Raw genomic sequence first — 54,487 nt, 5'->3', positions numbered from 1 at the left:
CAGCCGGTGGTTGAGGTCGAGGTGACTTGTCGGCTCGTCGAGCAGCAGCACGCGGGGCTGCTGCGCCAGCGCCTGCGCGAGCGTCAGGCGCTGGAGGTCGCCGCCGGAGAGCGTGTCGACCGGGTCGTCGGCGAGCCGCGCGGTGTCGGTGACCTCCATGACTTCGGCGACGATGTGCGCGTCGGTCTCCCCCGGCGCTTCGAGCCGTCCGAGGTGAGCATGGCGACCCATCTCGACGTAGGCCCGCGAAGAGAAGGCGAACGGCGCGGCGAACGTCTGCGGCACGACGCCCACTAGCCGCGCGCGTTGACGAGCGTCGAGCCGCGCGACCGGCGCGCCATCGATCTCGAGCGAGCCCGCGATCAGATCGGCCACGCCCGTGACCGCGCGGAGCAGCGTGGACTTGCCCGCGCCGTTGGGCCCGATGAGCCCCACGAGTTCCCCTGGCGCGACCGACAGGGCCACGTCCGCAACGATCGCAGCAACACCGTAGCCGACCGTCGCGTTCGCGTAGCGCAGGCCACTCATCGGCGAGCTTCCCTTCGCACCAGAAGCCACACGAAGAACGGCCCACCCGCCAGCGCGGTCACGATACCGACCGGGATCTCCACCGGTGCCAGCACGGTGCGCGCAACGAGGTCGGCGAGCACCATGAGCGTCGCGCCGCCGATCGCCGAGGCAGGCACGAGCAACCGGTGGTCGGGTCCGAGCACCAGGCGCACCATGTGCGGCGTCATGAGCCCCACGAAGCCGACCAGACCTGAGACCGACACGGCCGCCGCCACGAGAAGCGATCCTGCGCCGAGCACGAGCAGCTTGAAGCGCTCGACCTCGACACCGAGTTGCCCGGCGCGCTCGTCGCCAAGCAGCATGAGGTTGAGCGCCCGCGTGTTGGCGAGCGGGACGATCAGGCCGACGGCGAACATCGGCGCGACGGCCGCAACGTAGGGCCACGAGGCCGAGGTCAGCCCCCCCATCATCCAGAACACGACCGACGCCATCGACTCGCGCGCGAACACCATGATGAACGAGGTCATCGCAGCAAGCGTGTATGAAACCGCAACGCCGGCGAGCAACAACGACGTGGTGTCGAGCCTCCCGCGCGCCGAAGCGAGCCGCACCACGAGCCCGATGGTCAGCGTTGCTCCCAGGAACGATCCAGCGGGAACCGCACCGTATCGGATGATGGTCCCGCCCCCGGTCCCGACGATCGCGATGATCGCGCCGAGCCCGGCACCGGACGATATGCCAAGGATGTACGGGTCGGCGAGCGGGTTGCGGAATAGCGCCTGGTAGAGCACACCGGCGGTCGCGAGACACGCCCCAACGAGCGCTGCCAGCAACACGCGCGGAAGCCGGATGTCGACGATCACGGCATCGGCCGTAGGAGCATCAGCACCCGTGACCGCACGGCCTACCGCTGCGACCACCTCCACAGGGGCCACGCGGACAGCGCCGAGCCCCACACCCGCCAGCATCGCGATCACCAGAAGCGCGAGCAGCGCAGCGATTGCGACGGCCGGGCGAGTGTGGGACGCGGATCTCATCGGCAGCTACTTCTTGGTGAACAGGCCGGGGTGAAGTGCCACCGCCAACTCACCCACGCCCTCGACCACGCGGGGGCCGGGGCGGCTGATGAGATTGTCGTCAAGAACGGCAACGCGCTCACCCGCGACTGCGGCGAGCTTGTCGTAGCCGGGACGTTTCGCCAGGTCGGCCGGGTCACTCATCGAGCCCTTCGTTGCTAGGTAGACCTGCGGATTGTCGGTCACCAGCTGCTCGAGCGAATACCCGATGTAGCCGTCCTGTGTCACGACGTTCACACCGCCGGCAACGGCGATGAGGTCATCCAGAAGAGTGCCCTTGCCAGCCGTGAAAAGCGGGTCCTGGGCGATCTCGATGAAGCACGTCGCCGACTCCTCGGCGGACACGATCGTCGTGATGTAGTCGATGCCCGCGCGCATGTCGTCGACGATCTTGGCCGCCTTGTCGGGTTCGCCAAGGACCTTGCCCAGCATCCCGATGGACGAGTACAGCTGCTCGAGATTCTGCGGATCGACGGCCACCACGACAGCGCCCGTCTGCTCGAGCTTCGTGATGACATCGGCCTGCACGCCGGTCGTCGCGAGGATGATGTCGGGCTCGGCGGCGGCAATCGCCTCCATGTTCGGCGTCACGAAATCACCCATCTTGGGCAGATCGACCACTTCGGGTGGGTAGTCGTCGAACGTCGTGACACCAACCAGCTCGTCGATCATCCCGAGCGCGGCCACGATCTCGGTGTTGGCGGGTGCGAGCGAGACGATGCGCTCGGGCGCGGCCTTGATGGTGACCTCGCGTCCAGCGTCATCGGTGACGGTGACCGGGAAGGTCGCCGTCGTGGTTGTCGCGGTCTCCTCGGCAGGTTCGCCGGAAGCGCCGTCGGAACTCGAGCACCCGCCAAGCGGGAGCGCGAGCGCGACCAGCAGCGCCGCGACGAGGGCGAGGGTCGTAAGGGCCGGGGTCTTGCGATTCCTGTACAACATCTTATGCCTTTCTCACGCATCGGTACGGTCCTGCGGCCGAAACGCAGAAAACCCGGGCCGCTGCCGGCCGGGTCTTCGGGGTTTCGTCTTGATGAGGGACGCCGCGTTGGCGACGTCGCGATCAAGCCCTGTTTCTCGAAGGCCGCATCGCACATCGCATGGCAGGTCTCCTGACTTCGGGGGCTCGCGGCGGGTTTCGCCGGGCCGATAGCCCCCGTCACAGTGGCGGATCCGTGCCGGTCTCTCACCGGCTTCCCTCTGTTAGCCCACTTGCTACGCCTTCGGCATTTCGCCAAGGAGCAGTGCGGGCACCATGCGACGCACCTATTCGGTTGTGGGGTGATGATAGCGCCGGAAAGCCGGAAGGGGAAGTGCGGCTCAGATGACGGGATTTCGCGGCAGCGAGAAGGTGAACTTTGTGCCCTGCCCGACCGCGCTCCGAATCTGGAGGTTGCCCCCTAGCCGCTCTACGATCTCACGGCTGATCGCAAGACCGAGCCCGGTTCCCGCTGCAGTCATGGAATCGCCCATGCCCACGCGGGTGAACTCATCCATGACCCGTGCGAGATCGGCGGGCTCGATTCCACACCCCGTGTCCTCCACGCTGAAGTTGACCACATCTCCGGTCGCCGTAGCGCGCAGTGCGACACTCCCCTCGGTGGTGAACTTCATCGCGTTGCTCGCCAGGTTGAGCAGGACCTGAAGCAGCCGGCCCCTGTCGGTGTGGACCGAAACGTCCAAGGCGGGCGCTTCGACAATCACCTCCACACCCGCGCCGTTCTCGAGTGGGCGAACCATGTCGGCAACCTCTTCGAGCAGCGGGCCAACCGGCACATCTTCCGGGTCGATGCCCATGCCGACCGCTCGCAACCGGGCAAGATCGAGCACATCGTTGATGAGCCGCAGGAGGTGCATGCCGGACCGGTTCACCATCTGCACCTGTGTATGCTGCTCCGGAGCGAGCTCCCCGACCGCGCCGGACGCAAGAAGACCACTGAACCCGATGATCGAGTTCAGTGGCGTCCTCAACTCGTGACTCATGTTCACGAACAGCCTGTCACGCCGGTGCGTGATGTCTTCCAGCTCCTCGACCGTCGCCGACAGCTCCTGGGTCTTGGCGTCAATCTCGGTGAGCATGCCGTCTATGGAGTTCGCGAGAACGGCGACCTCGTCTGAGCCGCTGATGTCAAGCCGTCTCCCGTGTTCACCCTCTTCACCTATGCGCCGAACGTCTCTGGCTAGTGACGAGATTCGTGAGAGCACCAGCTGTTGGAATGTGACGTAGCTGGCCAGGCCCACGAAGACCAGGAGTCCAGTGAAGCCGACAACCAGAACCGTCCACCAGTCTCGCGCCATCTCGAGCATCTGCCGGGAGTGGTCCACCGCGAGAACCCCGATCGGTCTCCCGCTGATGTCAGACACTCCCAAGTAGGTCGTGAGAGTGTCGTTCGAACGAACGGCAACAATGCGCAGATCCGATGTCGCCGAGTCCGCGACCACGGGAATCGCCTCGGCGGGGGCGTTGGCTGTCTCAAGCAGTCTGACCCGCGACGAAATGCGCGTGGCGATGTCCTCGGCAAGCGACTCACTGAGCTCCCGGGCAACGAGAATGAAGCCCGAGGAGTCCTCGAACGAGTTCGTGGTAACGGGACGAACGACCACGAGAAACGGGGCGCCGCCGACGAGGGCGTAGCCTGCAGTGTGGTTCAGCGGCTGCGTATCCGCAAAGAACTCGGGGTAGGCCGCCGAGAAGGCTGCGAGATTCGCGACGAACACCGGGATCACGTCGGGGCGACTGGCGATCACCACGCTGCCGACGAGAGCCCCGTCTGCATCGAAGTACGCCATCGCGTCGACGTCAACGGGTTCAATCGTCTCCCGGTTGAAGTCGGTAGATTCGAAGGACGGCCGAAACGCCGGGTCCGTGACGTACCGGTACGCGTCATCCCAGGCGCCCCAGCCCTCCGCGATGCCCCCAAGGTTCTCATGGTTGGCGTCCAGGGCGAGCTCAACCATCTCCGACTCGTGTCGCGCCTCATAATCCTCCAGGACTGCGACGCGCCGCTCCATCAACCACCCGGCGAGGGGTAGCGCCACCACGAGAACGATAGCAAGCAGCGCGACAATCGCAAGAGAAACGCGCAGGCGAAGCGGCATGACGCCTCCGGTATGCCGGCCGCAGTCCGCCGACCCAGTGTGCTAGAACAGTACGTCGAGACCAGCAGCAATACTTGCGCCGTTCTCGAGCACGTAGTCGCACGCGTTCAGGTAGAACTTCGGCGAGAACGACAGGCCGAGCGTATGCAGCGCCTCGATGAGACGGTCGGCGAGCGCATCATGCTTGAGCAGCAAGTCGAGCGCACCGCGGTCGAGCATGTCCTCGTCCCGGCCATGAAGCTCCGTCCGGTAGCCGGGGGCGTGCAGCACGACGGCATCGACACGGTTGCCGTCGCCAACGAACTCCAGGCCGAAGAAGCCCTTGCCGGACTCGAATTCGCAGCGGTAGGAATGGCCCGTATGCTCGTAGTCGAGAACGCGCTCGAGAATCGAGAGCTCTGTCCCGGCGGCGAAGGGCGGGCTCGGAAGCTCAGAGAGCATCTCGCGGAGGTTCGCAAGGAGGACTACGGGTTCCTCGGGCATGGATTCGCGCAACAGGATGAATGCAAGGTTGGCTTCGGTCGAAGAGCGGGCGCTGAGCAACACGCGGACGAGTTCGGCATCGGTGCCGGTCGTGATGTCCTCGGTCAGTGGGCCGTGGCCGCGTGCAATCATCGTGCTCACATTTTCCTATCGTGCCGACCGTACATTCTGCCTTGCTCATGACATCGGTATCGCTACCGCTCGTCGTGACTTTCGTCCGACGAACGGCTACATTCGGTGCTCACAAGCCGCAACATGTGTCGCAGCGCACTATTCAGCTACGATGTGCCTGCACCGCACAACCGCTCTTGGAGAACAGATGTGCCAGTTCTGCGTCCAGCACGGCGACGGCAAACGATGGTATCTCGAAGCCGGCAACTACATCACCGACCTCGAAAGCGACCTCGCACGCCGCGGCTACATGATCGACTTCGTGCAGGGATTCGACCGGATGCGCAAGCGCGCGAACGTGGCGGCGGAGCTGCTCGACGCAACACCGGCTCTCCTTGGCGACCGGATCCGTGCGAGAACCAATCGGAACCAACAGGAGCACCACTTCGGCCAGCCCGTCCCGATCGAGGAGTGCGAGCGCATCTTCGATATCGCCACGTCGATCGTGCGGGTCCCCTGCGTCTGCCGCTCCGCCGCCGGCAAGCCGGAGAGCGGCTACTGCCTTGCGGTCACCGCGAACCCGATCGACGACACCCTCGCGGAGGCTTTCGCGGGCTTCGCAGACGGTCCCGACCTCCCCGCACTGGAGCGCCTGACCAAGGATGAGGCCGTCGAGCTCCTCCGCCGGTGCGAACGCGAGGGGCTCATGCACTCCGTGTGGACCTTCATCACGCCGATGATCGGGGCCATCTGCAACTGCGATCTCGAGAGCGGCTGCATGGCTATGGACATGACCGTCACCCACGACCTCAAGGTCATGTGGCGCGGCGAGCACATCATCGACTTCGCCGAGGAGACATGCACCGCGTGCGGAGAGTGCCTCGAGTTGTGCCCGTTCGGCGCGATCTCGCCCGAGAGCGGGGCCAAGCGCCCGGTCGTCGCGAGCGAGAAGTGCTGGGGTTGCGGCGTGTGCCGTGCCCGGTGCAAGAGCAACTCGCTCACGCTCGTCGAACGCAGAGAAGTGCCCGCGTTCGCGGAGGCGTGGTAGGCCGATGAAGGACGTCCTCGCGGCTGCAGCCGGACTCGCGTTGGCGCGGGCGATCTAGCGCTCCGGCGCCGTTTCGCTCTCCTCGGCCAGCCGCGCGACCTCTGCATGCGCGACCCTGTCACGCACCAGCCACGCGCCGAGGACCGCCGCCGCAAACACACACGCGACGATTGAGAAGAACGGGACTTGGATGTCGAGTCCCGAGTTCAACACCGGGTTATCAGGATGCAGCGCCCGCGCCGGACCCCACATGACCGTGCCAAGGAGCACCCACATGAGCGCGGTGTACGCGATCGCAGCCAAGGCGTGAACGCGCCTACTTTGGGTCGTCAGCACCGCGATCAGCAGGCCCCCGACGCCAAGGAGAAGCCAGAACTGAGCGGTCAGACGCGGGTCTTGCCAGATGACGCCGATCGGCGACTGCTTGGACCCGCTGAAGTCCCACGTGCTGGCCGCGGCGATGACCCCCATGACCGTGTTCGCCAGCCACAGTGGCGCCGAGATCGCCATGAACCCGGCCATCCACCCGTACGCGCCCTTGTGCTCGGTGATGTAGTAGATCGCGCCAAAGACACCCATCAGCGTGAAGGTCGCCATGTTGACCCAGGTCGAGCCGCCGTGAAACATCGGCAGGCGCACCTTCTCGCCCAGGCCCTCAACTGCAGGGATGGCGCTGGTGAGGGCGACACCCGCGACTGCGAACGCGACTGCAGCGGCAACGGCGGCCCATCGTTTCGTCGGCGAAGCTGTGATTGACATGCGGACCTCCGTGCTTGGCGTGCGGACTGCCGACATTCTAGCAATCCCCGCGCCGGGAACGCAGAAAGGGCCCCGGAGGGACCCTTTCCGACAAGGTGGCGCTACCCGCGCACGACCGCCCCTGACTACGGGGTCGCGAGGGGTTCCTCGCCCTCCTCAGGAATCACGGTGCTCGAATCTTCGTCGGATCCGGGCTCGGGCGTGACGCTTGTCTCCTCGGAACCGTCTCCCACTTCGTCCGGCACGGGTTCCGTGGCCACCGGGGCCAGCCCAAGCCAGCCAAGGAACTTCTCGAGTACCCTCAGCAGTCCGGGAGGAACGTGCTTCTTGGTGCCCGCCTCGACCTTTGCCTCGGCCTTCGCGATGTTGGCCTGGATACGGCCGAGGGCGTTCTCTATCCCGGTGCGCTTTGGTGTGCCGTCCTCCGACTCGGCCGCGCCACTCGCCTCGCGCGAACGCACGTGCTTCTCTTTCGTCTTGCCGAGCGCCTTGCCCTTGCCGGCACCGGCGCCGTCAGTGTCACTGTCAGTGTCGGCCTCGACCGCGCCTTCGCCGTCCAGCGACTCCGCTTCCCCGGCCAAGCTCATGGCGTCCGCTTCTGCCGCACCGCCACCGGCCTTCTTGACTTGCCCGGGTGCGGAGCTCTTGCCGCGACCCTTGGCTGCGTCGCCCCCGCCCTTCGCCAGCGCCGCCGCAGGAACAAGCAACACCGCCACGAGAAGAGCTACAACGAGAACGCTGAGTGTACGTTTCATCGGGAGAGCCTCCACTACCGCAGACTGCGCACAACCGCCGGGCGATGTGCTCTTCTTGTAGGTCTATCGACCAGTCCTTACCCCGGCTGGGTGATTTGAGTCACTGTGCAACTCCACCCACCCGACCCCGTGGGGTACTCTGTGACTGAGGAGAGCAGGGAGGTTCCCGCTTGAGACACCAACGCCTCATCGCCCTGACCGCCGTAACGGTCGCTCTCGCCCTCACGAGCGGGTGCGTAGAGCTCACTTCGGACAACGTACCCGACTGGGCCAAGCCCACCGAGGTCACGCAGCAGGAGCAACCTGCCGAGGAGACCCCGGAGCAGACGTCGCCCTGGAAGCTGCCCGGCGAGCGGAGCGGCCACCACAACAAGCAGGTTCTCATGCTCGGCAGATCGGTCATGCGCGGCTGGTTCGACTACTGGGAGTGGGACGGTGAGGACCCGGTCCTCGACAGGGACTACGCGTTCTACTACGCCGAGCTCGCATCGCCTCCCGACATCGGCAAGAGCGCGGCCGGCTACATCGCACAGGTGCCGGACGGCACTGTCGTCTTCTTCAAGCTGTGCTTCGTGGACTTCGAAGCGAACTCCTCGGCAGATGTGAGCGCGAGGCTCAAGGAGAACGTCGGGTACGCGCGCCAGGTGGTGAAGGCGACCAAGGGGCGCGACATCACGCTCGTCCTTGGCAACGCACTGCCGCGGGTGACGGGCGAAACCACTCGCGAGCTCGTTGACCTGCACAAGAAGTACAACGCCGAACTGGACAAGCTCGCCGAGGGGAACAAGAACGTGCACGTGTTCGACCTCTACGGCACACTGGTGTCGCAGGGCGGAGCGCTGCCGAAGGGACTCGCTGTCAGCCCGGAGGACTCACACCTCAACGGCGTGGGCTACGCGGTGCTTGACGAGGAGTTCTTCCCCTTCCTGGGCAAACTCACCAAGGAGTAGTCGGCCCGCGTACTGACCGAATCGGAGACGGCATGAAGGATCAGGCTGAAGCATGGATGCGCGGCTATCTGCTCGCATGGTCGACCGACGCGCCGAACGACATCGCAGCGCTCTTCACCGAGGACGCGATCTACCGCCCCGGCCCCTTTGAGGAGCCCTGGGAGGGACGCGACTCCATCGTGCGGGAGTGGATCGCGGCCGGAGATTCCTCGATCGAGTGGTCATTTGAGTACGAGGTTGTCGCGAATGAGGGTGGCACGTTCGTGATCGCCGGAATAACCGAGTACCCCGTGGGCGTCGGACCGACCCACAAGAGCGCCGCAACCTACGCGAACGTCTGGATCGTCCACCTCGCCAAGGACGGCCGCGCGAGCGAATTCACCGAGTACTGGATGGCGCAGGGGGACGACAGCGCTTAGGCGCTAGCGCACGCGGGCAATCTCGCCGCCGCGACCCGCTCCTTCGAGCAGGAAGCCCGTCACGACCTGTGCCAGCGCAGGCGGGAGCTTGGCCGTGACCATCCCGTAGACCGCCCCGGTCCCTGCTGGAAGATCCGCGACGAATCGGGTGCCGATGTGCCGAAGGTCCTCGGCCACGCGCTCGAGCGATCGGGCATCGGGGTTCTGGCGCGCAATCACGTCGAGCGCCTCATCGAGCGAGTCGGCCATCGGGAGCAGCGCCCGAACACGGCCCGCCGCCGAGGAATCCCATGCGTTCGAGCCGCCGGACGCCCGCCAATCGGGCTGTCCAGCTTTCCAGATGCGCAACCCGGCGAGGAGGCCGATGAGTGTCGTGACGATCCAGAGGCCGATGTAGACGCCTTTGGAGATGGTCGACGGCCACGCGAACATGTTGGCCATCGACCCGAGCTGCGCCGACGTCGACCCCGTGAGGGAGTCCATTGCCGTGAGCTGCGGCGGCAGGAAGATGAAAGAGAGGCCGCCCGCGATCAGCAGCCAGATGCCCCATTTCGTGCGGAGGAATGCGTCTCGCGGCGCGACGTACGCGTAGCCGATCAAGTACGCGATAGCAGCGGACCCGAACAGCGAGAGGATGGCGATGGCGAGCACCGGGCGGCTCCTTCCTTGGGCAATCGTCCCACTCGCACGAGGCACCCACAAGGGACACGTGGGGCGGGAGGCGCATATACTCGCATAGGGGGCGTTCGCGGTTGCGCGGGCGCGCCGACCTTTCGGGAGGGAGATTCACATGAGTCGCCGAGTCCTCGTCGCGCTGTCGTGCGTGATCTTCTGTGTAGTGCTGCTCGCAACAGCCACGCCGGCGTACGCGGCGGTGAGCTACACCAAGCGCCAGATCGGTGTCGTGGACGTGCCGGATCAGGCGGAGAGGCACGCGAGGACCGATGGCCGCTACGTCGTGTGAGAGATAGACTCCGGAGGGTCGACAGGCAGGGACCTGCTCGTCTACGACTCCGCGGACAACGGCGTCACAAGAATCGCGTACAACATCCCGGGGAACGAGACCCACGATCAAGTCGAGCCTGACATCCATGATGGCGTGATCACATACACGGACTGGAACGTGGGAACCGGAGAGCGACACATCCACTGGTATGACGTTGCCACTCACGCCGACCACGTCGTAGCCGGCGGTCCGTGGAAGCAGAACGACCCGGCCATCTACTCCGACCACATCGTGTTCACCGGAGATACCGGTGGCGGCATCTGGGACCTGTACATGGTCGATATCTCCGACCTCGTTCCGACCGCGAACAACATCACTAACACGGCGTCCGTGAGCGAGAGGTTCCCCTCACTCGACGGCGGACATGTCGTGTACCAGACGACGACCGACAACGAGATCTGGGCCTGCGAGTACGACGGCAGCGACCAGCAGGAGATCTCGTTTCTCGACGAGCTTCAGGCAGACTACGGCCACTTCTACAACCCGGACATCGACGACGGCATCGCTGTCTGGTACGGCCGGGAGCACAGCTTCCTTCACGGCGTCTGGTACGACGACGAGATCTACTGCTACGACTTCAACCGAGGATTCGGATTCCTCATTACGGCCAACTCGACCGGCGACGTCGGTGCGCGCATCGGCGACGGCACAGTCGCGTGGATCGCCTCGGACGGGGGCGCGAACGGGTGCGTCCGGACCTACGAATTCGCGACAGACATGAAGCGGTGGGTCGCCCCAGGCTCACTGTGGCAGTCGGTGAACACGTTCGCCGACATCAAAGCCGGCCGCGTCGCATGGAACGACGGCCGCGCCAGTCGCAACGACATCTACACGGCCAAGCGCCGCTGTGTGGCCGAGCGTATCCCCACGACCGTCACCGACCGATACGGCACCGCCGCCGCGATGGCGAAGAAGTCGCACTGGGTCCAGAGCAACTCCTGGAAGGGCACGAAGTACGTGATCATCGCATCCGGAGAGGACGCGGCCGCGGCGGACCCGCTGGCTGCGGCCGGACTGTGCTGGACCTACGACGCGCCACTGCTGCTCACGGCGCAGAAGCGTCTGCCCGCGGACACTGCCAACACGCTCAAGGCGATGAAGCTCGACGAGCCGAGTCTGAAGATCATCGTCGTCGGCGGCACGACGTCGGTGCCCGCAGCGCGCATGGGCGATCTCGCCGCGATCGTCGGCAAACCGAATGTGGAGCGATTGCTGAGCACCGGTGGCCGGTACGACATGGCGGCGGCTATCTCGAGACGCATGCGAACCGTTCGCCCCGCCGAGGTCGGGCCGGATGTCTTGTTCGCCAACGGCGCCGACCCCGCGAAGTTCTTCGACGCGCTCGCGCTCTCGGCAATCTCCCGTCACCGCGGCGCGCCGATCCTGCTCGTGTCGAAAGACTCTGTGCCGAGCGCGACCGCCAACGAACTCGCGGTTCTCGCCGCGCACGTGCCGGTTCATATGGAAGTGCCGCTACGCAGGTGGATCGGTGGAGGGCCGGCGACAATCTCCGAGGCGACCCGAACGACGCTCGGCGTTCCGGCAGACCACCGCTGGTATGGTGCCAACCGCTACGAGACCGCCAAGGTCATCGCCGAGAACGCGACACACGCCTACTTCGCGGGTCCGGGGACGATCGGCACTGCAGCGAAGATCCCAGACGCGCTCGCGGGTGGAGCGATGGTGGGGCGGTTCGGTGGCGTCGTGCTCGTCACGTCCGGCCGGGGCCTCAGTGCCGAGGCCGCTTCATACACCTATGCGAACCGGATGAAGGTCCAGGACTACTACGTCCTTGGCGGAACGGCGAGCGTGCCGAACTCCATCAAGAGCGCGATACAAGTGCAGCTCGACCGGTAGCCGTCGGCCGGGCGCGCGCGCCGCGTCCGGCTAGACAAACCGCTTTTCGACATAGGGCGACGTGAAGAGCGCCAGCGTCGCCGCATAGGTCGGCACGAACTCGATCGTGTCGCCGATCGCGGGCGGCTCGGCCAGGTCGTCCACGTCGAGTATCAGGTGGTCGCTCGATGCGCCGAGCACCTGCACGCGTGCATCGATCGGCTGCAGACCGTCGGGCGGCGCGTCCTGCCGGCCGAGGGCGCAGATCGCGCGGAGTCGCTCGCCGCGGTCCTCGAAGTCCGGGTTGCCCCCGAACGCGTCCTGCGCGATCACGCCCCACGGCGCCGACGGCTTCCGCATGCACTCGATGACCGGCACGGCGACCCGCACCGCGTCCGTATGTAGGCCGAGGATCGGCTCCCGCGTCACCGTGCTCACGCCAAGGATGATGCTCTCACCGATGCGCAGGTTGTCGATGCGAGGCGGAGGCTCTCCCGCGACGAGCGCGTCGAGCGAACTCGACATGCCGCCGCTCACAAGGAGCGGGTGACCGAGTTGCCGCTCCGCGGCCTCGGCAAGCGAGACAAGCTCGCCGAGGTTCTCGGCGGTCGGAACGATAGCTCCGTAGCAGGTCAGGCTCGCGCCGACGCCGGTGATGTCGATGTTCGCAAACGTCGCCGCCCGCTCGAGGAAGCCCGGGAGCGCGCCAGACATCATGCCTTCGCGCAGGTCGCCGAGGTCGACCATCACGACCACTGCATGCCGCACACCGAGCCGCGCAGCAGCGGCATCGAGCGCCAGGAGCGTGTCGATCTCGCTTTCGAGCGACACGTCGGCCAGGCGGACGGTCTCCTCGGCCAGCGCGGGAACAGGCGCGCGCAGGAGCCAGAACGAGGTATCGATTCCCGCCTCGCGCATTCCGGCGATGTTCTCTAGTCTCGAATCAGCGATGCCGACGGCACCGCCGGAAAGCATCGCACGCGCGACTTTGGGGGCGCCGCAGGTGACCTTCGTGACACCGATGACGTCGACGTCCCCAAGTGCCGCCACGACGCGCCGCGTGTTGTCGGCGATCTTGGCCGTGTCGACGGTGACGGTCGCACGCGCAGGCATCATGGCTTGTCCAGGATCTTCGCTTCGCCGGTGAGGGCGTTCATCTGCGCGCTGACGTACTCCGCCGAGGACGTGTAGAAGAGCGTGTACTGCCAGTATGGACCGCTGCCGTCGAGCACGCTGAAGTTGAGGCCGACGCGGGGGTCCTTGGTCTTGACGAGGTCGTACTCGGCGCCCAGGGTGAGGCTTCCTTTCACTACGACCTCATCGCTGTCGATGACGTCGTAGGGGATCGGCTTGGTGTACTCGGTGACGAAGGACTTCAGCGAATCACCGGTGACCTCGCGCGTCTCGGTGACCTCGCCCCACGGGTCGATGGTCACAATGAGCACCGCGCTGGCGTCGGGGTTCAGGAAGTTCATCGACCAGTAGCTCGGGACGCCCTCGTTGTTGATCATGTCGCCTGACGCCGATATGAGGTACGCACCCGCGGTCCATGACTCGGCCTCGGCCAGTGCGCGGCGCCACTCTTCGCGGAAGGTGTAACTGAGCGGCCCGCCGCCGCCTTCGGCGATCTCACGTCCGGGCGGAATCTGGTCGGTGTTCGAGCCGACGATGGCGTCCCCGGCCTGCCCCTGCTCCTGCCCCTGCTCCTCGGTGGGGACCCCACCGGGCTCGTCGACCCCGCCGGAGTCGCCCCTCGCGCAGCCCGCGGCGAGCGTGAGTGCGAGCAGGAGCACGATCGCCAGCACCAGCGCGAGCCATCCTCGAGAAGCCGATCGTCCGCTCATGACTCTCCCCTTCATCCGCATCACTGCGTCTTACACTTGCGCGTTTCCCCACCAGCGAGCGTAGCGCGCGGCGGTGGGGGCCACAACACCTGCTAGAGTCCCGAGCTCTCGCGCATGAGCGCTGCCACGGCACCCGCGGCGAAGTGGGCCGAGAGAGCGCCGCATGCCGCGAAGATATAGTCGGCGTCCAGCGCGACGCGGGCGTCTGACGGCGGCAGCAGTCGCTCGTCGCCCGACGGGTTCGCCCGGACAGCTTCGAGGATCGTCTCGCCGCCAGAGAGCCACGTAAGTGCGCCCCCCGTTCCGATCACGAACCGGCAGGCCGTCAGGTCGCGGCCGCGGGCCACAGTCTGGCGCCCCTTGGGTGTGTAGAGGTGCGCGAGCGCGCCCGCGTGGCGATGGACGGCTGCCCGGGCCGCCACCTGGGCAAGCGCCACCGCGGCCTCGATCTCCGCGAGTGTGTTCGGAAGCGCCGGCGGCAACACCTCAGGCCGCTCGATCTCCGGAAGCAGCGCAGCAACGTGACGGGCGCTCACGAAGGTGCCGAGGTCGCCCTCTACCGTGCGCCTGCTCCGGGGCTGAGGCTCCGTCTGTAGCGCCGCGATCTCGGGAGAACCGTCCGTTACCGAGTGGACGTCGGTCGTGGCACCCCCGACGTCGACGACGACAAGGTCGCCGATCTCGGCGGCCAGGATCTCGGCGGCGATGAGCACCGCACCGGGCGTCGGGAGGATGCGTCCGGACACGACCTCGCCGATGCGCTCCATGCCCGGAGCGTGCGTGATGTGCTCTTCGAACGCGTCGTGGATGACGGCGCGCGCGGGGATGATGTCGAGCTCGTCCACGTCGGGGTAGACGTTCGGCGTGACGCGCACACGGAACCCCGCGCGCTCGAGAAGCTCGCGCGCCTCGTTCGCTACCGCCGAGTTCCCGCCGTACACGACGATCGCGCGTGACTCGAGTTCGGTCAGACGCCAGGCGTTGGCGAGCACCGTCTCTGTGTCGCCGCCCTCGACGCCGCCCGCGAGCAGGATCAGCCCGGGCGCGGCTTCGTCGATGCGCTCAAGGTCCACGTCTCGCAGCAGCCCCGCGGTCTGGTACTCAACGACGCCGCCCGCCCCGAGCGCCGCCTCGCGCGCCGCCATCGCCGTCATCTTGGCGGTGAGCCCGTGCACGGTCATGCGCAGACCCCCCGCCGCCGAGGAGGTCGCCAGCGTTACCTCCGGCGCGAGCGGGCCGACTTCAGCCTCAAGCTCCGCGCGCGCGGCATCCACGCCGACACGCACGTCGCCCTGGAGCACAGTGGTCGCAGAAACACCCTGGCCAAGGAGCCGCGGCTGCGAGTCTGGCCAACCGGCGAGCCCGTCGAAGGCCGACACGATAGTGGTTGTCGAGCCGATCTCGGCGACGAGCGCATCTACGACGCGGGGCTCATTGGACATGACGTTCCACCACCTGTCGCGCCCATGCGACGAACCGCTCGCCATGGTCGACGAGCTTGCGCGCCTCGACTCTGCCAAGCAAACGCTGATCGTAGGCGACTGCGTACTTCATCTTGAGCAGCCCGGCCAGTTGTCGGCGTTGCGAGGTGCCGAACTCCACCACTTCGTCGTCGAGCACCTCGACAGCGCCCGAGTGATCCTTTGACGCGTTGCGGACTCCCGCTGCGGCGATCGAAGCCGCATCCGCAGCGGCGATCCCGGCGTGAATGGCGCCCAGCCCCGCGGCGTTCCACTGCTCCGCGTCCAGCGCCGCAGAGGCTGCCGCCTGAAACTCGACCGCCTTCTGGATCGCGTTGCGCGCATCAGACGCCGGAGCCGGACGCGTCACCCTCTTCTTGGCCATGTCTCCGCCAATCGCCCGGCCGCATGCCGCTCACGACCACGCCCTCGTTTGCCAAGGACTCGTAGAACGCCGAGGAACCGCTGTGCAGACCCGCAGCTTCGGCTGCCGAGTACACGATTGCCGATAGCCGGGCTCCCCAGCGACTACCAAGCTCACCCAGCCTCTCCGAGAGGAAGTTGTCCAACCTCGCCCGCAACGCCTCGTCCGCCACGACCATCACCAGGTCGATGTCGCTCTCCGCATCCTGGTCGCCCCTGGCATAGCTTCCAAAGAGAACGATTGAGACCGTCTCCCGGCCGAACGCGGTCTTGACGTCCGTTTCGAGCATCTCTGGCACCGCTGCCTCGGTCTGGAACACCGGGTCGACCATCTCCCGGACATACACGTTCTCTCTCACCAGCCAGTGCACCCGCGCGCGTCCTGCTGATGCACTCTCGACAAGACCCATGTCCGCCAGAGCTTCGAGCGCGGCAGAAACCGCCGGCTGCGAGAGCTTGGTCCGGTATCCGATCTGCGATGCGTTCAGCGGGACTCTCACGCCATGCAGCACGCGCAGCACGCGAACCTTGCTGCGCGTGCCAAGGACGTCCTCGGCTGTGTACGTTGCCCTCATGTATCCAAAGTAGAACTCGCCATATCAAAAGTAAAGCTGCCCATATGGCTAGTTTTGCTTCTACATGCCTCGGTCGCGTAGCGTGCGCACGATGAAACTCGCGACATCGATGCCCTTCGTGCCGCGTCCGAACCCTGCGTCCATTCCCCAGCTCTTCGCGAGCTTGTTGGTGACCTGCGTGCCGCCCGAGATGAGCAGCAACCGGTCGCGCACGCCCTTCTCTACCGCAAGGTCGGCGAGCTTCTGCATGTTGTCGCGGTGCATGTCGTTGTGCGTGATGATCGTCGAGATCAGCACCGCGCTCGCGGCGTGCTCGGTGGCGGCATCCAGCAGCTTCTCGATCGGCACCGACGTGCCCAGATAGGTCACGCCGAAACTCCACTTCTCGAGCCCGCCGTGCTTTATGTCAAGGATCTCCCGCATCCCGACCGAGTGCTCGTCGTCGCCGACCGTCGCGGCTACCACTCGCAGATTCCGCTCCGCCACGAACTCGCGGATCTCCTCGTCCGTCAGCACCTCCGGCGGCTCCGGAATCACCAGGGTCGCCGGATCGATGGCGACGTCAAGCCGCCCGCGCAGCTCGACGAGCGTCCCCTCGGCAGGATGCATGACGCGCCTATGTATGACCTCGCACTCGGCAAGGTTCATGGCTTGGCCGAGCTCGAGCGCCGCAGCCTCGGCGACGCGCTCCTCGGCAGGCAGGAACATCGTGACGACCACGATGCCGTCGCCCGCCCACTCCACCTCGGGCTTGATGAGCCCTTTCTCGCGCAGCTCCGCTGTCTCGCCGAGCCGCACGCTGACGTTATCAGTCGGGTCCAACTCATCTATGAACGGAACCTTGCTGTCGTCACACAGCGTGCATCCGCCGATGAGGTCGCAGGGCGACGCACCGCCATCTCCGTACCCCTCGGGCAGGTGGTTCTCGCCGAAGTGATGGCACACGGGCGCTAGGTAGTCATCCGCACGCGGGACGATCGTGCCCGCCGCGACGCCGCCGTCCGAGCAGCGGGCGATGCCGTCGTCGTTGGTTTCGGGGTACTCGCCGGAATCGACGAAGTACGCCTCCTCGACACCGGCGAAGTACCCGCCGTCGGCGAGCATCGCCTCGAGGAAGAGCACCGCGCGCTCCTTGAGCTCGCGTACGCGCGTGGCAAGCTCGGGGTTCTCGCGGTCCACGTGCACCATCTCGCGCAAGCCGTCCATCCCCACGAGCGACTGTTTGGCGGTGTCGACCGCCGCAACGTTGTTGTAGTGCCAGGGTACGTTGCGCCCCTCGTCAGGCGTGATCGTGGACTGGATATCGGCGCTGGTCAATCGCGAGATCAGGATGTTCATGACGTGCGCGACGGTCGCCTCGCGCCCGTCAGACTCCATGTAGCGCGTGTTCTGCTGCGCCCGCATCTTGTACTCGCCAAAGAGGTCGCGCAGCGCGATCGCGTACGGCAGGTCCATGCGCATGCACGGCGCGGGCGCCGCGTCCGGCGGCACGGTCGAGAGCGCGATCGACTCGGCCGCCATCCCGACCGCCCGCGAGTAGGCGCAGTTGATCGCATGCTGGACGAGCAGCTCGGGCATGACCTTCCACGCCTTGATGGCGGTCGCATTCGCGTTGTGGGCGCCGTCGATCTGCAGGATGCCCGCAGCCGCCATCACGTGCTTGGCCTCGGCGGCATCGACGAAGCTCCGGTACATGTTGATATTGCGGTACAGCACGTTGTACTGCGGGTCCTGGTGGGCGCCCGCCACGCCTTCCTCGGCGAACATGACCGCGATCTCGGGACCGGCGACGCCGCTCACGTAGCTATGGAAATTGATCGGGCGGCCGACCTCGTCCTCGATGAGGTCGAGCGCGCGGCGCGTGAGGCGCACCTGCTTGCGCGTGACCGCGATGCCGCCCACACCCTCGGGAGTGCCCTCGAGCAGCCCGTCGATGTGCGACTGCCCGGCGGTGCGGATGACCATCATGTGGTCGGCGCCGTGCCAGGCCGCCATGCGCATGCGGCGGATGTCGTCCTCGGGGCGGCCCGAGGCGATCTCGGTCGTGACCACGCAGTCGGGCTGCGGATCGATGTCGTCGAAGTAGTGCGCCGCAGGCAGCGGCACACTGCGCTCGAGCGACTCGGCGGTCTCGTGGTAGGTGAACTCGTAGAGTCGCTGGCCGGGCACTTGCGTGCGCCATGTCCAGCCACGGCGACGCGGCCGATAGCGATCGAGACCGTCGAGCAGCGCGCCGATGTCGAGCTTCGCGTTCGGCGACAGGGGCGCATCGGCGGGTCGGGCGGCGTGATCGCGAGTCGCGTCGCTCATCGGCCAGCCCCCCACTTCTCCTCGGCCAGCTCCCAGCCCTCGCCGGCGGCAAGCTTCGCAGCCGCAGCAGGCGCATCGCAGTCCCATGCGCGCATCGCCACCAGCACGACGTGCCCCGCACCATGGCCAAGGAGACCGCGCGTCTCGCACTCCGCGACGACCGCCTTGCAGGTCACCGAGTCCACGCCCATCCGCATGAGCACGCTGCGCTCGATCGAGGGCGACGTGTGCGTGCGCGCGAGCTCGACGAGCGGGCGCACGGTCTCGTCCGAGAGCTCCCAGAAACGGGCTTCGAGCTGCTCGTCGGTCAGATCCGCCAGATGCTTGCGGACTTCGCGGAAGGTGTCGGGCCGGACCATTTGTGTCTCCTTCGGATTGACGCGTGTCAGAGCGGGTAGATACACTGCTGGTGTATCCGCGTGGTGTATCCATAGACCGAGGTGATCTGCATGGCCGCATACAAGGTGAACGTCTCGCTGCCGGAGCATCTGGTAGCCGAGATCGACGAGACCGCCGAAGAGCTCGGACTGACTCGCAGCGGCTTCATCGCCGAAGCCAGCGCGCGGTACGTCGCCGACGTGAAGAACCTCTCCGCCGAGGAGATGCGTCGTCGAGACATCGATCGCGCTATCGCGGGGATGCGACGTATCGGAGCAAAGCTCACCGAGACGGACATCCAGGGCATGATGGACCAGCTGCGCCGGGACCGGGAGCGCGGGATTCCTGAGGGATGGACGCGATGAATCCCGTCGTCGTGGACAGTTCCGTCGCCTTCAAGTGGGTCCACCCGTTCGGCGAGAGCAACGTCGACACCGCGCTCGAACTGCTCACCGCGCACCGAGACGGGACCGTCGTGATTGCCGCGCCCGCTCACATGCACGTCGAGCTCACGAACTCCCTGCGGTACACACGTCTCGGCCAAGAGACCGTTGTGGAACTTCTCGAAGAACTGGACGTGCTGCATGTCGAACTCGTGCCCGCTACGACCAAGCGCCTGTCGGCCGCGCTGAACCTCTCGTACCGACACGATATCTCGGTCTACGACGCGCTCTTCCTTCAGCTCGCCGAGGAGCTTGACTGCCCGCTCGTAACGGCCGACCGTCGTGCATTCGCCGACATCGATACGTCGGTCGAGATCCGCCTGCTGTAGCGCAGCGCGCGCGAGCGCTGCCCGGGACGTCGCGAGCATCACGCGTTCTCCCGCAGCCCGGCGACAACCTGCTCGACCCACGCCGCGTCGCTTCGCGTGTCCTCGGCAAGGAACGCGATGTCGGCGGCGGTGGACACGTAGCCCTCGGGCGCATGCGAGAGCGCGTTGCGCACATAGCTCACGCGCAGCTTCGCCAGGTCGAAGTCGACCGCGTGGATCTGCTCGGGTGACTCCGGGATCACGATCGCCTCCCCCGGCACGTTGTCGCGCGGATCTCCCGCGCGCACCTCCACACCGTTGGCGCGCGCGAAGGCGAGCTGCGCCCAGTGGTGCTTGCCCGCGCCGGTGTACTCGGTCTCCTGCACCACCACGGTCGCGTCGCGCGGCAGCTCGCGCGCGAGCGAGACCGCAGCCGCCATCGCGGTGTTGCCGGCGGGCCCGCGCTCGAGGCCTTCGAGCTTGGCAAGCGCCTCGGTCACGTAGAAGACCTCGCCCTGCGTCACCGTGAGGTAGCGGTCCATGTAGCGCAGCGAGCGTGCGGCGTTGCGCGGCACGTCGGCACGGTCAGGCCAGGTCGCAAAGGGCACACCGAAACCGGTGTGACCGGTCGTGAAACTCTTGCGGTTGAAGTCGCGATCGCTCGCCATGTGCAAGCCGGAAAGGTCCACGCTTGCGCTCACGATCTGCGTCTCGGTCGCGCCGACGCGCCTCAGGCCGCGGGCGGTGCCGGTCGTGTTGCCGCCACCGGCGTGCGTGATAACAACATGGGTCGGCGGCGCGCCCGTGAGCGCACGCATGTCCTCGGCCAGCTCCGCACCGAGGGTCTCGATGCCGGAGATGCCGAAGCTCGAGTAGAGCGACGCCGAGAAGTAGCCGGTCGTGTCGAGAAGCTCGAGCATGTGGAAGAACAGCTCCGGACCGACCGTGAGCTGCACGACCTCGGCCCCGAACGCCTCGCAGAGGCGCGCCTTCTCGATGATCTCGGGCTGGCCGATGTGGCGGGAGTCGAACGCCTCCTGCACGATGATGCACGCAAGTCCGGCTCGCGCGGCCTGGCTCGCGACAGCGGCGCCGTAGTTGCCGGAGGTCGCGGCGATCACGCCGGCGTAGCCCTTCTCGCGAGCGACGTGAGTGCTCATCGAGGCACGGCGGTCCTTGAAGGAGCCCGCCATGTTGGCGGCCTCGTCCTTCACAAAGATGCGCGCGCCGCGACCGGGATCGGCGTACGAGCGCACCAGGTCGGTGATGTTGCGTAGTTCCAGAAGCGGCGTGCTGCCTACGCCAGCCGCGCGTTGGATGGCAATGATGTCGTCGAGCGAGTATCCATGAGCGGCCATCATTCCCTCGTAGTCGAAGGCGATGGGGCTGCGCTCGAACTGCGAGTAGTCCATGCCAAGAGCGCGCACCATGATGTCGCCGCGGCGGGCCATGAGCTCGTCGAAGCGGTTGCTCATCGTGGACCCCCGCTCGAGCCACTCGCGCTGCCGCCGTGCTTTGCGCGCCACGCCGCGATGCGGCCGCGCAGGTCGCGCCCGACCCGCGCGAGTTCGCGGGGCGGCGGGCCGAACGTGTGCGTGTAGCCGGGGTCGACGGTGACCAGCCGGCCGCGTATGTGACGACCGGTCATCGTCTCTATCTCTACCTGCGCGCCAACATCGGCAGCGGTCATCGCGAAGCCCTTCACCCACATCACGAGCGGCTTGTCGGCCGTCTCGGCGGGCAAGCTTGGTGACCGGTCACCGGGCTCGAGCAACACGCTCTCGATCTCGACCCAGTCGCCTGCAGCACACTGGTCACTCATCGGAATACACCCCCCGACGCACCGTAGCAGCTCCTCTCACCTTCTGGTCCTGCCGCCACATCCCGGACCACTACACAGATGGTGCCCAGAATCGCGGTATCTGCATGTCCACAACGGTCAATAATCCCGCCGGCGCCGGGCCGATGAGCGGGATGTAGTTGCCGGTGCTCGCGTAGGTACCCTTGCCACCGGGCATTTCAGGCTTGTTGACCATGTTGACCTCCGGGTCGCCGTGGACCCGAATGTAGTCGCCGGTCTCGACGCCCTCGAGCTCGGGATGGATCTGCTGCGGGTGGATGAGCTCGATCTTGAGTTCACCGCCCGAGTAGCCGCGGCCCGTGTGTTGGCAACCGCACACGTCGCCGGGGGCAACCTTCACATGCGGCGTCTCGCGGGCGACGGTGCTCACGATCGGCTCGCGTGTCTCGACAACCTCGTCGATCGTCCAACCGAGCGCGCGTGAGATGAGCCCGATCGACTCGGGGAACCCGATGTGGCCGACGATCGTGCCCCCGGCCACGCCCCGCTCGAACTCCTCGACGGTAGTCCCCACGCCCTGGGTGCGCATGACGGTCGGCCCGAACGGCGAGAGGTCGTTCACGCGCCGAGCCTCAATGCGATCGACGCGCAAACACGCCGACGTCCACATGACCGCAAGCGCGTCGAGCACGAAGCCGGGATTGACCCCCGTGCCGAGGATGCTCACGCCGAACTCCTTCGCGAGTGCGTCGAATCGCTCGGCCCACGCGACGTCACTCGCCCACGGATATGCAAGCTTCTCGGCGATGCAGAGCACGTTGGCCCCCGCCCGCACGCAAGGCTCGACCTGAGACTCGATCTCGTGCAGGTAGCTCTGGGTGTTGATGCAGACCACATCCGGACCCAGCGCCAACACCGACTCGAAGTCGGTCGTCATCCGCACGTCACAGTCGCGTCCGAGCAGCTCGCCGACGGTGACGCCCTCCTTGGCGGGGTTCGTGACGATCGCTCCGACGAGTTCGACGTCCCGTGGCCGATCGAGCAGATAGCCAAGGAGCCCCTGCCCCATCATCCCCGTGCCCCACACCGCGACCTTGATCATGCAGACCTCCTGTTGGACTCGCGTCGCTGGCGACGCGCTATGCAGAATGTGGACGTTCCAATGCGAACATACCGCAGCTGGGAGGGTTTGCAATGTCTGCCGCGCCATAGCCTACTCAGCCGTTCACCGAATGTAGGCAGAGAACCGTCGTCCGAGATAGCCCGTGAGAGGTCGAAGCCGCTACCATGAGGCGACTCGCAAACTGGGCTTTACGGAGGCGGCATCGTGAAAGCGCTCAAGATCACCGGCGTAGTTCTTGCGGTGTTGGTTGTAGCGGTGTTGCTCATCGGAGGCTACTTCGGGGTCGTGCCGTGGGTGTCGCGGCTCTTCGGCTCGAACAAGCCCCGGGACCTCGGCGTGAAGCTCACGGTCGAGAATGCATACGCCGGCGCGGATATCCCGGTGTGCCGAGCACGCCAAAGGAGCTCCAGTCGCTCCTCGACAACACGGACGCGGCCAAGAAGTTCGACGCTGGCATGACGAGTGACCAGGCCTCGTCGATGCTACTCATCGGCCAGAGCGGGATTCCCAACTGGCCGCTCTCCATCGTGCAGCTGCGCTTCAATGGCGATGGCACGGCGGAGGCCTCTGGCATCCTCAACTCATCGCAGGCGGTGCCGTTCATGCTGTCCGCCGGCGTTTCGCAGGCGAACGCGGACAAGGTCGCGAGCGCGCTCAAGCTCACCGGCAGCGCACCTTTCTACGTCAAGGGCACGTGCAGCGTCACGAACAACGCGGTCGCGCTCTCGCTCTCTGAGGTCGAGATCGCGCGAATCGGCGTTCCGGGCTCGTGGTACCAGGGCAAGGAATCGCAAGGCACGCCATACATCACCAACCTCCTCGACAGCAACGGCTTCATGGTCGAATCGCTCACCATCGCCGACGGCGCGGTCTCGATGAAGGGCACGCGCCCGCTCGCCAGCTACGGACCGTGGCTCAAGCTCGTAGGCAACGACACGACGGAGGTGAAGTGAGATGACGCGGCGCATCCTCGTGCGATTCGGCTCGATCCTTCTCGCGGGACTGCTGCTCAGCTCCGCTCTCCTTCTCACAGGCTGCAACGGCATGAGCGATGAGGACTTCCTCGAGATGGCCAAAGAGAAGCTGCTCGAGTATCTCGAGCAGCAGAGCGAGGACGCCGAGAACCCGGAGTCCGGACCCGTCCAGCTCGCGCTCACGTTCCCGGTCGGCAGGAGTCCCAAGGTCTTCGTGTCGGGCTGGGTCTTTGGCGCGACGTGTACCGCGACCGACAAGGAAGGCGACACGGTCGACCTCGCCGACCAGGTGAAGTGGAGCGGGAGCGGATCGTTCGAGCCTGAGACCGGAACGCGAGTCCGGCCGACATTCGACGGACCCGGCGGCAACACCATCACCCTCTCGGTCGTGTACCAGGGCAAGACCTACAAGCGGACGTTCAACATCGAGGCGGTTTCAACCGCTGGCTACGCCAGAGTCGGCGACCTCGCGAAGTGCACCGCGGACAACCACGGCAGTCCGGCTGACCCAGTGCCTGTGCAGGGCCCCATCATAAGCGGGAGTCCGAACGTGTTCATCGACGGCAAACCCGCGGCACGCAAAGGCGACCGGGGCGTGCATGCCGGTTGCGCGGGTCCGAACACTTTCGAGATCACCGGGGGGCCCCACCGTACTCATCAACGGACGCCCGGCTGCCAAGATCGGCGACGAGACACACCACTGCGGCGGAGTCGGCCGGATCATCACGAGCAGCTCAGGAGAGTAGCGTCGGGGGAGACCGATCCTCGGTCTCGTTGCCGAACCGGCCAAGGACAGAGTCCGGCGGCGGCTCGTAGGCATGGGGATGGCAATCGAGCGCTACTGCGGTGCCTTCGTCGGCTCGGCTACGCCGTCCGCCCGGAACCGCGCGTTCTTGGCCTTGGCGTCCATCCCTAGTGCATCGTAGGCAGTCGCCAGATTCCGCCACGCCACCCTGTACCGGGGCGAGAGCTCAACCGCACGCTCCAGTGAGACCGCTGACTGCTCCCACATCCCGAGCGCTGCTTGCGCCGACCCCTTCCCGGCCCAAGGTATTCCCGTGTTGGGATCCATGCGCGTAGCCCTCTCGAATCCGCGGAGCGCCTCGGTAGCGTATCGCGCGTCCTTGCTCGACATCGCGGCTGCCAGGTAGAGGTTGGCACGTTCTGCGACAAGTGTGGGGTCGTCTGGCATGGCGACTAGGGCGTCGTCGTAGGCGCGCGCGCCATCTTCGAGCGCATCGACATCGAAACGCTTCTGCACGAAGAGTGCTGCCGCCTTGCCCTCCTGGCGGGCGAAGAACGGTTCGAAGGGTGCGTTCCGGCGCGCCGCTTCGACGCGCTCGCGCACGACAGGCCAATCCACCCCCGACTTCGCGGCAGACACGGCGCGAGCCGCTGTCAGGTCCGCAGTGAACACGCGTGAGAACAGAACCAGCGCCACGAACGCGACCGCCGCACCGCTGATCGCAGCCATGCGCAGCCACCGCGCCTGCGCACCGGCCTCCGCGTCTGATGCATCCGCAGCGATCCGTCGCACCTGCGTCGCGCACACGAGTCCGACGACTGCGGCCAGAACCGGTCCCGTATCCATAGTCACGTAGTGCAGCATCAGACCCGAAACGCCTCCCACGAGCGAGGCTCCCACAGCAGCGACCTCGATCGAATCCGCATCTTCACGGCGCGCCTCCCTGACGATGGTGGTCGTCGCCAGCCCAGTCATAGCAAGCAACGCCAGCAGACCCGGGATCCCGAACGCCACACCGGTATCGAGGACCACATTGTGGGCCGCCTCAACGATCTGGTACCCGAACATCCCGTCAATCTGCTTCGGCGCCTGATAGTCGGAGTACACGAACCTGAAGCTGTTCGGACCCCAGCCAAGCACCGGCCTGTCGCTGATCATCTCGACAGACGAACTCCACGCCGAGACTCGCCACCGCGCGGTCTTGGACTTCGTGTCGAACACAGACGTCACGCGCTCGCCAAAGGACGGGTTCGCAAGCGCGCCGACCGCAACACACACTGCGAGCAGAAGTCCCACGCGTACCAGCTTCCTGGCACCGCCGCCGCGCGCACGCCCCATGGCAACGACGAGCACAAGCGTCCCTATTGCCGCCACCAGCCCTATCCAGGCTCCGCGGGAGCTCGACCACAGCAGCGCAAGACCGAGCAGCCCGAACGTGACGACCGCAAGAATCCGCCAGAACCTCCTGGCATCACGAAGCACCACGAATAGAACCAGGGGCAGAGCGATCACGCAGTAGACACCCAGGTTCGACGGATTGCCGAGCGTCGACGCGATGCGAAGCATCTGCCAATCCGGCAAGCTCGAACCCGTATCCACACGCTCCACCAAGGCCGCCAGGCCTACCAGAAGCCCTGCTGCGACCGTGGCCCTCGAGACGACGCGCAGGCCCACTTCCCCGAAGGCAAGAGCCGCAGCTCCCGCCCCGGACACAAGGCACGCAATCACGAGCGCAAGCCCCCGGTAGTCCGGGTAGCTGCCAAGGATGGCCTGGTGCGGCTCAATCGCGGTGACTGCCGACAAACAGGCCACGCCCACCAGAGCGAGGGCAGCCCACGCCAGCGTCGACCGACGAGCAATGCGAGACAGCGACGCGCTCGACTGTGCTGAGAGTGCCAGGCCAAGACCGATCATGACCGTCGCCAGGCTCAGCACTACGGCTTTCACGGGCCCGAACGGGCTTCCGCCAAGACGCGCCATGGCGAGCGGAACACCGCCGCACGCAAGTGCGAGGCCCGCGACAAGCGTTGCGCGACCCCACCGCTCCATCCGGCTGAAGGTCGCCCCCACGATCGAGACCTGCGAGCGATTGTTCTTCTGGCGAGCCAGCGCGGGTCTCCTGTCTTCCGCACGAGCACAACATCCGCACACCATACTGACACTAGGGCGTCCGCCCCGGTGCGAAACCGGGACGGACGCCCTTGAACACCTATGGGCTACGTGAGCCCAGCGTGGCGAGCGACGCTACTTGAGTGCCGCATCGATCTGCAAGCGCGTCTTCGCGGACACGCTAGCGGTACCGCCAAACACATAACAGTCCTCGATGGCGGCCTTGTTCGCCTTGAGGAACTCCGCCGTTGGGGCAGACAGGCTCTCAGAACGGGTCAAGAGAAGCACGCCGTTCATGCGGCCCACCAGGCTTCCACCCGTGAGCGCGTCTGCCAGCTTGGCTGCGATTCCGGTGCACCTTGGCTCGAGCCATCCTCGGCCAATGGCCTTGGTGGCGATCGTACGCGCGGTGGCGTAGCGATCATCGCCGGACCAGCGCTCGGCACCGAGGGTCTTCTTGACCGAATCCTTCACGGTCGCGGGACCTCCCCCGATGATGCGGGTGGTCAAGCCGAGGCTTGTGAGGGCTGCCTGCGTGGGCCCGGGTATCGAATCCGCCTTCACCAGCAAGACCGGATAGTGCTCGCTGGTCGAGATCGGCGAGAGAGCGAGCGCATCCGCAAACTTGTTGGGGTCCGCGCCGTTGGCAATGAGTGCCGTGGTCGGCAACGAGCCGCCATCTGCCACCAGCACGGTCTTCATGCGCTTCGCAACTTCGGCAGCCGTCTGGTAGCGATCCCCATACGGCAGACGCTCGACGCTCTTGACTCCGGGAATGGCCCGGAGCTGCGTGAGCAGGCTCTTCGGCACGCTGTTCGGCCCACCGACGACGTGAATAGCAAGGTCGTCCGGCATGGCGCGAATGGCGTCAGCTACCTCGGAGGGCAGAGAGGCGCCACGCAGCAGCAAGAGGGGCGCGTCGTAGACACCGCAGAGCCCGGCTGCTGCGAGCGGGTCGGCCGCAGCGCGATCCTCGCCAGAGGCGATGACCACGTGCTTGACGCCCACCCATCCAGGGAAGGCTTCCTTGGCGATGGCCACGGCCATGCCGTAGCGGTTCTGTGCCTGCACCGGAGTGTGATTCTGAGCGGGAGCAAGGACCGCGAAACTCGCCAGTGTCTTGTCGCTCTTGTTTCCAGCGTTGTCAGCGGCCCAGTAGGACAGGTTGTGGTTGCCGACGGCTGAGGTACTGACCGCAGTCGACACGGCGTCGACTGTCTGCGTCGCCCCGCCGTCCAAACGGTACGCGATGTAGTCGACACCCGACCCGGCATCACTCGCCGTAAGAGTGATCGTGGCCGAGGAGAAGTACGTCGCCTTCGCGTTGTCGCCCGTCTCAGGTGCGATTGAGTCGCCGACTGTGAAGTAGCGGGTAGTCTTGGAGCTCACGTTGCCTGCGTTGTCAGCGGCCCAGTAGACGAGATCGTGGTCGCCGTAGGCGTAGACGTTGACGGCGGCGTTCTCACCACTGACGGTCTGTGTGGCATCACCGTCGAGGCGGTATGCGATGTAGTCGACACCGGAGCCAGCGTCGCTTGCCGAAAGCGCGATGGATGCGCCGTCGTCGTATGTCGCCTTCGCGTCATCGTCCGTTTCGGGAGCAATCGTGTCGCCGACCGTGAAGTTGCGAGTCGTCTTGGAACTCATGTTGCCGGTCTTGTCGGCGGCCCAGTAGACGAGCGTGTGGTCGCCGTACTCGTCGGTGTCCACGACGGCTGAGTCTCCGCTGACGGTCTGCGTGGCAGCGCCGTCGAGGCGGTATGCGATGTAGTCGACGCCCGAACCCGCGTCGCTGGCCGACAGTGTGATAGACGCACCGTCATCGTAGGTCGCTTCCGCGTCATCGTCCGTCTCGGGAGCGATCGTGTCGCCGACAGTGAATTCGCGCGTGGTCTTGTCGCTCTTGTTTCCAGCGTTGTCAGCGGCCCAGTAGACGAGCTCGTGATCACCGTAGAGGTCGCTGCCCATGACAGCCGAGGTTCCGCTGACAGTCTGTGTGGCAGCGCCGTCGAGTCGGTATGCGATGTAGTCGACGCCCGAACCGGAGTCGCTGGCCGACAGCGCGATGGAGGCACTGTCGTCATAGGTCGCCTTCGCATCGTCACCAGTCTCGGGCGCGATGGTGTCGACCACGGTGAATTCGACGATGGCCGGAACGGAGACGTTGCCCGCACGGTCCTTGGCCCAGTAGACCAAGGTGTTCTCGCCGACATTGGTCGACGTGATGGTCTCGGGTCCTGCGCCGAGTACCTCTACCTCGTCACCATCGTTCAGACGATAGAACAGCTTAGAGACGCCCGCATCGTCATCGGTCGCCCAGATGGAGAACGACGCCTCGTCATCGTACGAAGACACCGCATCATCGAAGATCTCGGGAGAAACGAAGTCGGGGGCGAGCATGGCGAGAACCGCACTCACAGGAGTGGTCTCTCCAGCCACAACCGGCACGATTGTGGCTCCGCCTATGTCCGGTGCGTCATCGAAGAACTCGTCAACGTATCGTCCGAACGGATCTGAGAAGCCCACGAGGTACTGCCCGCTCGACGGCATTCTGGGCACACTCCAGGCACCGGAGTCGTCTGTGAGACCGGTAGCCACGAGTTCGCAACCGCTCATGAAGTCCATCGAGTACACCTCGACGGCCACATCGGAGGCGATTCGGCCGTACTCGTCGAGCACGACGCCTCCGATCGAGCCGGCATCGGCCGCGATCGCGAGCGATGCGTCGAGCGTGTTGTGGCCGGAGACGAGCTTGATGGTGCTGGCCAAGGCTTCCGTCTCGGCGTCATCGTGATACTCGGAGACATAGCCTCGCACCGCTCGGGTGTCGAATCGCAGTACATAGTCTCCATCCGGGCTGAGCCAGTCGAACTTGTAGCGACCAGCTCGGTCCGTGTACCCGGTCTGGATCCGATACGTACTCATGCCGTCGGTCGTTCGCTCGAGAACCTGCACTTGGACGTTGCCGATCGGCGCCCCTGTGCCTTCCTCGGTCACGACGCCGCTCAGCTTGGCACGCTTGTGAATGTCGAAGTCGGCCGCACGGATCTCACCAGGCGCGAAGCTCAGCAAGTCAGCCTTCTGATATGACGCCTTGTGATCGAAGTACTGCGTCACGTGGGTGGTGGTCCAGACATCACCTGAAGCAATGTACTTCGTGTCCGGGAAGAGGCCACGGACCCGATAGTGCCCGTCGGAATCCGTTCGGCTCCAGAACGAGTAGCCACTCAGGTCGTCGTAGCCGGACATGTCATAGCCGGACATCTGCTCCACGTACACGCTCGCGTGTCGGAACGGCTCGCCCGTCTCGGCATCGAGTACCGTCCCTTCGAGGAACGCCCTCCCTGGGTTCCGTGCAAGGGCCTTGTCGCCCCGAACCATCTGCCCGCCGATCACCTCAACGTAGTCTAGTTCCTCCGGAGTCCCGGGATTGTCGTAGTACCCCGAGAGGTAGCCTCCGAAGGGGTCGGAGAAGCCCAGAGCGACCTTGGTGCCTGCCCAGAACCGCCCCAGTCGGTATGTTCCGTCTGGATAGGTGTAGGTGGAGAATCCGCGGCCAAACATGTCGTACCCGGACACGTCGTACCCGGACATGTCGTACCCGGACATCAGCGCCTCGACCCAGATGTCCGCAATCGGGACGCCATCGACCTCGTCCGAAACGACGCCTCGAACCCCACCGAATGCTGGATCGATTCGGAGCCGGCCGTCGGCCACACGAGTCTCACCTGCGGCCAGAGTGATGGGAGTTGCAGCCGAGATGTCCGCGGCATCGTCGTACCACTCGATGTCGTAGACACCGGAGTCATCCCAGAAGAGAATCGCCAGCTGGGATCCGGGTCGGAGCGAGGAGACTGCGAATGATCCATCAGACGCCGTGTAGTCGCTCCCAGCCCAATCGTAGCCGCTCATGGTCTCGTACCCGGACATGCTGTCACCGGACATGTCGTCTATGTCGAACACTTGGACGTAGACCCCCGCAAGAGGCTCGCCCGAGAGTTCGTCAGTCACATGCCCGACAAGGGTTCCACCGCGGCCAAGTTGCGCATCAGCCTGGAACACGTCACCTGGATTGAGCACGATCGGGTCGAGGGTGAAGTCCTGACTGTTGTTCCAGGACTCCGAAAGATACTCCGGTGTGTACCAGGTATCGAAGAGCACAGAATATGTATCGGGAATCAACGACAAGAACTCGTAGGCTCCATCACCGTCGGTCTCCACCGAGTCGGCCCAGTCCCACCATATGTCGCCTTCATAGGGGGTCGCGTACTCCTTCAAGAGGACCACCGAGACGTCTTCGATAGGCTCGTCGGTGTCCTCGTCGCTCACAATGCCCACGATAGCTGAAGGCTCGGCCTCTCCAACAGAAATCGAGTATCGGCTGCTCCCGTACTCGATCTGGTGTTCGACGTAGACCCAGCCCGTCTTCTCCGCCGTGAAGCTCAGGCTGCAGTCCCCACCCGATATCCAGACCTCAGCGAGGGTCACGTTCGCGCCATCGCGGGCAGAGAGACGGCCCCAAACGTAGCCCATGCCGTTGTACCCGACCTGAACGTGGTAGGCCTTGCCGGCCCGCACAGGAACCTTGATGTAGTCGGGGTCGTTCCACGCGATGGTTCTCTCCTGGACCGACCCATCCACCGCGATGCGCTTCGCGTCCACAATGCGGTTGTCCGGCTCATAGGCATCCGCGGTCGACTCGTACATTGCGACCATCGAGAAGTCTTGCCGGATCTCATCGGAGCCGTTGTAGAACAGCGTGTCCGAATACGACGTCCAGTAGTCCGGCGCCTCGGCCGAAACGTAGAAATCGCCCGCGCCGATGTAGGAATAGAAGCTGTAGTCGCCAGATTCGTCGGATGTCGCCCAGTCCCACCACCACCAGTCGCCGCCACCAGAGTCGTAGTACAGCTCAACCGATGCGTCGACAATCGCGGCATCCGTGCGACTATCCGTCACGGTACCGTGAATCGACTTGGGTACGGCCGTCAGCTCGATATCTAGCGTCAGCGGCGTTCCGGCGAACACGATGTCCTCGACCCAGTAGTACTCGTATCCCGTCCTGTAGACCGACAGCGCGTTTGTCACTCCGCTGGTCAGACCGTCGAACGAATATACACCCGACGAGTTCGTGACCAGGTAGCCCTGCCAATCCCATCCCCCGTAGTCCGTGTTGTAGCTGTAGAGATCCATCCAGACGCCCGCTACGGGGTCGCCCGTCGCAGCATCCGTTACCGTGCCGGAGAGATCCGGGGCCACCGCCCCCGCCGAGACGGGGCAAGCGAGCGCAACGAGCACCGCGACCGCAAGTATCGTGACCCACATCCCCGCCGACTTGCATCGAGCGGCTGTCCTTGCGGACCTACACCCACCCATAATGCCCCCTCTTCCGCGTGAGCCGAACCGACCCACCCCTCGGGCCGATCGGCCCATTGCCCCCCTTACGCCGAAGCCGCCCTCCTACTGCGACTCCGACGACACTTCCCTCAACGCTAATACTCCGCCTTGCTTGCCGGGCTCAACCTGCATGATCCCGGAGAAGGACCCACCGCGAGTGAGCGCCTGCCTGGCATCCTGGTCCGGATACACAAGCGCGTTCCTGCCAGCAAACCCCTCGGCCAGCTTCGCGGAGGAGTCGGTCGCACCCTTCCCAGGTGCGACAGTATCGAGCTTCACGACGATGGCACCCTCAGGACCGATGCCGTAGAGGCTGAATCCCACATCAAACACGAGGAGTTCGCCGTCCTTCGGCGCGCCGACGACAGCAAGCGTCTGGTCAGGCGGCTCGACTACGCGCTCGAGCTGCGCTCCCGGTCTGGCAAGGGTATTGGGGTCGCCGGCCTTGACCTGCATGCCCGGCCGCGCGGTGCGCCCAAGACCCCATCCCTGCGTGAGCATGGAGCCGCCGAGGAGACCTAGCGCGACAATCAGAAGAGCCACGCCGATGATCCACCGGCGTGGTATCGCAGCAAGTCGCAATCTCATGGCACCGGGGGCAGATTCGGAATCGCGCATTCCGCCCCCCGCAAGATCCCCCTCGACCACGCGCCCCCCTCAAGGCTCAGAGCGTCGGAACTCGAGCTGTGACCGAATTCTGGCACAAGGCACCGACACCGAACAGAGGCCAGGAGGATGATTCTCAGAGAAAGCGAGCATATCCTCGACTCACCCCCCGTGCACGCCCCCACGCGAGTCGTATCATGTACGTGCAGGCGCGAGCACTCGGCCCACCTCACGCCCCCCAACGACAGGATCACACGACGATGTCCCGGAAGACCTCCTGGTTGGTGCTCGCCGCGGTCGGTGCGGGCACCTTCATGTCCGCTCTCGACTCGAGCATCGTGAACGTAGTGCTGCCGGTCATGCGCACCTCGCTCGGCGCGGGTGTGGCGCAGATCCAGTGGGTCGTGACGGTCTACCTGCTTACCGTGAGCGGGACGCTGCTGGGTTTCGGTCGCCTCGGCGATCTCAAGGGTCACAAGACCGTCTACATGTGGGGATTCGGGTTCTTCGTGGGCGGCTCGGTGGCGTGCGCGGTCTCACGGGACGTGGCGCTGCTGTCGACCTTCCGAGGAGTGCAGGCCTTCGGCGCAGCCATGCTGTTCGCCAACTCGCCCGCGATTCTCACTGCGTGCTACCCGCCCGAGCAGCGGGGGAAGGTCCTCGGCCTGCAGGCAACGCTCACGTACCTGGGACTCACGGTCGGCCCCCCGCTCGGCGGCTGGCTGGCAGGCGCGTTCGAGTGGCCGTCGATCTTCCTTGTGAACGTCCCGATCGGGCTCGCGGCCATGTGGCTGTCGTGGCGCTTCATCCCGGCTTCCGAGTCGCGCGGCGTCCGCGAGCGCTTCGACGTAGCCGGTGCCGGGACGTTCCTCGTCGGCCTCGTGCTGCTCCTGCTCGCGCTCAACCGCGGCAGCGACTGGGGATGGGCCTCGCCAAGGACGCTTGCCGCGCTCGGCGCCGCCGCGGCACTGCTCGTCGGGTTCGTCGCCATCGAACGGCGCTCCGCACACCCGATGCTCGACCTCTCACTGTTCGCGAGCCGCACGTTCTCGGGAACGACGCTTTCGGCGCTCCTCAACTACATCACCGTCTACACGGTCGTGTTCATCACGCCGTTCTACCTGATTCAGGGCCGGGGTCTCACCGCGCAGCGGGCGGGGTTGCTGCTTGCCGTGCAGTCCATCGTGATGGCGGTGATCGCGCCGATTTCCGGCACGCTGTCGGACCGAATCGGTTCGCGCAAACCGGCGGTGACCGGCATGGTCGTGCTCGCGGGCGCGATGGCGTGGATGGCATCGCTCGGCGCAGACGCTCCGCTCGTGCAGGTAGCAGCCGCGCTCGCACTTGTCGGCCTTGGCACCGGCATCTTCATCTCGCCGAACAACAGCGCGCTCATGGGAGCGGTGCCGCGCACGCGCCTCGGCATCGCCTCAGGCGTGCTCGTCGAAGCACGCAACGTGGGCATGGTGCTCGGCGTCGGGCTCGCCGGCGCCGTCCTCACGACCGTCCTTGGCGGGCTCGAGCCGGGGCCACATGCGGCGTTCTTCGCGGCCGTACGTGCGAGCTACCTCGCGGCTGCGGGCGTCGCGATCATCGGCGCGGCGACATCGGCGCTCACGGAGCCGGGAGCGTAGGCTGCCCCGCGCTCTATCCCAGCCACTCGACCTGCAGCCCGCTCTCCCTGAGAGGCAGGAAGTCGCGGTCGCCGGTCAGCAGAGGCGCATCGAGTGCGATCGCCAATCCTGCGGCGAACGCGTCTCCCAGACCGAGCCCGTGCGCCGCCTTGACCGCCGCTGCGAAGCCGGCGATATCCGCGTCCACTGCAACAACCGAGATCGGCACGCTCTCGAGCATCGCAACGACTCGCGCGGCCATGTGCTCCCCGGCCCGACGTCGTGCCATGTACGCAACCTCGCACCAGTTGACTGCCGACACGAGCAAATCCCCCGAAGCCGCCACGTCGGCAAGTCTGGACTGAACCCGCCCGGCGCATGGCTCCCCCGCGATGAGCGCGACGAGGGGCTGCGCATCCACGACGACTCTCCCGCCCACGCGTTACCCCTCGCGCTCGGATTCGTCACGTCGCTCCGCAATCAGCTCCGCCGAGGAGAACCCCTCGACTCCCTGCAACAGGCCACGCAGCTCGCCAAGGGGGTCATCGGCAACCGGCACCAGGTGGATCGAGCCCGCAAGATCAACGACCACGAGTCGCGACCCGGCATCGATGCCGTACTTCCTGCGCAGTTCGGCCGGCAACACGAGCTGTCCCTTCGAAGACACGGTCACCATCATTCAAATGCCACCTGCCTCCAAGACGCCGCGAATGCCTTACCTACTGAACGTATTGTAAGGCGTATCGCCAGGCAGCGCCATCACCATGCCACACCCGTCCAACCGAACCCTGTCTGGAAGCTTGCCGACGACTCACCCGCGTGCCGGTCGGCTACCCCCGCTCCTGCAGCAGCGCCGCAATCTCACGCCGCAGGCGCGTCAGGCGCCCCGTCGCAACGTCCCACACCACGCGGTCCGAAACCTTGTCGTAGCCGTGTGCGATCACGTTGCGGAAGTCGATGACGCCCTGCGCCTCATCGAACCCAGCCGCTAGATCGGGCTCGATTCGCAGCACCTTCCCCATCGCCTCGCCGAGGATCTCGAACTGGCGCTCTACGGCGGAGCGCAGCAGGAGGTCCTCGGCGTACTGTTCGAAGGTGTGGCCCTCAGTGAATTCCGCGATAGCATCGGCGGCGCGCAGCATGTCGTAGAGAGGCACGCGCACGTCACGTGGCTTCATACAGCACCACTTCCGACGCGGCCAGCTCGCGGAGAAGGTACGGGTTGTCGACGCTGTCGATCTCCAAAACGTCGACCGACAACCCGGCTGCGCGTTCCAGGGCGGCTCGGAACCCGAAGTAGAGGTCCGCGCGCGACCGGGAATCGTGCGGGTCGAACCGCACCGACACGTCGAGGTCCCGCGGCACTACGGCGGGATCGTTCTCGGTCGCGGAGCCGAACAGCGCGAGTCGCGTCACCCCGAACTCCCGGCTCGCCTCCACGATCGCCGATGCGAGTCCGCGCACCCGAGGATTCAGGAGGCTCGCCGCGATGACCGTCGGGAGATCGGCTGAGTCCCGGGAGCCAGCCGGTGCGTAGGCTACCCGCGCTTCGGCCGCGACCAGCCCTGCCAAAGCGTCCGCGAAGGGATGCTCTGCAACGAGCCTCAGCTGGCGGCGACCCCCCTCGTCGACAGCCGACGTCACGAGACCCATCGTCTCCAGGCGATCGACCTCGCGCTGGACTCCGGACACCCGGAGGCCTCGTGAAGATGAGCGGCTACTTCTACCCGACGGGACAATGGGCGGCTGCGGCTGCGCCTCCGATATCATTCTGATATCATTTCGGTAAGAACCTAGTACAATCCCGGCAAGCGCACCATGCGATGCTCGGCCGTGTGAACTCACCGGCCATCATGAGGAGCGAGCATGGGCGCGACCAAGGCACTTTCGTGGAGGCAGCGCATGCCCGACCTGCTCATACGCGGACTCAGCGCGGAGGCGCTTGACCGCCTCAAGGCCCAAGCAGCACGCAACGGACGGTCGATGCAGGCCGAGGCCACGTCGATCATTGAGAGCGGCATCAAGCCGACGATGGCCGAGTGGCTCGACCGCGTCGAGCGCTCACGTGAGCGAATCGAAGCGCAGCGCGGTGTCCTCCCGGGGTCCTCGGCGGATCTGATTCGCGAACTACGCGAGAGTCGCGACGAATCATGACCCGGCGAAGCTCCGTCGTGGTGGACGCGAGCACGGTCTTCGCCACGCTACTCCCCGAGGTGAGTTCCGCCGAGGCGCACGCGGTGCTCGCCGGCGTCACCGAGGTCTGGGCGCCCGACCTGCTGCCGTACGAGATCGTCTCGGCGCTCGCCGCCCGCGTCCGCCGAGGAGACATCTCGCCCGAGGAGGCCGATCTCAAGCGCCTCGAAGCGCGGAGCCTGCCCGCGTCACTGGTGCCGGCGAGCGATCTCGACGCCCAAGCACTGACGCTCGCACTGCGCCTGGGACACTCGGCGTACGACTGCTTCTATCTCGCACTCGCGCTCGAGTGCGAGTGCCCGCTCGTTACGTGCGACCAGAAGCTGGCCGCAGCAGCCGGCGAGGCTGGACTCGGGGCGTACGTGCGGTTGCTCGGGTAGCGGCCACGGTCCGCGGCCCTCAGACCCCCAACAACCTCACTCCCGGATGACGTGCGTGCGCTCTCGCATCGGCAGAAACCAGCTCGCAGTCGAGGTGTTCCGCGAGCGCCGGAGCTGCTGCGTCGTACAGAGTGCATCCGAGGGCCCCGGCTACGTCCAGGGTTCGGCCCATAAGCTCAGCGTCGGGACCGGCGACCACGAGGTCATCGCTGACCAGGCTGCGCCAGACACGGCGCGCCCCGTCTACCCCGAAGTGGCGACGCGCGACATCAAGAACCTCATACAGGAAGAGGGACGGCACGACGAGTCGCACTGTGCCCGCCGCATGTTGTCGCAAGAGGTCGCGCGCCTCATCCGACCCCGGCTCGTCGCGGAACCACTTCACGCCGACCGAGGCGTCCAGCACCACGAACCGACCGCTCATGGCGGATATTCGTCGAGTCGACCTCTGGCCTCGCGCAGGATCTCAAGGCTCGGACGGCCATCCAGGCTGGACTTCTGCGCGAGTTCCTCGAACAGCTCGAGCGACTCCTCGACTGCCGACTTGCGCCGCGCATCGGCTTCGGCCGACCGGGCATGAGCAAGGTAGTGCGCCGATGCCTCGCGAATCACACTGCTACGGGACCGATCCGCACTCTCGGCAACGGAGTCGATCTGGGCAAGCAGTTCATCGGGCAGGAACACCGTGAACCTGGCCATGGCGGCGCCTCCTTGTCACACTCAGTATCATACCTTTGGGTATGACCTCGGTGCAACACCCGCCTACTTCGCGTGATAGGCGAGGAACGCCTCCATCTCGGGCTCTGCCTCGAAGCGTGCCGCGATGCGGCCGAGTTGCCCGGACGTCATGCCGTGCCGGATGAGGTGCCCCCGCATCTCCGGATCGGTCACCAGCCAATGAGCGAGCGTCGACATCTCGTCCTCGAACGTCTTGAGCTCAGCAAGTTGCGCGGCATCGTCCGTGTAGTCGTACAGCGTCGTCGTGTAGCTCCCGACCAGCTCGCCATCGCTGTCGCGCCACTCGTGTAGTACGGGCGTGTCCCAGCGCAGGACGACGGGCCCCCCTGTCGATGCAAGCTGCTCCGCTTTTGTCTCCGCACGCGCGATGTCGCCCTGCCAGGGCTTGACGCAGTGCAGCGTCCCCAGCGTAATCGCCGAGGAAATCGCCACCACCCCAAGCACAGTAAGCACGAAGCCGAACGTGGACATCGAGATGCGCCCCATGGCATCTCCCTCCCCAGGGATGTCCCTCCAGTGCGTCGCAGCCTACCGCTTTGACCTGGTCCGACGGTATCCCCCAACGGGGTGAGAGCGGTACGGACTCGGCGTCGGCCGTTGGGATGAGGCTCTGGGCACGCGATTTGCTGTCCTTGGCGGGTATACCGGTTAAGGACGTTTCATAGTCGGCGCTTTGCTGGGCGCCATGGCAGGACATGTGAGGTGACTGCATGACCCAAAGAACGCGGGCCGCAGTCATCTCTGTCCTCATTGCGATGGCCCTCATCATCGCAGTCCCGGCTTTCGCAGGCGCTGCCGACCCCACCGTCATCGACCCCGCCACCGGTGCGTCCACCTGGACGTACCAGGATCTCTACGACGTGAGCACCAAGTACGAAGGCGGCTACGCCGAGTTCGACAACAGCGGCGAGACCACCTACTCGGCCAGCCCGCATGGCGGCTACAACACCACGACCAACAAGTGCAAGGTGTGCCACGCCGTCCACCGTGCCGAGGGCGCCTACCACCTGCTGCGCGCCGACAGCCAGGACGATGCCTGCTCCTACTGCCACATCGGTTCCGCGCACTCATCCAAGGTCGTCTACGACCTCAACCCCGACGGCATCTACACCGAGAACGGCCATACCATCGGCGCGCAGGCTCAGATTCCGAACTCGACCACCTCCCAGGCGGCCGAGGCCGTGACGCTCACGACCACGGACGCCGATGGAAACACTGTCACGGAGACGATCTACGTTCGCAGCTACAGCGACCAGAAGCTCGAGATGTACCGCTTCACCCGCCACCACGGCCAAAGCGCCTTCGGCACCGGTCGCGACGGCTACCAGAAGATCGGCCCGGTCGCCCTGACCTGCATGAACTGTCACCAGACCCACAACGCCACGGCGCAGATCTGGCGTCCCTACGCGATCGACCCTGTCACCAGCCAGACGACCACCACCCGGAGCAGCGGCTACAAGCTGCTCAAGCTCTTCCCCTCCGGCTCGACCACCGGCACCCCCAACGCCTACAACAGCTACGAGCCCGGCCAGGTCGTCGCTGTCCCCGAGACCACGCTCACGGCCGGCGTCAACTACAGCCAGACCGCATCTGCCGAGGACGTGAGCACCGACCCGGCCTTCCCCGCCGGCACCTACGCCCAGCCCCTCTGGATCGCACAGCAGATCGGCCCCGCAGCCGGACAGGAACTTGGCTCCCGCCGCGACGCCAACACCGTCAACACCGCCGCGCTGTCCGTTTGGTGCGCCGACTGCCACAACCTCAACATCGGTGGTTCGACGTCCTTGGCCCCCGAGCTCGGCTTCAAAGCCCACACCGAGCGCACCCATCCGGCCCCGTACGTGGGGGCGTTCCGCGGACCCGGCCAGTGCTACAGCTGTCACCGCAACGATCTGCCGCGTATCGCCACGGGCGACGCGTGCTCGCAGTGTCACTACGGCACCGGCAACTACGCCAAGAACCGCCAGGACCCCACTCACTACGAGTATGTGGACTCCGACTTCCCGCACTCCGGCGAGGCCGGCGACTACAAGATGCTCGGCAGCTACTCGGTCGATGTGGCCGGGCTGAACCCGACCACGATCGACGAGACCGTCACGGTCGGTCCGGGCAACCTGGACGCCGTGTGTTTGCGCTGCCACTGGGTTCCCCAGCAGTATCACGACACCGGGGAAACGGGAGCCTCCGGTCACGACGTTCCGGCGGCCTACGCCGCGTGCACCGTCTGCCACAACGCCGGCGGCGTGACCGACATCCACGCGACCGCTCCCGATGGCTGCTACTCATGCCACGACGCACCGACGCTCACCAGTGACTGCGGCACGTGCCACCCCGACAATTCGTCGCGCACTGATACGAGGCCGCCCAGCACACCGCAACACCGGGCGTCGGCTACGTCGAGGCATTCGACAGCGGCCACGACTATCTCACCGGCAGTGTCGGAATCGACGCCGCCTGCACCACCTGTCACGTCGTCGAGCTCGGTCCGGTGCACGGCAACCAGTGCTCGACGTGTCACCCGACGCCGTACGACACACTCTCCGGATCGTGGTCCGGCGGCTGCCAACAGGGCGGATGCCACACGACGTATCACGACGGCCCGTACTTCGGTCATTGGGACGCCGAGGACGCCAACCAGTGCAACCAGTGTCATCCGGTTTCATGGGACCCCCGCCCGCAGGACTGCCTGAACTGCCACGCGACGCCTGCCAGCGCATCACCACCGGTAACGACGTCTGACGCGGCCGCGTCCTACGACGGCGCGGGTAACATCAGGTTCTCGATAACCAAGGCGGGCAAGGTCGCCGTCGGCACGACGTACTACAAGATCGATGGCGGAGCGACCGCGACGGGCTCGAGCGTCCTCGTGACGGCACCCGGCGCGCATACTCTCGAGTTCTGGTCGGTAGACCAGAACGGCCTCACAGAGACGATTCACAAGACGGCCAACTACACGATCGTGGCCGACACGACCCCGCCGTCAACAACTTCGAACGCGCAGCCGGCCTACTGGACGAACGCACTTATCACGCTGACGGCGACAGATGCGAGCACGCTCGGTGTGAAGGCGACCTACTACATCCTCGACGGCGGAGCGACCAAGACGGGCACGTCCATCTCGATAGCAAAGCCCGCGAGCGGAACGGTGACTCACACGCTCGTGTTCTGGTCCGTGGACTGGTCGGGCAACGTCGAGTCCCAGCACAGCGTGAGCTTCGACATGACGGGCGGCACCGGCACCATCCGTCTCGTGTGGGGTAGCAGCGACACCGGCTCACCACCGGGCCCGGGCACCGCAATGGCCTGGACCATCCGCCGCGGCACGCCGGGTGGAACGATCGTGTCTACCGGCTCGGCCGCCTACCCGTGGAGCGGCGTGAACAACGTCGTGCTGCCCGTGAGCAACCAGCCATATTTCGTCACCGTCGACTGGGACGACCCGGACTGGTACGTCGAGTGGGACCAGACGTACTTCCCGAACATCTACCTGTCGACCGACGGCCAGGTCGTGCGGCTGTCGTATTAGGTGCGCCGCCCTTGACCGCAAGGCACGCTCCTTGCTTTGATGCAGCGTGATGAACAACAACTTAAACAAGTTCTCCGCGATCGCCCTGATGCTCATCGTCAGCATGATCGCCCTGATAGCGTGCGCCGATGGCTTGTGCGCGTCGTGCGAGCGCGTCTTCTACACCCGTTCCGATCGCTCCAGGCGGCCTCTCGCGCGACTGGTGCGGGGGCTCCTTGGCGGGCTGGCTCGTGTGACGTCGCCTGTGGGCGCATCGTCAGTGCTCGCATGCCAAGGACCGCGCGCGGCCCTTGCCCCGGACCCGTCGTGTGCCGCGCTGCTGAGGGTCTCGGCGCTCAGGATCTGAGCTTCGGCGCCCCGTTCGTACCGTCGTCGAGTTCAGGACAGGTGATCCCTTTGCGTTTCTCTTCTCGTTTCGTTCTTGTCGCCACCGCGGTGTTGCTGCTGGCCATGGTCGCAGCTCCCGCGTTTGCCGCGCCCGCCGCGTGGCAGATGGTCGACGTGATGCTATTCCCGCAGCAGACCGGCGGGGTCGTGGTCGTCTCGGGCGAACTGCCCACCACGGCATCGCTTCCGGCCGAAGGGGAGCTGGCCGTCCCGGCAGGCTCCCAGATCCAGTGGGTCGGCGAAATCCTTGGCGGGCCGACTGCAGAAGACCCGAACATGGCCTACACCAAGACCACCGTCAACGGTATGGACGTCTACAGCTTCACGCTGACGAAGTCGCGCGTCGCCCAGGTCGAGATCGTGGCCGCCGACGGCCCGGCTTTCGACGGGACCGCCTACACGTCGACGCTTAATTGGGTGTCAGCGCAGGATGTGCCCGAGGTCAGGCTCGCGATCCAGCTGCCAAAGGGCTCGCAGGTCGTGGCAACAGCGGAAGGCGCCACGCTCGCCCCCGGCGACGAGACGTACAACTACTACACCAAGACCGTGAGGGGCGTGAAGGCCGGCGACGCGCTGGGTCTCACCGTGGGCTACACGGTGCCGGCAGCTCCCGCCGGTTCGGCGGCCCCCGCCACCACGGGCACCAATCCGGCGCTGCCGATCATCCTGGTGCTCGGCGGCATCGCAGTGGCCGTCCTGCTGCTGGTCATGACGCGCCGCAAGACACCCGCGAGTTCGCCCGATGCCGAGGCACCCGCAGTCGCTCTGGGCGAGTACGCCGAAGTGGTCGAGCGCGCCGGACTCCCCCCAGAACTCCCCGCCGACGAAGAAGCCCCGACGCCCGAGCACAGCCGGACCGGAGCGACAGCCCGGACGAAAGCCACGGCAGCGATCATCGGGGTCATCGTGATTCTGGCCGTAGTCATCGCGACGCAGACGACGAAGCCCCAGCAGGTCGGCGACACGATCAGCCAGACGTTCACGCCCGGAGAGCCGTGCACCGTCGCGACGATCCCGCTGGTCGTGGCCGACGGTGCGGACCCCCAGGCCACCGCCGACGCGCTGTTTGCAGCGCTCAAGCCAATGGTCGGGCTCAACACGGCCACCTACAACATCAAGACATCGAGCATCGAGGTCGGCTTCTGCGATTCGGAGACTTCGGAGGCCGTAGTCAGGCAAGCTCTTGCGGCAACCGGTCTCGTAGCGGAAGGCGGAGCCCCCGCGCCGACGCCGTAGCGCCGACGCGGCTCGCGCTACGCGCTCAGCCAGCCTGCATCGGCCGGAACGATTGCACCGTTGATCATCGATGACTCATCGGAGACCAGGAACAGCGCCAGGTTCGCGATGTCGGTAGCCTTGAGCTGGCCCGGGATCGCCGCGTAGTAGGTGTTGCAGCGTGCCGAGCCCGCCTCGTCCATCTTGGTCGGATCGACGCTTGCCATGATGTTGGTCTCGACCGCGCCAGCCGCGATCGCGTTGCAGCGGATGCCCTCCTGGCAGTACCGGAACGCCGTCTGCTTGGTCAGGCCCACGATCCCATGCTTGGAGACCGTGTAGGCCAGGCCCGCCGCGCCGCCGCCAACGCCGGCGACCGAAGCGGTGTTGACGATCGCGCCCCCGCCGCTGGCCTTCATCGCCGGAATCGCCTTGCGCGTCAGGTACATCGGGCCGTTCAGGTTGATGCCAAGGACGCGCTCCCACATCTCGTTCGTGACCTCGGCGGCGCCCTGGTTGTTGTCCATGACGCCGGCGTTGTTGCAGAGGATGTCGATCTTGCCGTAGGTCTCAACCGCCTTGTCGATGATGGCTTCGGCCTGCGCCTGGTCGGCGACGTTGCCCTGGATGCCAACGATCGTGCCACCGGCCGCGCTCACTTCGGCAACCGCCGCGTCGAGCGCTTCCTGGTTCCAGTCGGCCGCGACGACCTTGGCGCCTTCCTTGGTGAAGAGGTCTGCCATGGCGCGCCCCATGCCGGAAGCCGCGCCGGTGATAACCGCTACCTTGCCCTCGAGTCGCATGTCCAACCCCTTCCTGACTGCGCCTTGCGGACAAGCCGCGCGACGCGATCGGTGTCCCGATGCAGGACGTGTGTGTCCTTGGATTGTTCCCAAAGGCGGAGCGTGGCAGCAGCAGTGCACCGGCCGCGGCTCCGCACCGGCGCGCGAGACGCGCTACCGCCTCCTGTACACGTCCGCCCGGTGGTCGATCCGCACCACGCGAACCACGCAGGTGTCCTCGATGCGGTAGACGATGCGATACGCACCCCGACGAGCCGCACGATAGCCCTCGAGCTCGAGCTTCAGGGGCTTGCCGACGCGCGTCGGATTGGCGAGCAACGGCCCGGTCAGGAACTCGACGATGGCGGCAGCTGCGGCCTCCGGCAAGCGCGCGAGAGCGCGCTCGGCGGATGCGGCGACCCGGAGTTCGTAGGCCTCCACGGCCTACTCCTTCGTCAGATACTTGGCGCGCAGCTCGGCTGCCGTGAGGTACTCGCCGCGGTCGATCTCGCCCTCGGCAGCGCGAATCTCGTCGAGCGCACCGGGCGTGGAGAGGATGTCGAGCGTCTCCTCGAGACTCGCGAGGTCGCCCGGGCTCAGGATCACGGCGACGGGCCGGCCGTGGCGGGTGATCACCACGCGCTCGTGCTGGCCCTCCACGAGATCGACGATCTCGGAGAGGTGCGCTTTGACATCGGCAAGTGAGCGTGTCTCAGACATGACCAGTATTATGGTCATATTGGCCGAGGAGGGCAAGTGGGTTCGTGTCAGCCGAGGAGCGCCGGATGCTGAGGCGACGTCGCGCAAGCCTCGAGCGCGTCAGGCGTCATCGGAACCGCCAATCACATCGATGTGCGGACCGGCGAGCACCGATTGCACGAAGTGGTTGCCTTCGTCCCGCTTCTTCGCAGACTCGTCGGACCGGTAGGAGACGACGCCGATTTCACGGCCGAGCTCGCGCTGCGGCGCCGCGATCGGTTCGACGAGCACATCGTCGGTGAGATCTTGCTGCTCAGAGGCTTGTTTTATGCGGCGCGACTACTCGTCTCAGCGCTACGGCATCCAGGTCTCGAACCAGCCGCGTGCAAGGGCCGCGACCTGGTCGAGCGCTCCCGACTCCTCGAACAGATGCGTCGCCCCCGGCACGATCTGCAGCTCGACGGTGCGCGGCATCTGAAGCATCGCCTGACGATTCATGCCAAGGACTTGCGTGTCCGCCCCTCCGACGATCAGCAGCGTCGGCGCGGTGACGCCGCGCAGTGCCGGGCCTGCGAGGTCCGGCCTGCCACCCCGGCTGACGACCACCGCGATGTCAGAGCGCGTCGAGGCCGAGACGAGTGCGGCAGCCGCCCCGGTGCTTGCTCCGAAATAGCCGACCGCGAGATCGCGCGTGGCTTCCTGGGAGCGCACCCACTCCGTGGCGGCTTCGAGCCGACCGGCGAGCAGCCCGATGTTGAAGCGGGTCTCGTAGTTGGCGTCTTCCTCCGACGTGAGCAGGTCGAAGAGCAGCGTGCCGAAGCGCTCCGACGCGCGCAAGGCGTCCGCGACGCGCCGGTTGCGCGGGCTCATGCGCGATGAGCCGCTTCCGTGCGCGAAGACGACGATGCCGGTCGCGGTGTCCGGAACGATGAGGTCACCCTCGAGGCCGACGGGACCGATGGGGATGGTGATTGTGGTGGTGTCGAACATGTGAGACGCCCCCTCAGGCGTGTCCGCGCGCGCGGGAGATACAGCGTGTGAGGGGATTATGCCCGGCCCGCCACAATCCGCACCTGCGGGTGTCGCCCGTGCGCTCGCGCGTCGCAGAGTCAGCCGAGGAGCTCCGCGTGCTTCTCCGCGAGCCACCCGCGCATGAGCACCTCGAACTGCTCCACCCTGCCAAGGAGTGCCTGCACGTCGTCGTCATCCACGAGTCCGGCAGCGTCGTATTGCGTGGAGTTGCGCCGTTTGCGAGCGGCATCGAGAGCGTCCACGCTCGGCTGCACGCCCGAGCCCATGTAGAACGGAACCGCGCGCAGGGTGTCCAGATGGTTCTCGCCGCCTTTCGCGCGCACCCCAGATGCCCTGATCACTACCTTCGCCAGCAAGAAGCCGGCGGTGTATGCGTGCATGTAGCGGCCGTCCGCACTCTGGCCGAGGACGCGCGCGTCGCTCATGGCAACCTCGAAGCGCTCCAGCAGATCGGCGATCTCCTGAGGCGACGTCGCGCGGGGCTCGAGTGCGTCAGGCGTCATCGGAACCGCCGATCACAACTATTCGCGGACCGGCGAGCACCGACTGCACGAAGTGGTTGCCCTCGTCGCGCTTCTTCGCGAACTCGTCGGGCCGGTAGGAGACGACGTCGACCTCACGGCCAAGCTCGCGCTGCGCCGCAGCGATCGGCTCGACGAGCGCATCGTCGGATACCTCGCCAACGACGAGCAGATCGATGTCGCTGCCTATCATGTCCTCACCGGACGCGGCGGAGCCAAAGATGAGAGCCCGTGCGATCGGCTGCCTCAGCCCCGAGAGGTGCCGTGCGATGACCTCGGCGATCCCCATCTCGCGTGACATCAGTGACCGCAGGTCCTCGAAGCGATCGGTGCGCACCGCGGAGTAGTAGCGTCGATTGCCGTTGCGTTCGGACGCGATGAGCCCCAGGCCCTCCAAGCGATCGAGCGCGATCTGTGCCGAGCGCAGCCCGACGTCTGCCCTGCGCGCTATCTCGCGCTGGTAGAGGCTCGCCGCCGGATCCTGCAGGAAGACCGACAGCACGGCCCGCATCGCACCCGTGCCAAGGAGGCGTGCCAGAGGAGTCGGCGGCTCGAATCTCCGAGGGTCCTTCGTCGCAGTCGCGTAGGCGACCGGGTCCTCATGCGTCATGGGCGGTTCGGTGACGCGCGCGGCCGCGGAGTCACCGGCACTTCCGAGAGTCGCAACTGGCTTCCCGCGGCGCGTGATAGTCACGGTGGTGCCGGCCTCGACATCGTCGAGGACCGAACTGAGCTGCCCGGCGAGTTCACTCACCGAGATTGACGTGTGTGCTTTCTGCGAAGTCATATGACTCAACTCCTTAGTCGCTTGACTAAGGTTATAGTAGAACGACTCCCCGACGCGGTCAATACTAGTCAGCACAAGACAGAGTGCAACTTGACATCACAATCTGTGAGGTCAAGGGAGATCTTGCTGCTCAGAGGCTTGTCTTGGAATCACACAGCCGCTGTGCGCCATGCAGTTGCGCCCGAGGAATCACAGATCGAGCTCCACGTCGACATTCGGGATCACGCGCCACGGGCTTTCGGCGACCTTGCCGGTCACCGAGGCATCGGACGCCAGAGCCACAGGCCGGTATCGTCTCGATGCGAGGACTCTCAGCAGGGGCTCGGCGAGACGCGGTTGCCCGACCTGGTCGAGCACGTAGCCCAGGCGCTGGATGTCCGGGGTCTTGTGTGAGGCGGCTGCAGCCTGGAGCGCGTCGGGTGCAAGTCGCTCGGAGAGTTCCTGCAGCACCATGGCGATGCCACTCCAGCCACCGGCCGCGCCGGGAAACCGAACGAGGTCGAAGGCCGTGGCCTCCGGAGACGAAACGAGCATCGTCCCCGTCTCCGTCCGAACCCGTGCCGCTGGCGTATCACCGACGGAGCCACTCATGTGGAACTCGATCCTCGCGCGGCCGGCGACACCGTCGCGCGTCGGTCGATCGGTGATCACCTGGAAGGCCATCGGCTGCTGATGCGAAGCGCCATGGAGCGCAGCCGCGGACAACAGGCCCACATAGTACGGCTGGCCAAGGAAGCTCATGAGATCGTCGACAAACCACGAGGGCGGCGGTGATCCTGCCGCGCGGTACTCCGTGGGCACGATGACATAGAAGCCGCGCCGAGGCACCACGATCCGACCGCGCCGCTTGAGACGCCTGAGCGCGGCCATGGTTGCCACCTCCGACGCGGAGCGCATCGCCTGCACGTCCTCGAAGGAGAACGTGTACGTGCCCGCTGCCTGAAGCTCCTCGACGAACGTCGAGACGTCTTCTCCAGGCCTTTGAGTGGCTAGACTGTCCATTTCACTTGTGTAATATACCGCTGGCTGTTACTTTGCACAAGCATCTTGGCGTTTGCAGGTCGCACGAGCGCTTCAAACCACCCCGCCTTCCCAGGTGGGCCGCAACAAGGTCGACCCACCAGACTTCGCTCCGTCGCGGTCGGGATTCATTCATCAGCGTTGTCCCGCTCCCCCAAGTCGGCATCGAGCCATTCGTGGTCGATTTGGCGGTTGTACTCGTCGGCGACGGACTCGGCTTGCGTGCGGATGATCGCGTTGCGCTCCTCTCGCGGACGCTTCACCAGCCCGCGCCGGTCGAGGCCCGCCGAGTCAGTCAACCACTTCTGAAGGTTCAAGGTCTTCCACGCCATCACCGGATCGACAGCGGCGCGCTCGAGTACCGTCGGCCAGTCATCAAAGAGCAGCTCGGGGTGGTACTCCGCGCGCTTCTCCAGGTGCTCCATGAACGTCGCCTCTGCGCTGGACAGCGAACTCAGCGGTGTCAGCCAGTGAACGATCGCATCCAGCATCGCTCCGTAGTCCAGAGCCTCGTCAGCTGGCAGCGTCGCGAGGAGCGGCTCCGTGAACTCGGGTGATTGGTCGCGGAATCTCTCGACTGCGACAACCGGATCCCTTAGGAATGGAAACGGATCCGCCGCACACAGTGCCCTAATCGCGAGTGCGCGGGCGAGCGGGTCATCGAACAGGCGCGGGCGAGAGCTGGACAACCGAAATAGGTCATACAGGTCCCGCGCGGCCATCCGCGCCATCATCGCCTTCACCTTGCCGGCAGCCAGCTCCTCAAGTCGCAGCACGGGGAAGACCATCTGGGGGTCCGCGAAACCGCACACACGGAGTTCGGGCTCGAGCAGGGCGACGCGGCCAAGGTAGCTGATGTCGACCTTGAGGTAGTCGCCAGGGTATTTGACGCGATACGTCTGACCGCTGTGTTCATCGTTCGTCGCTTGGACGGCATACCCGAGTGCACTCACTACGTCACGGAATCGGCCATCGATCTCCGGCCGCTTGGCCTGCATTCTCCCCACATCGATCGCCCCCACGAACATGAGGTCGATATCAACGGAGAGCCGCGGCGCACGCGCATGGAAGATGTTCAGGGCAGTGCCGCCATGGAGCACGAACTCGTCGCGCAAGACCGGATCGTCCCGGAGCGCCGAAAGCACCTCCAGCATCCGCTCGACCTTGTCGACAACCGCAGGTGCGAAGCCGATGGGTAGCGTGAGAATCGGTCGCGTCATCCTCGCACCCACTCGTCTATCGGAAGGTCGGCAGGCACGTAAAGTCGCCACCGGGACACAAACTCCTGATCCATTGCGCTCGGGAGCAGCCGATAGGTGCCCCGACCAACTGACTCCTGCATACGATTCAGCACAGACACGTCGACGTGCCAACGATCCGCGAAGAGCTCCAGCACCCAACCCGCTCGAGCCGTCAGAGTCGGTGAAGACAGCAGGTCGACGTAGCGCGCTACGAGCGTCGCCGACATCGATGTGAAGCCGCCGAGACTGCGCAGCAGTTCCTCGAGTCCTCCCGCGAGACGCAGATTGTGCACGCAGTCGACCAGCGTCCGCTCTTTGGTGGTCGCACTCACGATGGCCTCCCCCGCCCTCAGTCGTGTCACGAACTCGTCAAGCCTAGCGTCCGGGTCTGACACCGCGGGAGAAGCAACTCGGCGAAACCGGTAGCCTCGTACCTGAAAGCCACTCACCTTGAACGCGGATGCGAAGTACACGGTACGCAGCGGCGTATGCGCAACACCGTGTGCTTCCAGAGCCGAGTGATGTGAAAGCACGGCATCCGGCGCCGCCTTCGCAGCAACGAGATGAACGTTGGGCACCCGGTCCCGGTACACGCCAAGGTTAGATGCGTACAACCCCCTCTTCAGGCGGTAGGCCTGTTCTCGCGCCACCGCGTTCTGGAGATTCTGATAGCGTGTTCGTTCCGCCACAGTGGGGTCGACCTCAGCCAGGAACTCATCGAGAGTGAAGACCTCGTGAGACTCGAGGTATCGAAGTGTCGATGACGTCTTGGTGTTCATGGTGACTCCCAATACCTATCTCTTTATGTATTCGCAGTCTATCACAACACCGTTTCACCTGTTTCACGATGCTCCCGCCCGATATTGTCGACGCTGTCGGCAATATCTGCCGGCCCCTACGCCCCCACCATCCGCACCCGCGGGTATCGCCCGTGCACTCGCGCGTCGGCCGAGTAGAGCGGGGCGTCGAGCAGATCGGCCAGCCCTGCCGAGAAACCGTCGTAGAGCGTGCACCCGAACTTCTCGCGCACGTCGGCCGCAGCCTCGACCAGCTCGCCGCCAAGGGGGACCGTCACCAACTCAAGCGCCTCGAGGTCCTTCCACACCCGCGGGACGTCCCCCGCGTTCGCGTTTCTCGACGCGACCCGCAGGACCTCGCAGGCAAACAGCGCGTCGACCGCGATGACGATCTCGCCGAGGATATGGCGCGACACGAGTTCTCGGGCCTCGGCCGAACCCGGCTCGTTGCGGAACCACTTCACGCCGACCGACGCGTCGACAACGCAAACCGGTACGCTCACTCGCCCACTCCGCGCCCCTCGGCACGCAAGGCGCGCAGCTTCTCCAGGCTCGATGGCTCAATGGCAGCGCCGGGATCTGCCTCGTATTCCGAGGCGAACCGTTCCATGTCCTCGAGGGCCAGCGTTGCCCCCGCGCGAAACGCGGCGTCCGCCTCGTGGGTGCGGCGCCGGACGACGTAGTCGGCGACCGCTTCTTCCACGAGCGCGCTGCGACTCCGATGCGCCCGCCCGGCAGCGTCGTCCAGCTCGTCGAGGAGCCAGTCCGACAGCGCGACCGCGACCTTCCGTTTGGGCATGGCGACTCCCCGGGCGTTGGATTCATACCATTTGTTCATACCGCCGGAATGGCCGAGAAGTCAAGGCCTCCGATGTCTTGCATATACGAACATATGTTCTATCATGACGACAGGCCGCACCGTGAACGATGGTGAGATTAGGTCGACGCCGGGGGACGGTGTGGGTACAATGTACGTACATCGCGACAGCAGGGAGCGATCTGATTGAATCGAGTTGCGCCAGTGGCAGAGGTGACAAAGAAAAGCGAGCGTCTCAACATTCGCGCTCGCGGTGAGGAAAAGGAGTTCGTCGAGCGGGCCGCTCGCGCCTCTCGTGTGAGCACGAGTCAGTTCGTGATGCAGGCCGCGCTGCGCTCTGCCGAGGACGTGCTCTCCGAGCAGACGCGTTTCGTACTCCCGCCCGATGCTTGGGGTGCGTTTGTCGCCGAGCTCGATCGACCCGCCCGTGAGATCTCCGAGCTGAAGGCCGCGGCGTCGAAGCCGAGTCCGTTCAGTGAGCGATGATCAGCTGTTCGGTCCCGAGCCACTCGGTCCCGATCACGACGCAAGCCAGTTCGACTGCGGCGCCGACTCTCTCAACGAGTTCCTGATCAAGCGCGCCCTTTCGGACCAACAAGCCGACAAGTCACGCACATACGTTGTAGCCCGGCAGAACCGCGTTGTCGGATACTTCAGCGTGGCCGCGGCGAGTATTGAACCGCAGGGTGCCAGCGCACGAGCCGCGAAAGGCCAGGGCGCCCAGGCTATTCCGGGAATACTCATCGGCCGACTGGCCGTCGATCGGGGCGAGCAAGGCCGAGGAATCGGAGAGGCGTTGTTGATCGAGGCGCTGCGCAAGGCGGCAGCCGCCGCAGAGACCATCGGCGCGCGGGTCGTCCTGGTGAACGCCATTCACGAGACAGTGACGGCGTTCTATCTCAGGTACGGTTTCGAAGCTTCTCCGACGGATCCACTGCATCTCATGGTGCTCATGAAGGACGTGCGCAAGACGCTCGGATAGACGACTCACAGCTCCGCGGACTTCGCCCGGCTGTCCAAGAAGGGGCGCAGGGTCTCAGGGCCCGACCCCAGCTTCGATTGCGGGCGACGCACGGCCCCGACCTGTGTGAGTCCACCCTTGAGCAGCCAAGCTCATCGCGTTCGCCGAGCAGATGATCCTGGGCGATGTCTATGATCGCCGGACCGCGTCCACCCTTGCGCCCCTGGAAATGGCGTACGAGATGTCCCTCGGTGATCACTCGCCCCCGACGCTCATTCCGGTCGAGTCGACGACCCCGTACGTGGAGTTGTACCTTCCCGGCGCCTCCCGCGCGCCAAGGTAGTACGGCCCACTTCCCGGTGGCGCGGCCTCGAGGAGATCGGCTGCGAGGTCGGGCCTCTTCCCTTCCTCCAGCAGGTACGCCGCCCGCGCCCATGCGCTTCTCGCCTGACCTTGGAGCTCGCCCATCAATACGCCGACCGAGACGTCCGCTGCGGCCTGGACGATCCACTCGCCCACGTTCGGCCAGTCACGATAACCGCCCGGTTTCGAGGTCATGAACGCGATGAGCGTCTCCACGGACCACGTCGGCAGGCCGTCTTTGACAGCAAACGGGCTCGCCGCCGCCCACCTGACCACCCTGAACGAGGCGAGAGCCTGAGGCGGTCTGACGCCCTCAACCGTGCAAATGACATCCTGCTGCGGACGCCTGCTCGACAGGCCAAGCAGGTATGCCGAGGACTCAGCGGCCACAGCATACGGTGCTGAGGGGTCGCGCCGGAGCGTTGCCCTCAGTTCGATGAGCGGGTCGCCGGCACCAAAGGCCCCCGCGCGTGCGCCGGGTGCGAACTCCCACACACCGCGCGTGGTGAGATCGAGCAGCCATCCGCGGTCGCGAAGACGACGGACGATGAGCGGCACGGGCCAGTCAAGGCCAGCTTCAGCAGCGTACGCGGCCAAGTCCGAGGTGCTCACCACTCTCGGCTGCTCCAATTCCAGATGCTGCACCAAGGGAGCCAGCGCGGGCGATATGTCACGGCTTGCTGTCACTTCAATCACTCATCCTGTCTTCTGGAGACATTTTGAGTGTCATTTGTGACAGCGCGATTGTCAATACGTACGGGCATTCTGTATCAGGTTGCCTGCAGCTCGATTCGTCGGAGAGCGTCGAGCACCACCTCGAACCCGAGCCGCGCATCCCTAGGGGATACGCAACGTAGCACTCCGCATGTTGTTCAACGACAAACTTCAAGTGGGCGATCATCCGCTAGCTGTGCGACTTGATTATGCATCGCAAAGCGCACTTGGGCGGCGCACGTGAAATGCAAGCAGTGCGCTTGATGCTGCAAATCGTGCATCCTGAGGTTTGCACTGCAATATGTATCGGTTACAATGTACACATGCGCTCACGTTACGAGCCCAATATCCACTCAATGTGCAGAATGGATAACATTATGGGACTTGAGAAGATGACTCCAGTTGCCATAGCCGAGGAACTAGGCAATAGGCTCAAGCAAGCGAGGCTCAATGCTGATCTGACTCAAGCTGAGGTGGCATCTCGTGCGGGCCTGAGTAGAAGGACTGTTCTCAACGCTGAGAAGGGAAGAGTTCAGCTGGAGAATCTGGTCGCCATACTGGTCTCAATGGACATGGTGAACCAACTGAATGTGTTTCTGCCCGTGCAAGAGATATCACCCATACAGTTGGCGAAACTCAAAGGTCAAGAACGGCAGCGGGCATCGAAGACAAAGAAGAAGGCGGCTCGAACCAAGGAGGATAGACCCTCGTGGTGATGGATGTCGCCAGCGTGAAATACAGAGAGCAGGATGTCGGCGCTGTCAGTTTCGATACCGAGACGGGTGTCGGTTCGTTCGAGTTCGACCCTCGCTTTGTCAGAACAGGCGTGGAGCTATCGCCCCTGAAGATGCCTCTGTCTCGGAGCATATATTCATTTCCAGAAGCTGATCCAGAAGTGTTCCATGGGTTGCCTGGAATGATAGCGGACTCTTTGCCCGATGATTTCGGCAATGCTGTGCTGGACGCCTGGATGGCCAACCAGGGCAGGTCGACAGCTGACGTCACACCAATAGAGCGCCTCAAGTACACAGGACAGCGTGGCATGGGGGCACTGACTTATCACCCCGCTGCCCGAAGAAAGGGCTTGAACACTTCACAGCCTATTGAGATTGAGTCTTTGGTCTCTGTTGCCCAGGAAATCCTGGATAAACGAGCGCAGTTCCGGGTTCACCTGGGCGAACAGGGCCAACAGGATGAGGAAGCCATGCTAGCGCTGTTGTCTGTGGGTGTGAGTGCAGGCGGTGCTCGGCCGAAAGCGGTCCTCGCGTTCAACGATGACTTCACCCAAGTGCGATCAGGGCAAGCAGACGTGCCGGATGGGTTCACTCATTTCATCATGAAGTTCGACGGCGTCAGCGAACGCATCAGGGACAAGGAAGCCTTTGGCGATCCGATGGGCTATGGAGCAATGGAGTATGTGTATCACCTGATGGCGACCGCCTGTGGGATAGACATGATGCCTTGCCGCCTGCTCAATGAAGGTGATCGACGCCACTTCATTACCCAGCGCTTCGATAGAGATGGCAATGAGAAGCGCCATGTACAAACACTGAATGGTCTCGCGCACATCAGCTACAGACAAGCAGGCTCGTACTCCTACGCCGAGCTGTTCGCTACCGCCAGAGAGCTGGGACTGGGCTCCGATGCTGCAATGCAGATACTCAAACGCTTGGTGTTCAATATTGTTGCCCGCAATCATGACGATCATTCAAAGAACATCGCATTCATGCTCGATGACAAAGACGATTGGCGATTGGCTCCTGCCTACGACTTGGCCTACAGCTACCGGCCTGGAAGCCATTGGGTAAGCAGCCACTGGATGAAGCTCAATGGGAAGCGAGACGACTTCGTGCGAGAAGACTTCTATAGCCTTGAGAAGTTGAGCCCCCTATTCAGCAAGCGGACAATCGATCGGACAATCGACGAGACAACAGAGCATGTGTCGCGATGGAACGACCTGGCCGCCGAACACAGCGTGCCCGCTCCATTACTCAAGACCGTAGGCAAGAATCTACGGCTAGTACTCCAAACCGTAAGTTCGCTCACGTAACCGTCCCTCCTCACGCCGCGGCCCGCACCGCCGTATCCGATAGCTTCGCCATGAGTTCGGCGAGGTCGTCGCGGGTGAACTTCCAGTCGAACGGTGCGGCGATCCC

General features: G+C 65.3%; 61 protein-coding genes and 1 riboswitch (1 of these 62 cut by a window edge). Of the genes, 20 read left to right on the top strand and 41 right to left on the bottom strand.

The features are described from left to right. The 5 genes from Q8K99_10745 to Q8K99_10725 all read right to left on the bottom strand — a co-directional run. Positions 1-528, bottom strand: partial view of an ATP-binding cassette domain-containing protein gene (locus Q8K99_10745; GenBank protein MDP2183031.1) — the beginning only. It extends 720 nt beyond the left edge of the window; 528 of the gene's 1,248 nt are visible here — the first part of the coding sequence; it begins with the start codon at positions 526-528; its stop codon lies beyond the left edge, outside the window. Further along, a complete protein-coding gene (locus tag Q8K99_10740) occupies positions 525-1,547 on the bottom strand; it encodes an iron ABC transporter permease (protein MDP2183030.1) in 1,023 nt (340 codons plus the stop codon). Before Q8K99_10740 ends, Q8K99_10745 begins: the two co-directional genes overlap by 4 nt. 6 nt (positions 1,548-1,553) lie before the next feature. Continuing rightward, the gene (locus Q8K99_10735) at positions 1,554-2,525 is read right to left on the bottom strand and encodes an ABC transporter substrate-binding protein (protein MDP2183029.1); all 972 of its coding nucleotides are present in this window, start codon (positions 2,523-2,525) and stop codon (positions 1,554-1,556) included. A 142-nt stretch (positions 2,526-2,667) separates the two neighbouring features. Then, positions 2,668-2,856, bottom strand: a riboswitch (cobalamin riboswitch). 47 nt (positions 2,857-2,903) lie between these two features. Further along, entirely contained in the window at positions 2,904-4,682 is a 1,779-nt protein-coding gene (locus Q8K99_10730) for an ATP-binding protein (GenBank protein MDP2183028.1), read from the bottom strand. A 42-nt stretch (positions 4,683-4,724) separates the two neighbouring features. After that, positions 4,725-5,297, bottom strand: a complete 573-nt coding sequence (locus tag Q8K99_10725) for a hypothetical protein (protein MDP2183027.1) — start codon at positions 5,295-5,297, stop codon at positions 4,725-4,727. A 187-nt stretch (positions 5,298-5,484) separates the two neighbouring features. On the opposite strand from Q8K99_10725, the gene Q8K99_10720 reads away from it, so the two are divergent. Beyond that, a complete protein-coding gene (locus tag Q8K99_10720; GenBank protein MDP2183026.1) occupies positions 5,485-6,324 on the top strand; it encodes a 4Fe-4S binding protein in 840 nt (279 codons plus the stop codon). Between the two features lie 54 nt (positions 6,325-6,378). Here the strand turns inward: Q8K99_10720 and Q8K99_10715 are convergent, their stop codons facing one another. Both Q8K99_10715 and Q8K99_10710 read right to left on the bottom strand, forming a co-directional pair. Then, positions 6,379-7,083: a hypothetical protein gene (locus tag Q8K99_10715; GenBank protein ID MDP2183025.1), complete on the bottom strand. Its 705-nt coding sequence runs from the start codon at positions 7,081-7,083 to the stop codon at positions 6,379-6,381. Positions 7,084-7,208: 125 nt separating this feature from the next. After that, complete coding sequence (locus Q8K99_10710) at positions 7,209-7,838, bottom strand: hypothetical protein (protein ID MDP2183024.1); 630 nt, start codon at positions 7,836-7,838, stop codon at positions 7,209-7,211. A gap of 170 nt (positions 7,839-8,008) precedes the next feature. Between Q8K99_10710 and Q8K99_10705 the strand changes: the two genes are divergently transcribed. Then, positions 8,009-8,788, top strand: a complete 780-nt coding sequence (locus tag Q8K99_10705; protein MDP2183023.1) for an SGNH/GDSL hydrolase family protein — start codon at positions 8,009-8,011, stop codon at positions 8,786-8,788. A gap of 32 nt (positions 8,789-8,820) precedes the next feature. Then, positions 8,821-9,207: a nuclear transport factor 2 family protein gene (locus tag Q8K99_10700; GenBank protein MDP2183022.1), complete on the top strand. Its 387-nt coding sequence runs from the start codon at positions 8,821-8,823 to the stop codon at positions 9,205-9,207. A gap of 3 nt (positions 9,208-9,210) precedes the next feature. Here Q8K99_10700 and Q8K99_10695 read toward each other — a convergent pair whose 3' ends face one another. Continuing rightward, on the bottom strand, positions 9,211-9,858 hold the full coding sequence (locus Q8K99_10695; protein MDP2183021.1) for a hypothetical protein: 648 nt from the start codon (positions 9,856-9,858) through the stop codon (positions 9,211-9,213). 139 nt (positions 9,859-9,997) lie between these two features. Between Q8K99_10695 and Q8K99_10690 the strand changes: the two genes are divergently transcribed. Together Q8K99_10690 and Q8K99_10685 are read left to right on the top strand one after the other, a co-directional pair. Continuing rightward, on the top strand, positions 9,998-10,171 hold the full coding sequence (locus Q8K99_10690) for a hypothetical protein (protein MDP2183020.1): 174 nt from the start codon (positions 9,998-10,000) through the stop codon (positions 10,169-10,171). Between the two features lie 135 nt (positions 10,172-10,306). Then, entirely contained in the window at positions 10,307-12,070 is a 1,764-nt protein-coding gene (locus Q8K99_10685; GenBank protein ID MDP2183019.1) for a cell wall-binding repeat-containing protein, read from the top strand. Positions 12,071-12,100: 30 nt separating this feature from the next. Here the strand turns inward: Q8K99_10685 and Q8K99_10680 are convergent, their stop codons facing one another. The 7 genes from Q8K99_10680 to oraS all read right to left on the bottom strand — a co-directional run bounded on the left by Q8K99_10680 (position 12,101) and on the right by oraS (position 19,020). Continuing rightward, on the bottom strand, positions 12,101-13,165 hold the full coding sequence (locus tag Q8K99_10680) for an alanine/ornithine racemase family PLP-dependent enzyme (protein MDP2183018.1): 1,065 nt from the start codon (positions 13,163-13,165) through the stop codon (positions 12,101-12,103). Further along, positions 13,162-13,893, bottom strand: a complete 732-nt coding sequence (locus tag Q8K99_10675) for a hypothetical protein (GenBank protein ID MDP2183017.1) — start codon at positions 13,891-13,893, stop codon at positions 13,162-13,164. Before Q8K99_10675 ends, Q8K99_10680 begins: the two co-directional genes overlap by 4 nt. Positions 13,894-13,985: 92 nt before the next feature. After that, positions 13,986-15,335: a glutamate mutase L gene (locus Q8K99_10670; GenBank protein ID MDP2183016.1), complete on the bottom strand. Its 1,350-nt coding sequence runs from the start codon at positions 15,333-15,335 to the stop codon at positions 13,986-13,988. Continuing rightward, entirely contained in the window at positions 15,325-15,738 is a 414-nt protein-coding gene (locus Q8K99_10665; protein MDP2183015.1) for a hypothetical protein, read from the bottom strand. Before Q8K99_10665 ends, Q8K99_10670 begins: the two co-directional genes overlap by 11 nt. Further along, positions 15,698-16,351 (bottom strand): nucleotidyltransferase domain-containing protein, encoded by a 654-nt coding sequence (locus Q8K99_10660; GenBank protein ID MDP2183014.1) that lies wholly within the window; start codon positions 16,349-16,351, stop codon positions 15,698-15,700. Before Q8K99_10660 ends, Q8K99_10665 begins: the two co-directional genes overlap by 41 nt. Positions 16,352-16,411: 60 nt before the next feature. Beyond that, positions 16,412-18,661, bottom strand: a complete 2,250-nt coding sequence (oraE, locus tag Q8K99_10655; protein ID MDP2183013.1) for a D-ornithine 4,5-aminomutase subunit OraE — start codon at positions 18,659-18,661, stop codon at positions 16,412-16,414. Then, on the bottom strand, positions 18,658-19,020 hold the full coding sequence (gene oraS, locus Q8K99_10650) for a D-ornithine 4,5-aminomutase subunit OraS (GenBank protein MDP2183012.1): 363 nt from the start codon (positions 19,018-19,020) through the stop codon (positions 18,658-18,660). The genes oraE and oraS overlap by 4 nt, the downstream gene beginning before the upstream one ends. 90 nt (positions 19,021-19,110) lie before the next feature. Between oraS and Q8K99_10645 the strand changes: the two genes are divergently transcribed. After that, the gene (locus Q8K99_10645) at positions 19,111-19,404 is read left to right on the top strand and encodes a type II toxin-antitoxin system HicB family antitoxin (protein MDP2183011.1); all 294 of its coding nucleotides are present in this window, start codon (positions 19,111-19,113) and stop codon (positions 19,402-19,404) included. Further along, on the top strand, positions 19,401-19,811 hold the full coding sequence (locus tag Q8K99_10640; protein ID MDP2183010.1) for a type II toxin-antitoxin system VapC family toxin: 411 nt from the start codon (positions 19,401-19,403) through the stop codon (positions 19,809-19,811). The genes Q8K99_10645 and Q8K99_10640 overlap by 4 nt, the downstream gene beginning before the upstream one ends. Positions 19,812-19,849: 38 nt before the next feature. Here the strand turns inward: Q8K99_10640 and ortB are convergent, their stop codons facing one another. The 3 genes from ortB to ord form a co-directional block, all read right to left on the bottom strand. Then, the gene (ortB, locus tag Q8K99_10635; protein ID MDP2183009.1) at positions 19,850-21,265 is read right to left on the bottom strand and encodes a 2-amino-4-oxopentanoate thiolase subunit OrtB; all 1,416 of its coding nucleotides are present in this window, start codon (positions 21,263-21,265) and stop codon (positions 19,850-19,852) included. Next, positions 21,262-21,612 (bottom strand): 2-amino-4-oxopentanoate thiolase subunit OrtA, encoded by a 351-nt coding sequence (gene ortA, locus Q8K99_10630; protein ID MDP2183008.1) that lies wholly within the window; start codon positions 21,610-21,612, stop codon positions 21,262-21,264. Before ortA ends, ortB begins: the two co-directional genes overlap by 4 nt. A gap of 70 nt (positions 21,613-21,682) precedes the next feature. Continuing rightward, positions 21,683-22,693, bottom strand: a complete 1,011-nt coding sequence (gene ord / locus Q8K99_10625; protein MDP2183007.1) for a 2,4-diaminopentanoate dehydrogenase — start codon at positions 22,691-22,693, stop codon at positions 21,683-21,685. A gap of 225 nt (positions 22,694-22,918) precedes the next feature. Here ord and Q8K99_10620 point away from each other — a divergent pair, with 225 nt between their 5' ends. The 3 genes from Q8K99_10620 to Q8K99_10610 are packed head-to-tail and all read left to right on the top strand — an operon-like array spanning position 22,919 to position 24,604. Further along, positions 22,919-23,173, top strand: a complete 255-nt coding sequence (locus Q8K99_10620; GenBank protein MDP2183006.1) for a hypothetical protein — start codon at positions 22,919-22,921, stop codon at positions 23,171-23,173. Next, positions 23,170-23,667: a hypothetical protein gene (locus Q8K99_10615; protein MDP2183005.1), complete on the top strand. Its 498-nt coding sequence runs from the start codon at positions 23,170-23,172 to the stop codon at positions 23,665-23,667. The genes Q8K99_10620 and Q8K99_10615 overlap by 4 nt, the downstream gene beginning before the upstream one ends. 1 nt (position 23,668) lies before the next feature. Beyond that, positions 23,669-24,604, top strand: coding sequence for a PAAR domain-containing protein (locus Q8K99_10610; GenBank protein MDP2183004.1), 936 nt, complete (start codon positions 23,669-23,671; stop codon positions 24,602-24,604). Here the strand turns inward: Q8K99_10610 and Q8K99_10605 are convergent. The 3 genes from Q8K99_10605 to Q8K99_10595 all read right to left on the bottom strand — a co-directional run bounded on the left by Q8K99_10605 (position 24,527) and on the right by Q8K99_10595 (position 32,587). Further along, positions 24,527-26,503: an O-antigen ligase family protein gene (locus Q8K99_10605; protein ID MDP2183003.1), complete on the bottom strand. Its 1,977-nt coding sequence runs from the start codon at positions 26,501-26,503 to the stop codon at positions 24,527-24,529. The two genes, Q8K99_10610 and Q8K99_10605, sit on opposite strands and share 78 nt — an antisense overlap. Positions 26,504-26,677: 174 nt before the next feature. Continuing rightward, positions 26,678-31,867: a cell wall-binding repeat-containing protein gene (locus Q8K99_10600; protein ID MDP2183002.1), complete on the bottom strand. Its 5,190-nt coding sequence runs from the start codon at positions 31,865-31,867 to the stop codon at positions 26,678-26,680. A 135-nt stretch (positions 31,868-32,002) separates the two neighbouring features. After that, entirely contained in the window at positions 32,003-32,587 is a 585-nt protein-coding gene (locus Q8K99_10595; GenBank protein MDP2183001.1) for a hypothetical protein, read from the bottom strand. A gap of 218 nt (positions 32,588-32,805) precedes the next feature. Here Q8K99_10595 and Q8K99_10590 point away from each other — a divergent pair, with 218 nt between their 5' ends. Next, positions 32,806-34,179, top strand: coding sequence for an MFS transporter (locus Q8K99_10590; GenBank protein ID MDP2183000.1), 1,374 nt, complete (start codon positions 32,806-32,808; stop codon positions 34,177-34,179). 13 nt (positions 34,180-34,192) lie between these two features. Here Q8K99_10590 and Q8K99_10585 read toward each other — a convergent pair whose 3' ends face one another. The 4 genes from Q8K99_10585 to Q8K99_10570 all read right to left on the bottom strand — a co-directional run bounded on the left by Q8K99_10585 (position 34,193) and on the right by Q8K99_10570 (position 35,850). After that, a complete protein-coding gene (locus Q8K99_10585) occupies positions 34,193-34,597 on the bottom strand; it encodes a PIN domain-containing protein (GenBank protein MDP2182999.1) in 405 nt (134 codons plus the stop codon). Between the two features lie 3 nt (positions 34,598-34,600). Further along, positions 34,601-34,837: an AbrB/MazE/SpoVT family DNA-binding domain-containing protein gene (locus Q8K99_10580; GenBank protein ID MDP2182998.1), complete on the bottom strand. Its 237-nt coding sequence runs from the start codon at positions 34,835-34,837 to the stop codon at positions 34,601-34,603. 151 nt (positions 34,838-34,988) lie between these two features. Further along, on the bottom strand, positions 34,989-35,336 hold the full coding sequence (locus Q8K99_10575; GenBank protein MDP2182997.1) for a DUF86 domain-containing protein: 348 nt from the start codon (positions 35,334-35,336) through the stop codon (positions 34,989-34,991). Beyond that, positions 35,323-35,850 (bottom strand): nucleotidyltransferase domain-containing protein, encoded by a 528-nt coding sequence (locus tag Q8K99_10570; protein MDP2182996.1) that lies wholly within the window; start codon positions 35,848-35,850, stop codon positions 35,323-35,325. Before Q8K99_10570 ends, Q8K99_10575 begins: the two co-directional genes overlap by 14 nt. A gap of 174 nt (positions 35,851-36,024) precedes the next feature. Between Q8K99_10570 and Q8K99_10565 the strand changes: the two genes are divergently transcribed. Continuing rightward, the gene (locus Q8K99_10565; protein ID MDP2182995.1) at positions 36,025-36,312 is read left to right on the top strand and encodes a hypothetical protein; all 288 of its coding nucleotides are present in this window, start codon (positions 36,025-36,027) and stop codon (positions 36,310-36,312) included. Next, the gene (locus Q8K99_10560; GenBank protein ID MDP2182994.1) at positions 36,309-36,731 is read left to right on the top strand and encodes a type II toxin-antitoxin system VapC family toxin; all 423 of its coding nucleotides are present in this window, start codon (positions 36,309-36,311) and stop codon (positions 36,729-36,731) included. The genes Q8K99_10565 and Q8K99_10560 overlap by 4 nt, the downstream gene beginning before the upstream one ends. Before the next feature lie 19 nt (positions 36,732-36,750). Here the strand turns inward: Q8K99_10560 and Q8K99_10555 are convergent, their stop codons facing one another. The 3 genes from Q8K99_10555 to Q8K99_10545 all read right to left on the bottom strand — a co-directional run bounded on the left by Q8K99_10555 (position 36,751) and on the right by Q8K99_10545 (position 37,955). Then, positions 36,751-37,155, bottom strand: coding sequence for a type II toxin-antitoxin system VapC family toxin (locus Q8K99_10555; GenBank protein MDP2182993.1), 405 nt, complete (start codon positions 37,153-37,155; stop codon positions 36,751-36,753). After that, a complete protein-coding gene (locus tag Q8K99_10550; protein MDP2182992.1) occupies positions 37,152-37,430 on the bottom strand; it encodes a ribbon-helix-helix protein, CopG family in 279 nt (92 codons plus the stop codon). Before Q8K99_10550 ends, Q8K99_10555 begins: the two co-directional genes overlap by 4 nt. 63 nt (positions 37,431-37,493) lie before the next feature. Beyond that, on the bottom strand, positions 37,494-37,955 hold the full coding sequence (locus Q8K99_10545) for a hypothetical protein (protein ID MDP2182991.1): 462 nt from the start codon (positions 37,953-37,955) through the stop codon (positions 37,494-37,496). A gap of 224 nt (positions 37,956-38,179) precedes the next feature. Here Q8K99_10545 and Q8K99_10540 point away from each other — a divergent pair, with 224 nt between their 5' ends. The 3 genes from Q8K99_10540 to Q8K99_10530 all read left to right on the top strand — a co-directional run bounded on the left by Q8K99_10540 (position 38,180) and on the right by Q8K99_10530 (position 42,618). Continuing rightward, the gene (locus Q8K99_10540) at positions 38,180-40,159 is read left to right on the top strand and encodes a hypothetical protein (GenBank protein ID MDP2182990.1); all 1,980 of its coding nucleotides are present in this window, start codon (positions 38,180-38,182) and stop codon (positions 40,157-40,159) included. A gap of 885 nt (positions 40,160-41,044) precedes the next feature. After that, entirely contained in the window at positions 41,045-41,341 is a 297-nt protein-coding gene (locus Q8K99_10535; protein ID MDP2182989.1) for a hypothetical protein, read from the top strand. A gap of 50 nt (positions 41,342-41,391) precedes the next feature. Next, positions 41,392-42,618 carry a hypothetical protein gene (locus Q8K99_10530; protein ID MDP2182988.1) on the top strand — a complete coding sequence of 409 codons (1,227 nt, stop codon included), beginning with the start codon at positions 41,392-41,394 and terminating at the stop codon, positions 42,616-42,618. A gap of 17 nt (positions 42,619-42,635) precedes the next feature. Here Q8K99_10530 and Q8K99_10525 read toward each other — a convergent pair whose 3' ends face one another. The 12 genes from Q8K99_10525 to Q8K99_10470 all read right to left on the bottom strand — a co-directional run bounded on the left by Q8K99_10525 (position 42,636) and on the right by Q8K99_10470 (position 50,275). After that, positions 42,636-43,400: an SDR family oxidoreductase gene (locus Q8K99_10525; protein MDP2182987.1), complete on the bottom strand. Its 765-nt coding sequence runs from the start codon at positions 43,398-43,400 to the stop codon at positions 42,636-42,638. 153 nt (positions 43,401-43,553) lie between these two features. Next, a complete protein-coding gene (locus Q8K99_10520; GenBank protein ID MDP2182986.1) occupies positions 43,554-43,820 on the bottom strand; it encodes a type II toxin-antitoxin system RelE/ParE family toxin in 267 nt (88 codons plus the stop codon). A 3-nt stretch (positions 43,821-43,823) separates the two neighbouring features. Then, positions 43,824-44,099 carry a type II toxin-antitoxin system Phd/YefM family antitoxin gene (locus Q8K99_10515; GenBank protein MDP2182985.1) on the bottom strand — a complete coding sequence of 92 codons (276 nt, stop codon included), beginning with the start codon at positions 44,097-44,099 and terminating at the stop codon, positions 43,824-43,826. A gap of 99 nt (positions 44,100-44,198) precedes the next feature. Further along, positions 44,199-44,369 (bottom strand): hypothetical protein, encoded by a 171-nt coding sequence (locus Q8K99_10510; protein ID MDP2182984.1) that lies wholly within the window; start codon positions 44,367-44,369, stop codon positions 44,199-44,201. 63 nt (positions 44,370-44,432) lie between these two features. Beyond that, positions 44,433-45,068 carry a dienelactone hydrolase family protein gene (locus Q8K99_10505; GenBank protein ID MDP2182983.1) on the bottom strand — a complete coding sequence of 212 codons (636 nt, stop codon included), beginning with the start codon at positions 45,066-45,068 and terminating at the stop codon, positions 44,433-44,435. Between the two features lie 119 nt (positions 45,069-45,187). After that, entirely contained in the window at positions 45,188-45,613 is a 426-nt protein-coding gene (locus tag Q8K99_10500; protein ID MDP2182982.1) for a hypothetical protein, read from the bottom strand. Further along, entirely contained in the window at positions 45,603-46,418 is an 816-nt protein-coding gene (locus Q8K99_10495) for a type II toxin-antitoxin system prevent-host-death family antitoxin (protein ID MDP2182981.1), read from the bottom strand. Before Q8K99_10495 ends, Q8K99_10500 begins: the two co-directional genes overlap by 11 nt. Before the next feature lie 189 nt (positions 46,419-46,607). After that, positions 46,608-47,420 carry a type IV toxin-antitoxin system AbiEi family antitoxin gene (locus tag Q8K99_10490; GenBank protein ID MDP2182980.1) on the bottom strand — a complete coding sequence of 271 codons (813 nt, stop codon included), beginning with the start codon at positions 47,418-47,420 and terminating at the stop codon, positions 46,608-46,610. Between the two features lie 146 nt (positions 47,421-47,566). After that, complete coding sequence (locus Q8K99_10485; GenBank protein ID MDP2182979.1) at positions 47,567-48,658, bottom strand: nucleotidyl transferase AbiEii/AbiGii toxin family protein; 1,092 nt, start codon at positions 48,656-48,658, stop codon at positions 47,567-47,569. After that, positions 48,655-49,458, bottom strand: coding sequence for a hypothetical protein (locus Q8K99_10480; GenBank protein ID MDP2182978.1), 804 nt, complete (start codon positions 49,456-49,458; stop codon positions 48,655-48,657). The genes Q8K99_10485 and Q8K99_10480 overlap by 4 nt, the downstream gene beginning before the upstream one ends. Positions 49,459-49,574: 116 nt before the next feature. Beyond that, positions 49,575-49,979, bottom strand: a complete 405-nt coding sequence (locus Q8K99_10475; protein MDP2182977.1) for a type II toxin-antitoxin system VapC family toxin — start codon at positions 49,977-49,979, stop codon at positions 49,575-49,577. Next, entirely contained in the window at positions 49,976-50,275 is a 300-nt protein-coding gene (locus Q8K99_10470) for a ribbon-helix-helix protein, CopG family (protein MDP2182976.1), read from the bottom strand. The genes Q8K99_10475 and Q8K99_10470 overlap by 4 nt, the downstream gene beginning before the upstream one ends. Positions 50,276-50,506: 231 nt before the next feature. Here Q8K99_10470 and Q8K99_10465 point away from each other — a divergent pair, with 231 nt between their 5' ends. Together Q8K99_10465 and Q8K99_10460 are read left to right on the top strand one after the other, a co-directional pair. Next, entirely contained in the window at positions 50,507-50,779 is a 273-nt protein-coding gene (locus Q8K99_10465) for a DUF1778 domain-containing protein (GenBank protein ID MDP2182975.1), read from the top strand. Continuing rightward, the gene (locus Q8K99_10460) at positions 50,769-51,275 is read left to right on the top strand and encodes a GNAT family N-acetyltransferase (protein MDP2182974.1); all 507 of its coding nucleotides are present in this window, start codon (positions 50,769-50,771) and stop codon (positions 51,273-51,275) included. Before Q8K99_10465 ends, Q8K99_10460 begins: the two co-directional genes overlap by 11 nt. 234 nt (positions 51,276-51,509) lie before the next feature. Here Q8K99_10460 and Q8K99_10455 read toward each other — a convergent pair whose 3' ends face one another. Beyond that, positions 51,510-52,313, bottom strand: coding sequence for a type IV toxin-antitoxin system AbiEi family antitoxin (locus Q8K99_10455; GenBank protein MDP2182973.1), 804 nt, complete (start codon positions 52,311-52,313; stop codon positions 51,510-51,512). Between the two features lie 395 nt (positions 52,314-52,708). Between Q8K99_10455 and Q8K99_10450 the strand changes: the two genes are divergently transcribed. Further along, complete coding sequence (locus Q8K99_10450; GenBank protein MDP2182972.1) at positions 52,709-53,047, top strand: helix-turn-helix transcriptional regulator; 339 nt, start codon at positions 52,709-52,711, stop codon at positions 53,045-53,047. After that, a complete protein-coding gene (locus Q8K99_10445) occupies positions 53,041-54,381 on the top strand; it encodes a type II toxin-antitoxin system HipA family toxin (GenBank protein MDP2182971.1) in 1,341 nt (446 codons plus the stop codon). The genes Q8K99_10450 and Q8K99_10445 overlap by 7 nt, the downstream gene beginning before the upstream one ends. The last annotated feature ends 106 nt before the right edge of the window (positions 54,382-54,487 follow it).

This window comes from Actinomycetota bacterium (genome assembly GCA_030682655.1).
Lineage (GTDB): Bacteria > Actinomycetota > Coriobacteriia > Anaerosomatales > JAUXNU01 > JAUXNU01.
The sequence above is the reverse complement of the archived record's forward strand: the minus strand, read 5'-3'. Positions and strand labels throughout refer to the sequence as shown.

What these genes read in the sequence shown, in the direction of transcription:
- Q8K99_10740 (MDP2183030.1), bottom strand. Translation starts at nt 1,547, where the DNA reads ATGAGATCCGCGTCCCACACTCGCCCGGCCGTCGCAATCGCTGCGCTG.
- Q8K99_10735 (MDP2183029.1), bottom strand. Translation starts at nt 2,525, where the DNA reads ATGTTGTACAGGAATCGCAAGACCCCGGCCCTTACGACCCTCGCCCTC.
- Q8K99_10730 (MDP2183028.1), bottom strand. Translation starts at nt 4,682, where the DNA reads ATGCCGCTTCGCCTGCGCGTTTCTCTTGCGATTGTCGCGCTGCTTGCT.
- Q8K99_10725 (MDP2183027.1), bottom strand. Translation starts at nt 5,297, where the DNA reads ATGATTGCACGCGGCCACGGCCCACTGACCGAGGACATCACGACCGGC.
- Q8K99_10720 (MDP2183026.1), top strand. Translation starts at nt 5,485, where the DNA reads ATGTGCCAGTTCTGCGTCCAGCACGGCGACGGCAAACGATGGTATCTC.
- Q8K99_10715 (MDP2183025.1), bottom strand. Translation starts at nt 7,083, where the DNA reads ATGTCAATCACAGCTTCGCCGACGAAACGATGGGCCGCCGTTGCCGCT.
- Q8K99_10710 (MDP2183024.1), bottom strand. Translation starts at nt 7,838, where the DNA reads ATGAAACGTACACTCAGCGTTCTCGTTGTAGCTCTTCTCGTGGCGGTG.
- Q8K99_10700 (MDP2183022.1), top strand. Translation starts at nt 8,821, where the DNA reads ATGAAGGATCAGGCTGAAGCATGGATGCGCGGCTATCTGCTCGCATGG.
- Q8K99_10690 (MDP2183020.1), top strand. Translation starts at nt 9,998, where the DNA reads ATGAGTCGCCGAGTCCTCGTCGCGCTGTCGTGCGTGATCTTCTGTGTA.
- Q8K99_10680 (MDP2183018.1), bottom strand. Translation starts at nt 13,165, where the DNA reads ATGATGCCTGCGCGTGCGACCGTCACCGTCGACACGGCCAAGATCGCC.
- Q8K99_10675 (MDP2183017.1), bottom strand. Translation starts at nt 13,893, where the DNA reads ATGAGCGGACGATCGGCTTCTCGAGGATGGCTCGCGCTGGTGCTGGCG.
- Q8K99_10670 (MDP2183016.1), bottom strand. Translation starts at nt 15,335, where the DNA reads ATGTCCAATGAGCCCCGCGTCGTAGATGCGCTCGTCGCCGAGATCGGC.
- Q8K99_10665 (MDP2183015.1), bottom strand. Translation starts at nt 15,738, where the DNA reads ATGGCCAAGAAGAGGGTGACGCGTCCGGCTCCGGCGTCTGATGCGCGC.
- Q8K99_10660 (MDP2183014.1), bottom strand. Translation starts at nt 16,351, where the DNA reads ATGAGGGCAACGTACACAGCCGAGGACGTCCTTGGCACGCGCAGCAAG.
- oraE (MDP2183013.1), bottom strand. Translation starts at nt 18,661, where the DNA reads ATGAGCGACGCGACTCGCGATCACGCCGCCCGACCCGCCGATGCGCCC.
- oraS (MDP2183012.1), bottom strand. Translation starts at nt 19,020, where the DNA reads ATGGTCCGGCCCGACACCTTCCGCGAAGTCCGCAAGCATCTGGCGGAT.
- Q8K99_10645 (MDP2183011.1), top strand. Translation starts at nt 19,111, where the DNA reads ATGGCCGCATACAAGGTGAACGTCTCGCTGCCGGAGCATCTGGTAGCC.
- Q8K99_10640 (MDP2183010.1), top strand. Translation starts at nt 19,401, where the DNA reads ATGAATCCCGTCGTCGTGGACAGTTCCGTCGCCTTCAAGTGGGTCCAC.
- ortB (MDP2183009.1), bottom strand. Translation starts at nt 21,265, where the DNA reads ATGAGCAACCGCTTCGACGAGCTCATGGCCCGCCGCGGCGACATCATG.
- ortA (MDP2183008.1), bottom strand. Translation starts at nt 21,612, where the DNA reads ATGAGTGACCAGTGTGCTGCAGGCGACTGGGTCGAGATCGAGAGCGTG.
- ord (MDP2183007.1), bottom strand. Translation starts at nt 22,693, where the DNA reads ATGATCAAGGTCGCGGTGTGGGGCACGGGGATGATGGGGCAGGGGCTC.
- Q8K99_10615 (MDP2183005.1), top strand. Translation starts at nt 23,170, where the DNA reads ATGACGAGTGACCAGGCCTCGTCGATGCTACTCATCGGCCAGAGCGGG.
- Q8K99_10610 (MDP2183004.1), top strand. Translation starts at nt 23,669, where the DNA reads ATGACGCGGCGCATCCTCGTGCGATTCGGCTCGATCCTTCTCGCGGGA.
- Q8K99_10600 (MDP2183002.1), bottom strand. Translation starts at nt 31,867, where the DNA reads ATGTGGGTCACGATACTTGCGGTCGCGGTGCTCGTTGCGCTCGCTTGC.
- Q8K99_10590 (MDP2183000.1), top strand. Translation starts at nt 32,806, where the DNA reads ATGTCCCGGAAGACCTCCTGGTTGGTGCTCGCCGCGGTCGGTGCGGGC.
- Q8K99_10580 (MDP2182998.1), bottom strand. Translation starts at nt 34,837, where the DNA reads ATGATGGTGACCGTGTCTTCGAAGGGACAGCTCGTGTTGCCGGCCGAA.
- Q8K99_10575 (MDP2182997.1), bottom strand. Translation starts at nt 35,336, where the DNA reads ATGAAGCCACGTGACGTGCGCGTGCCTCTCTACGACATGCTGCGCGCC.
- Q8K99_10565 (MDP2182995.1), top strand. Translation starts at nt 36,025, where the DNA reads ATGGGCGCGACCAAGGCACTTTCGTGGAGGCAGCGCATGCCCGACCTG.
- Q8K99_10560 (MDP2182994.1), top strand. Translation starts at nt 36,309, where the DNA reads ATGACCCGGCGAAGCTCCGTCGTGGTGGACGCGAGCACGGTCTTCGCC.
- Q8K99_10555 (MDP2182993.1), bottom strand. Translation starts at nt 37,155, where the DNA reads ATGAGCGGTCGGTTCGTGGTGCTGGACGCCTCGGTCGGCGTGAAGTGG.
- Q8K99_10550 (MDP2182992.1), bottom strand. Translation starts at nt 37,430, where the DNA reads ATGGCCAGGTTCACGGTGTTCCTGCCCGATGAACTGCTTGCCCAGATC.
- Q8K99_10545 (MDP2182991.1), bottom strand. Translation starts at nt 37,955, where the DNA reads ATGGGGCGCATCTCGATGTCCACGTTCGGCTTCGTGCTTACTGTGCTT.
- Q8K99_10540 (MDP2182990.1), top strand. Translation starts at nt 38,180, where the DNA reads ATGACCCAAAGAACGCGGGCCGCAGTCATCTCTGTCCTCATTGCGATG.
- Q8K99_10535 (MDP2182989.1), top strand. Translation starts at nt 41,045, where the DNA reads ATGAACAACAACTTAAACAAGTTCTCCGCGATCGCCCTGATGCTCATC.
- Q8K99_10525 (MDP2182987.1), bottom strand. Translation starts at nt 43,400, where the DNA reads ATGCGACTCGAGGGCAAGGTAGCGGTTATCACCGGCGCGGCTTCCGGC.
- Q8K99_10515 (MDP2182985.1), bottom strand. Translation starts at nt 44,099, where the DNA reads ATGTCTGAGACACGCTCACTTGCCGATGTCAAAGCGCACCTCTCCGAG.
- Q8K99_10505 (MDP2182983.1), bottom strand. Translation starts at nt 45,068, where the DNA reads ATGTTCGACACCACCACAATCACCATCCCCATCGGTCCCGTCGGCCTC.
- Q8K99_10500 (MDP2182982.1), bottom strand. Translation starts at nt 45,613, where the DNA reads ATGACGCCTGACGCACTCGAGCCCCGCGCGACGTCGCCTCAGGAGATC.
- Q8K99_10495 (MDP2182981.1), bottom strand. Translation starts at nt 46,418, where the DNA reads ATGACTTCGCAGAAAGCACACACGTCAATCTCGGTGAGTGAACTCGCC.
- Q8K99_10490 (MDP2182980.1), bottom strand. Translation starts at nt 47,420, where the DNA reads ATGGACAGTCTAGCCACTCAAAGGCCTGGAGAAGACGTCTCGACGTTC.
- Q8K99_10485 (MDP2182979.1), bottom strand. Translation starts at nt 48,658, where the DNA reads ATGACGCGACCGATTCTCACGCTACCCATCGGCTTCGCACCTGCGGTT.
- Q8K99_10480 (MDP2182978.1), bottom strand. Translation starts at nt 49,458, where the DNA reads ATGAACACCAAGACGTCATCGACACTTCGATACCTCGAGTCTCACGAG.
- Q8K99_10470 (MDP2182976.1), bottom strand. Translation starts at nt 50,275, where the DNA reads ATGCCCAAACGGAAGGTCGCGGTCGCGCTGTCGGACTGGCTCCTCGAC.
- Q8K99_10450 (MDP2182972.1), top strand. Translation starts at nt 52,709, where the DNA reads ATGGGACTTGAGAAGATGACTCCAGTTGCCATAGCCGAGGAACTAGGC.